Below are 57,671 nucleotides of genomic sequence, written 5' to 3'. Positions count from 1 at the left end.
TCCGTATAAAAGAAGGCTTGATCCATCACTTCGACGGATTCTTTCTTGTTTCGATTCGCATGTGCTTTAATATGCGTCCCATCAATAAAAATTTCAGAGGTATCAACGATTCCTTCCGTCATACATTGTGCTAAAATCTCATAAAAGATTTGTTCAAACGTAGTGGTTCCTTTGAACCGTCTCGTATAGTTTTTACCAAATGTAGAAAAATGAGGAACTGCATCTTCTAACCCTAACCCCAAAAACCATCGATACGCGTTGTTCACTTCAATTTCTTTGATGGTTTGTCTCATGCTTTTAATACCAAAAAAGTATTGAATCATCGGTAACTTAATCAGAAGAACGGGATCTAAGCTTGGCCGTCCTTGGGTTTCATCATATTTATCTTTTACCAAATCGTAAATAAAAGAAAAATCAATAAACTGATCCATTTGTCGTAATAAATGGTCTTGGGGAACTAAGTCCTCAAGAGCAAAAAAGCCCATCTGTGCACGCTTACTCATATCTTGTTTTGAGAGCATCGGGTTACACCTCCAATTCATAGTTTTATTTTAACGTATAAAAAAAGACAAAGCACTATAAATAAGTACTTTGTCTACAATCTGAGAGTTGGACATTGTCCAGCTCTTTTTTTGTGTGGGTTTTTGTTGGAGTACGTACGTTATAGGTCATTCCTTTTTCCCACATTCTCTAAAATCGTATAAATAGTGTTCCAGAAATAGCTTCTTCGTAAATAAGAGCGAAGTCGAGCAACGTTCGTTCAAATAGCTGATTATCTCATGTCGTGCTGCCTTGGATCAATTTTACTGGTAGTACATAATTGGATTCAAGTGCTTTTTCCGGATCTTGGATACGTTGGAGCAATAAATCGACTAAAATATCAGCAATATCTGTAATTGGTTGTGCGATCGTTGAGAGTTGGGGAAAATAATTTTGGATCATTTTTGTTCCATCGTACCCGATGATTTTTATTTCTTCAGGAATTTTGATGTGTAACTCTTGGCAGAGATTGTAGGCTAAAATAGCGGTTAAATCATCTGTACAAAACAGAGCATCAATTGTTTCCATTTCTAAAACGCGTTTGATTTCTAAATTTTTTAAAGCAGTTGATCGGGCAGTGGAATGAAAATGAAAAACGTGCGGTTCTAATTGAAATTCTTCCATAAATGCCAAATATCCGTTCAGTCGTTGATTGGTAGGCGAATTTGATTCTTGTGAGCCAGTTAGGATGGCAATGTTTCTAGCGCCTTTTAAATAAAGGTTTTCAGTAGCTAAGTACCCACCACGTAAATTGTCACTACTGATAATTGGAATTCCTTCTGCCAAATAGCGGTCGAAGGAGACGATGGGCAGTTCGATATTTTCGTATTCTTGGATCCCCAGATTATGTGCTCCAGCAAGGATACCATCGACTTTATTTGCAGCTAACATATTGAGGTAGTTCCGTTCTTTTTCTTTATTGTTTGCACTATCACATAGTATTGAACGATATCCTAGGTCAAATAGCTTACTTTCTAATTGTTCGACTAATTCACCAAAGAAAGGGTTAGCGACTGTAGGAAAAATCAAGCCAATCAATTGGGTGTTTTTTCCTTGAAGAGAGCGAGCCAACGAATTGGGTTGATAATTCAATTCTTTCATTGCTTGATTCACTTTATCGATTGTTTTTTGGCTCAATGAGCCGTAGTTATTGATGACACGTGATACAGTGGTCGGCGAGACTCCAGCCTTTTTGGCTACATCGGTTAATTTAACAACCATTTAACTTATCCTCTATTCATTCATTTTACGTAACTTCCAAAGCGACCCTGAGAAGGCTTCATCACATTCAATCCAGAGTGTGGTTTGTTCACTTGAAGGGAAAATGCGGGCACTAGCCGTTTGTTTACCGTCATTGACAAAGATTTCGACTACGGAAGTATCGACAAAGATTTGTAAAGACAAAGGTTCTTGCGTAATTGTAAATTCCCTTGTCACACCAAAGTCTTCTGCAAATACTTCTCCTGATAAGCTACGATCTATTTTCATTTTACCATGACTGCGATCGAAAGAGAGGATAAAACCGTTATTTTGCGTAGAATCACTGCACAAATAAATCTCTCCAGTTTGGTTCTCTTTAAAATCTAAATTGAGTTCGTAGCGATTCTGTCCAGCGTCAATCTTTGAGGTTGATTGGTTTAAGAAAACCGGCGAATCAATGCGTAATTGCTTCATTTCTTTGACGGGTCTTTGATGAAGAATCCCATGTTCAATTGTCAACTCTTTAACGATGCTAAGACAATGGGCCCAACCGAATGAGTCAGTCGGATAATTGATTTCAGGTAACCCAATCCAACTAATAGCCAAGGCACGACCATCAGGAGCGTTGAATGCTTGAGTAGCATAAAGATCAAAGCCTTCGTCAAGATTTTTAAGGTCTGAAGGTCGCGTTAGCTGATTCGTTTCAATGTCATAGGCTTCTCCAATGACGTAAGTATTCGGATAAATATTTTGATAGTCCAAACTAGAATGTACTAAGCCTTGTGGGCAAAAGAGTAATAGTGGTTTTCCGGCAATGAATACTAAATTCGGGCACTCAATCATAAATCCCATTGATTGTTGAGTAAACTGTAAAGGACCTGCGTAAGACCAAGTGTCTAAATCAGGACTACGATAAACTAAAATTTCTCCTTGTTCGTTTTGATTTTGTGCACCTATCAATAACAAATATTCATTTTTAAAAAAAATCACTTGAGGATCTCGAAATTCTTGTGTATAGCCGAAAGGTGGCTCAGAAATCAGCGGGTTGGTTAATTTTACGATTTCTCCATCAGGTTGCATCCATGCCCCTAACTGATACGAAGTGCGTGTCCAATTTTCATCACGGACATTTCCTGTATAGGCCAAAAATAATTTGTCGTTAACCGGAAGTGCTGAACCGGAATAGACGCCATGACTATCAAATGGAGTACTTGGCAGAAGCTTCAATCCTTCTTCATGCCAGTCTACTAAATTTTCAGAAGTCAAGTGATACCAAGACTTTAAGCCATGAACTGCTCCCATCGGGTAAGTTTGGTAAAATAAGTGCCATTTGCCATTAAAGAAAGAAAAGCCATTTGGATCATTCAATAGACCAGTAGGTGGTTGAATGTGGTAATCCAAACGCCAAGGAGAACGAGCTGTTTGTTCCTTTAATATTGTTTGATAATCTTGAGGCCATGCTTCATAAGCTTGATAACGTAGTTGACGTGTCCAATTAAAATTGTTATTCATAAGTACAACTCCTTGTAAACGTATTCTTTCATAGGATAGCCCCAAATGCCTGAAATGTCAAACGTATATCATTTTTGATTATTTATATTCCAATTTATTATTTATATTAAAGCAAAAAAGAAAAATAAAATTGATAAACGTTTGACATTTTTCGTAAGTCGTGACATACTCTTCCTATAAAAAGCGGTTACAAAAAAGATTTTATTTTTAGATCATACAAGGGAGGATAAAAATGGATTATAAAAAAGTAGCAAAAGAAATTGTTGATGCACTCGGAGAAAACAATATTCAAGCAGCAGCACATTGTGCAACACGTTTGCGTTTAGTATTAAAAGATCAAACAAAAGTAAATCAAAAGGCATTGGATGCTATTGATGAAGTAAAGGGAACCTTTGAAGCGAATCATCAATTTCAAATTATTATAGGTGCAGGTGATGTGAACAATGTTTATGATGAGCTGATACAGCTGACAGGTACAAAAGAGGCTTCGACTGCTGATTTGAAAGCGGTAGCACAATCAGGACAGAAAACAAATCCTTTCATGGCTTTGATCAAAGTATTATCGGATATTTTCGTCCCAATTGTTCCTGCTTTAGTTGCTGGCGGGTTACTAATGGCAATCAATAATGTTTTGACTGCACAAGATTTATTTGGTCCTCAATCAGTCATTGAGCTTTATCCCGGATTGAAAGATGTGACTGGTATTATTAATTTATTAGCTTCTGCACCATTCGCATTTCTCCCAATCTTAGTGGGTTTTTCAGCGACCCGAAGATTTGGCGGTAATCCTTATTTAGGGGCAGCGATGGCAATGGCAATGGTCATGCCAGAACTAGTTAACGGATACAGTGTAGCAAATGCTGTGGCAGAAGGAACAATGCCGTATTGGAATATTTTTGGATTAAACATTGCTCAAGCAGGGTATCAAGGATCAGTTTTACCGGTTTTAGCAGTTTCGTGGATTTTAGCAACTTTAGAAAAATTTTTCCATAAACGGTTACTTAACGCATTTGATTATACATTTACACCGATGCTAGCCATTATTATTACCGGTTTTTTGACATTTGTTGTGGTTGGTCCAGTGATGCAAACAGTTGGAGATAGCTTAACAGCAGGATTGAGTTGGTTGTACCAAACAACTGGGGCAGTTGGCTTAGGCATTTTTGGTTTATTCTATTCACCAATAGTGATCACTGGTCTTCATCAAAGTTTTCCAGCGATTGAAACATCTTTATTGGCTGATGTGGCTCGCACGGGGGGAACGTTTATTTTCCCAGTTGCTTCAATGGCGAATGTGGGGCAAGGTGCAGCAACGCTTGCAATCATGTTATTGACTAAAAATGCAAAGCAAAAAAGTTTAGCTACTTCAGCTAGTATCTCAGCTTTATTAGGAATTACAGAACCAGCAATTTTTGGTGTCAATCTTAAATTAAAGTTTCCTTTTATTTGTGGAATGATTGCAGCAGGTGTTTCTTCCATGTTCATCGGGTTTTTCCATGTACTGGCTATTGCATTAGGTCCTGCCAGTGTCATCGGATTTATTTCAATTACACCTAATCAAATTCCTTTTTTTATGGTGGGAATCCTAATTAGTTTACTTGTTGGTTTTACTACGACGTATTTTTATGGAAAAAAACACACATATCTGTTTGCTGATGAAGAACAGGAAACAGCAACTGATAAACCGACTGTTACCAAAGAAAATGAACAAGTAGTCGAAGAGGTCATCGTAGCTCCTGTTTCTGGTGAGATTGTACCTCTGCAAGCAGTAAATGACCCTGTGTTTTCTCAAGAAATGATGGGAAAAGGAGTAGCAATCAAACCGTCGGAGGGGGTTATATATGCACCGGCTGATGGTGAATTGACAGTTGTTTATGAATCGCAACATGCTTATGGTTTGACAACAGATACTGGCGGAGAAATTTTGATCCATGTCGGTATTGATACAGTTGAATTAAATGGTCAAGGATTTTCGACAGAATTTCAGGTAGGGGACAAGGTGAAGAAAGGCCAGGTGTTAGGACGTTTTGATCGGCAAAAGATCAAGCAAGCCGGCTATGATGATACGGTAATGGTGATTATTACCAATTCGTTATCGTATGAATCAATTACTCCTATTGCAGAAGGCACAGTAGATAGCAAAGAAAGATTGCTCATGCTGAGTCCCAAGGTAGTAGTTGACTAATAAAAAAGCATTGAGAAATCTTTATTTCTCAATGCTTTTTGCTTAACAATCACTTATCTTCTTTTTTCGGTAATTGGTTTTCTAAGTTCGTGCGTACGACTAGGACATCACATGTTGCGTTACGGATGACATATTCTGAAACAGAACCGATAAACAGACGTTCTACGGCATTAAGTCCAGTTGCACCTAAAAGAATCAAATCTACTTCTTTTTCTTCAGGGATTTCTTTAGCGATGATATGTTTCGGCGATCCGTATTCAATCACAGTTGTTACTTGAGGTAAGCCAGCTTTTTTTGCTTTCATTTCATAATCGGCTAGTGTTTGCTTTGCCATTTCAGTTGCTTGTTCCGCTAACATGCCATCAAAGGATGAAACGGTTTGAAAAGATCGTGTGTCAATGACATGAGCTAATAAAAGCTCACTGTTATTTCTTAAAGCAACGTTTACTGCTTTTTTAAACGCTAATTCGGCTTCGGCAGAGCCGTCGACCGCTACCATGATTTTTCTATACTGTTGTAACATCGGCATTCACTCCTTTATAAAAGATACGTGGGTTACAATTCTATTGTAAAGCAATTTAAAAAAAATGAGAATTATTTACTGTCAGGTTTCGTCATTTTTTTGGCAAATCCTATACTGAAGACAGAGGCGACAACGATCACGATAACTAAGTAAAGCAATGCAAAAAAACGGTGGTTGATGCCCACGACAACGAGTCCTAATAGTCCTAAAAATGCATAGATCGATCCGAAAATCCGAAGAAAATCTTGATTCTTTTTATTCTGCTCGATAAGAACGAAAAAGATTGGTTGTTTTTTGAATAAATAATAACTGACAAATAATAGCAATAAGGCGGCAATCGCCATCAATAAACGAATCATCGTATTCACTCCTATTTTTTTCTAAAGCTAATCATACCATAAAAGAGGCAGTACCGACGAATCGGTACTGCCTCTTAAAAGTTAAAAAAATGGTAATCTCCGTTAATGCCGTTGTTTGTCCTGTAGTATTGATCCCGCGAATTCAAGCAGGTGGGTCCCATGGTCGTCGCATTGAACTACCAAATGATAAGGCATGTTACCAGCTGTGACACAAGACAGGTCCCAAGATATCAATAAAAATGTTCGGTCAACACACAAAGAGGACAATTCGAACATCACAGATTTCCCACTTCTATAGTAGCACATGGTTTCAAAAAGAGCAATGCGAGCGCTCATTAATTTTGAGCGCTTTCAGTGACAGTAGTTATTTAGACTTTTTCTGCCATTCTTTGATTCGCTGATATTGTTGACCTAATGCTTGTTCATATTTTCCTGTATTTTTTGGTTGATAATACTGTGTATGTTTCAATTTGTCAGGTAAATACTGTTGATCGACCCAAGCATTTTCGTAGTTATGCGGGTATTGATAGCCGACGCCTCGATTCAATGACTTAGCACCTTGATAATGACTGTCTTTCAAATGATCAGGTACTTCGCCTGCTTTCCCTGCTCGGATGTCTGCGATTGCTGTATCCAATGCAATGTAAGCAGAATTGGATTTTGGCGAAAGACATAAATCGACGACGGCATCTGCTAAAGGAATGCGTCCTTCTGGCAAACCTAAACGTTCGGCAGCTAGAACAGCGTTAACCGTTCGAGCCGCAGCAGCAGGGTTGCCTAAACCAATATCTTCATACCCAATCACCATCAAACGTCGAAAAATACTTGCTAAATCGCCAGCTTCGACTAATCGTGCCAAGTAGTGTAGTGCCGCATCGACATCACTCCCACGAATGGATTTTTGAAATGCGGAAATGACATCGTAATGGGCATCACCATTTTTATCATGGGTCAAGGCTTTTCGCTGGATGCATTCTTCAATAATGGAGAGTGTCAGATGGATCGTGCCGTCTTCTTGCTTTTTAGTGGAACGGACAGCGAGCTCTAACCCATTGAGTGCGCTTCTTAAATCACCGTTAGTTGCACGAGATAAATGGAGCATGGCATTATCGTCTAATTCGATCGGCGTTTCACCTAAGCCATTTTCTTTGTCGGACAAGGCGCGATGAATCGCTGATTGGATATCTTCTTCGTCTAAGGGTTTTACTTCAAAAATCTGTGTTCGACTGCGAATCGCAGGGTTGATTGTGATATACGGATTTTCAGTTGTTGCACCGATCAAGATGATTCGGCCATTTTCCAAATGTGGCAGCAAGAAATCTTGTTTTGTTTTATCTAGGCGATGAACTTCATCAAGTAAAAGAATGACCGTACCGCTCATTCTAGCTTCTTCAGCGACGACTTGCAGATCTTTTTTTGAGTCAGTCGCTGCATTCAACATCCGAAAAGCAAAATTAGTTGAGCCAGCAATCGCACTAGCGATACTTGTTTTCCCTGTGCCGGGGGGACCATATAAAATCATGGAAGATAACATTTCTGCATCAACCATGCGGCGAATGATCTTACCTTCACCAACTAAATGGCGTTGGCCAACGACTTCATCGATATTTTTCGGACGCATCCGATAGGCTAATGGTTGTTGCATCAGTTTGCCTCCTTTGGATTTTTCGTTCGTTTATTATAACATATTTCGTAGGATAAAGGGTCGATGAAGGCGGGAGATTAGTCAGAATATGGAAAGAAACTAGAAATAGTTTTCGCTAGTTTAGCAAGGGAAATCGTCAACTTGTTGACCCGCTTTTTTCATAGCTTCTTTGACTAATATTGTGTATGATAAAGGTGGTGAAGCAAATGACAAATCAAAAACAATTAGATGAACTTTTATTAAATAAAACAACGGCTGAAGTTGCGAAAGATCTACTAGGAATGTATTTGGAATATGACACGCCAAATGGACACTTAGGTGGATATATCGTAGATGCAGAAGCTTATTTAGGACCGGAAGATTTGGCCGCTCATAGTTATGGAATGCGGCGTACGCCTCGAGTGCGTGCCATGTATGAAGAACCAGGAACGATTTATCTGTACACGATGCACACCCACTTGATCTTAAATATCATCACACAACCTGAAGGAGTACCACAAGGAGTGATGATCCGAGCGATCGAGCCGGTGGAAGGGATCGAGCAAATGAGTCTGAATCGCAAAGGGAAGGCAGGTCCTGAGATTAGTAATGGACCGGGGAAGCTAGTAGCGGCTTTAGGTCTATCACCAGAGTTATATGGACAGTCGATTCGTGATAGCTCGTTGCGGTTCATTTTTGAGAAAAAACGGACACCAAAAAAAATCTTAGCGTTACCAAGGATCGGTATACCGAATAAAGGAGAATGGACGGAAATGCCTCTGCGGTTTGTAGTTGCTGGAAATCCATATCTTTCGTTACAAAAAAAGAACCAAGTCGATGAAGACTGGGGTTGGAGGAAACAAAATGAAGAAAACAACCATATTGGACTATCTTGATGCAGCAATCGAAAAGAAAATCACAGACTATGATGTGGCGTTAGATTGGGATACAAAAAACCATACGATCGAAGTCGTTGTCCGTTTATTTGCGGAAAATCAAGCGCACTTTGAACTAGATGATGCCGAAGGTGTGGTCTCAGAGGAAGATATTATTGAATTTGAAGATGGTGTCTTGTTATTCAACCCTGATAAATCAACATTTGATGAGCAAGATTATCTGGCGGCGATTCCTTATGAAGGTAAGAAAGGGTTAACAACTTCCGTAGCCGATGCATTGATCGACTACCTGAATGATGTTTTAGCACAAGGTCAAAGTGATCTGTTAGATTTTTTAGATGCAGAAGACGATTCAGCTGTCTTTGAATTGAAATGGGACAACCATGTATTCGCACGTTTAGTCGAAGAAAAACAACAAAATGGTAAAGAGGTATATTTGCCTTATCCTAGCTATTAAGGAGCAACGTATATGAAATGGAATGAAGTCAAAATCGAGACGGCAAGTGAAGCAGTCGAAGCAGTCGCAAACATTTTAATGGAAGCAGGTGCGAGTGGTGTCGCAATCGAAGATTCATTAGATGTCGAAAACTTTAAATCTGATCCTTACGGGGAAATCTTAACAAAAGAAGATTTTACAACGATCGAAGAAGGGGCCATTGTCATGGCTTATTTTCCAGAAACGATCTTTTTACCAGAAATATTGCCTTTTATCAAAGAGCGTGTTACAAAATTGCCAGAGTTTGGTTTAGCGATCGGCAAGAACATCGTCACAGTAAGCGAAGTGGAAGAAAGCAATTGGGCAACTGCTTGGAAAAAATATTATCATCCGGTACGGATCACACGTCTACTAACTGTCGTACCAAGTTGGGAAAGTTATCAAACAAATGATCCATTAGAAAAAATCATCACATTAGATCCAGGGATGGCATTTGGTACGGGTACACACCCAACAACTTCTTTAACACTACAAGCCTTGGAGTCGACTTTACGCGGCGGAGAAACGCTTTTAGATGTTGGGACAGGTTCAGGGGTGTTGAGTATTGCAGCGAAACATCTTGGGGCAAAAGAGGTCTACGCCTATGATCTGGATGAAGTGGCGGTTCGTTCAGCGAAAGAAAATATGGATCTAAATGAAGTAGCAAAAGATGTCCATGTGGCAGCAAATGATCTATTGAAAGGAATCGAGATCGAAAGTGATGTGATCGTGGCCAATATTCTGGCAGATATCATTTTATTGATGATCCCTGATGCGTGGCGTTTACTCAAACAAACCGGCACATTGATCGTTTCTGGAATCATTGAAGAGAAAAAAGAGATGGTTCTTGCGGCGATGGAAGAACAAGGGTTTGTCGTTGATCAAGTGTTCCAACAAAAAGATTGGTATGCTATTATGCTAAAAAAACCTGAGGTGGATTAAATGCAACGATATTTTCTAGATGAACCTTATCGCCCACAAGAACGTTATGTATTAGAAGGCGAAGCCTATCATCATATGGCAAGAGTCATGCGAATGGCAGCGAAAGATCACGTCTATTTAGCATTTAACGACCAAATCGCGATCGTTGCGGAAATCACTGAAATGACCGAAAAAGAAGTCTTCTTAATCGAAGTGGCAAAAGAGAGTGTTCAAAAAGAATTGCCATGTAACATCACGATTGCTAGCGGTTATCCTAAAGGGGACAAGTTAGATTGGATCGTACAAAAAGGGACTGAATTAGGCGCTCATGCGTTTGTAGGATTCCCTGCTGCTGCTTCTGTCGTGAAATGGGATGCAAAAAAACGGAAGAAGCGCCAAGAACGGTTAGCTAAGATTGCGCAAGAAGCGGCGGAACAGTCGCATCGGCAAGTGGTACCGCAAGTGACATTGATGGAAACAGAGAAAGAATTTTATGCTAGTCTTACTTCTTATGATGTCCTTTTGATTGCGTATGAAGAATCAGCAAAACAAGGAGAAGCTGCTAATTTAGTGAAGATACTCCAATCTGTTATGCCAGGTACTCGAATCCTCGCAGTGTTTGGACCAGAAGGCGGACTTTCCGCAAAAGAAGTTGCCTATTTCGAAGAACAAGGTGGTATTCTTTGTGGTCTAGGTCCAAGAATCCTACGAACGGAAACTGCGCCATTGTATTTGTTAAGTGCGGCGAGTTTTCAATTAGAACTACAAGCCTCACAAGAAAAATAAGTGCGCGACAATCAAAAAAGATTTTACGCATAAATGAACGAAGAACTATTTTCAATTTTTTGACCGATTACAAAAGAGTGAGCGGCTCATTCCTAGTTGAGAAGGAATTGAAAAACACTAAGACAATCGGTATAATAAGAACAATTATTTAATCCTGATCCGTAAAGGAAAAAGAGGATTTTCACGATAAAGATCGTTTCATGATTTGAACAATTAGTAGAAAGGGGGATGTTTCCCATGCCAAAAGAAGAAATATTGACGGGACCTGCTGTCATTAAGATGGTTAGCCAATACATGGGCCCTGAGCATGTTGCTTTCGTGCAAAAAGCGTGTGACTATGCGACGGCTGCACATGAAGGACAGTTTCGCAAATCAGGGGAACCTTATATCATCCATCCAATCCAAGTTGCAGGCATTCTTGCAGACTTACGGATGGACCCCCATACAGTGGCAACAGGTTTTTTACATGATGTAGTAGAAGATACAGAAGTGACCTTAGACGACTTAAAAGAAGCCTTTGGAAATGATGTCGCAATGTTAGTTGATGGTGTGACGAAGTTAGGTAAAATCAAATACAAATCCCACGAAGAACAATTAGCAGAAAATCATCGTAAAATGTTACTAGCTATGGCTCAAGATTTACGTGTAATCATGGTGAAATTAGCCGATCGTTTACATAACATGCGTACGTTGAAACATTTGCGAGAAGACAAACAGCGACGCATTGCACAAGAAACCTTAGAGATCTATGCACCGCTTGCGCATCGTTTAGGGATCAGTCGAATCAAATGGGAGTTAGAAGATACGGCATTGCGTTATCTTAATCCAAAGCAATACTACCGAATCGTTCACTTGATGCAGACAAAACGAGAAGAACGTGAAAACTATGTCAGCGGAGCAGTAGAAGATATTCGTCTAGCCACAGAAGAATTAGGGATTTTTGCGGAAATCTACGGCCGTCCAAAGCACATTTATTCCATTTACCGGAAGATGAAAGACCAAAAAAAGCAGTTCAATGAAATTTACGATCTACTTGCAATTCGGGTCATTGTTGATTCGATCAAAGACTGTTATGCGGTGCTAGGGGCGATCCATACGAAATGGAAACCAATGCCAGGTAGGTTCAAAGATTATATTGCCATGCCTAAAGCGAATATGTACCAATCTTTGCATACGACTGTCATCGGACCTGCAGGCAATCCTGTCGAAATCCAGATTCGTACACAGGAAATGCATGAAATCGCCGAGTTCGGGGTTGCTGCTCACTGGGCGTATAAAGAAGGTAAAGGCGATAAAGTTGAACCAGATGGGATGACGAAGCAGTTAAGTTGGTTCCATGAAATTATCGAATTGCAAGATGAAAGTTACGATGCTTCAGAATTCATGGAAGGTGTGAAAGGCGATATCTTTAGCGATAAAGTCTATGTATTCACTCCAAAAGGCGATGTCACTGAGCTTCCAAAAGGTTCAGGACCGCTAGACTTTGCTTATAGCATCCATACAGATATTGGAAACAAGACGACTGGTGCTAAAATCAACGGGAAAATGGTCCAATTAGATTACAAATTGAAAAATGGCGATATTATCGAAATCTTGACATCTCCAAATTCATTTGGGCCAAGTCGTGATTGGTTGAAGTTAGTCGCTACAAGTAAAGCTAGAAATAAAATCAAGCGTTTCTTCAAAGGACAAGATCGAGACGAGAATGTGACAAAAGGTCATGAAGCTTTAGTGAAGTGTATTACAGATCTTGGCTTTGTACCGAAGGAGATCCTTTCGAAAAGCAAATTACATGACGCGTTAGAACGTTTGAATTTCCAAACAGAAGAAGATATGTATGCTGCGATCGGTTATGGCGAAGTGAGTCCATTGACGATGGCCAATCGCTTGACTGAAAAAGAGCGAAAAGAACAAAAAATCGAACAACAAAAACAAGAAGCAGAAGAGCTGATGAACCAACCTAAAAAAGAGCCTGAAAAAATGAAGGTTCGTCATGAAGGTGGCGTGGTCATCCAAGGCGTTGAGAACTTGTTGATCCGAATCAGCCGTTGTTGTAATCCTGTTCCAGGTGATGATATTGTGGGCTACATTACAAAAGGACGTGGGATTTCGATCCACCGTAAAGACTGTCCAAATGTCCAACCAGATAAGCCAAATGTGGAAGAACGTTTGATTGACGTGGAATGGGAAGACACTTCAAATACGAACAAAGAGTATGATGCTGATTTGGAAATCTATGGCTACAATCGTTCAGGCATGTTAAATGACGTCTTGCAGACGGTGAATGCCATGACTAAAAATCTGAACAGTGTTGAGGCACGAACGAATAAAGACAAAATGGCAACGATCCATTTAACAGTAGGGATACGGAACTTGTCTCACCTAAAAAGTATTGTCGATAAAATCAAGACCGTACCGGATGTATACAGTGTACGCCGGATGAATGGCTAGGAGGTAGAATTTTGCGCGCAGTGATCCAACGAGTAAGTCAAGCGGCTGTATCGATCGATGAGCAGGAAGTTGGTCGTATCAATCATGGTTTGTTGATTTTACTAGGTGTTCATGAAACAGATACGCAAACAGATGTGGATTATCTGATCAAAAAAATCGCCCAGATGCGTATTTTTGAAGATGAACAAGGGAAAATGAATCTAAGTATTGAAGATGTCAAAGGTGCGCTGTTGAGTATTTCTCAATTCACGCTTTTTGCAGATACAAAAAAGGGCAATCGCCCAAGTTTTATCGCAGCGGCTCGCCCGGAAACAGCGATTCCTTTATACGAAGCCTTTAATGATGGGCTAAGACAACGAGGAATCACAGTGGAAACAGGCGAATTTGGTGCAGATATGGCTGTGTCTCTGGTCAATGATGGGCCAGTGACGATCATCATCGATTCTCAAAACAAATGATTTTTATAAAAAGCATAAGCCTGATTTTGATGGAATATTTCAAAATCAGGCTTATTTTTGTTTGCTATGTTCTCAATTTAAGAATGCGCTTTCTGTTTTTGTTCGTCAGGAGTACGTAGATAAGTTAAAATAGAGGCTAGGAGGTGCTTGCCAATGGCTAATAAGAATCAAGCAACGATAGACGAAATCCTTTCTCATCGCTACGATAATGGCTTTGATTACTGGGCAACACCAGATAAAAAGTTGATCAAAGGCGCTCCTTTTACTACGTTAGAATGCCCGTTGTATCTTTTAGATGCCGGTGTTTTACCTGGAGAAAAGGTCATGCAAGAAACGGCGAATTTGATCTTTGAAACATGGCGGGAAGATGGACGGTTCAAAGTTTCGCCAAAGGGTGCGATCTACCCCTGCCATACAGCCGCTGCACTTCGAACATTGTGTTATTTGGATCATGCAACAGACAAGAGACTCAAAAAGACATTTGATTATTTTCTAGCGACTCAAGAAGATGATGGCGGATGGAAGTGCAATAAGTATAGTTATGGCAAAGGTCCTGAAACTGAATTTTCTACACCGATGACGACCTTAACAGTTTTAGATGCTTTTCGTTTCTCCGAATGGATCAACATTGATGAGCGGTTGGACCAAGCAGTGGAATTTTTATTGACGCATTGGACGATCAAACAACCGATCGGACCTTGCCATCATGGGATCGGGACACTATTCATGCAAGTAGAATACCCTTTTAGAAGCTACAATTTATTTTATTATGTCTATGTTCTATCTTTTTACGAAAACGCTAGAAAAGACGAACGATTTAAAGAAGCGCTTCATGCGTTGGCTTCCCAATTAGATGAGGGAATGATTCGAGTGGAAAGAGTGGTACCTAAGTTAAGAAAATTATCTTTTTGTGAAAAAGGACAAGTGAGTGACAGAGCGACGGAACGTTATAATGAAATTTTATTTAACATGAATGGGTCGTGAGGAAATCATTTATTCGAGGATAGGCGGCACAAGAGGAAAAATGATCGAGTTTTGACTCAAACACTTCTTTTGTCAGTTTTATCTGACAAGGAGTATCCTAATAATATCTAAAGTTATTTATTAGGAGGAGTAAAAAGATGCAAGAAATTCCAGTGGTCGATATCAAAATGACCGAAATCAAAAAATACTATAACGAAGGCTACAAAATGCTAGGAACATTAAGAGAAGAAGCCCAATCACCTGTTGTGAAAGCAAAGATATTCAATAAGGAAGCTGTGATCATCTACGGAGAAGAGGCAGCAAGACGTTTTTATGATCCAAGAAATTTCAAAAGAGAAGGCGCAATGCCTAAAATGGTGCAAAAAACATTGTTCGGTAAAGATGGGGTGCAGTCTTTAGATGGTGCGGAGCATCATCATCGTAAAGCAATTTTCATGGATTTGATGACGCCAGAGCGAATGGAAGATTATCATCAAATATTGGATCGAGTGTTGGCACATGAGTTGGAACAACAGCATGGTACCTTTGAGTTATTTGACCTGAGTAAAAAAGTACTTTTTACCGCTATTTGTGAATGGTCTGGAATCAACTTAGCGGATTATTCAGAAGAAGAGATCAACCAATTGGCAGATTATCAAATCGCCATGATCAGTGGAACAGTGACTTCGCCGATCGATCATTTTAAAGGGGTAGAAAATCGAAAAAAATCAGAAAAATGGGCGCAAGAGTTGTTAGAAGAAGCACGAGAAAATCCAGTAGCCGGAAAAGAAAATATAGCGCTCTATGCTTTTGCGAATGCGACTGACCTTAAAGGAGATCTTTTGCCTTTGGATATTGCGGCGGTGGAATTGTTGAATATTATTCGGCCGACTGTGGCATTGACAGTATGGGTAGTATTGATGGGACATGCGCTATTCAGTCGTCCAGATATCTATCAACAACTAAAAAATGATTTTACTCAGTTACAAGATCCTTTTATCCAAGAAATGCGTCGATACTATCCATTTTTCCCCATGTTACCGGCATTTGATTTACAAGATGTTGAAGTAGATGGTTATCGCATCCCTAAAGATAGCTGGGTGATCTTAGATTTGTATGGAACGAATCATGACGAACGAACGATTGAATCACCCGAGGCGTTTTTGATCAAACGATATATCGACAAAGCGAAAAAAATTTCCTATGAAGAAGAGTATGAGATGATTGCGCAAGGTGGCGGTGACTTCCGAAAAATGCACCGATGCGCAGGTGAATGGATCACTTTGCATAGTTTACGCGTTTTTTCCGATCAATTAGTGAATCGTTTTGCCTTTTCTGTGCCAGAACAAGACTGGACGATTCCATTCAATCAATTTCCGACTTATCCGAATAGCCGAGGATTATTGTATAAAGAGTAACGTGGACTTTCAGCATGGGGTACGTATTTGAATCGATTAGGTAGAGGGAAGAGAAGTAGCCTCTTAGGTAGTGGACTCCTTCTCTCCCGACCTCGTTCTATAAAAATATACAGGAGGTATAAAAGAATGAGCGAAGTTACAATTCATGTATCAGAGAAAGAAAAAGCATTGATGTTGGCAATGGCTGATTTGAACGGACTGACAATATCGGAATTAGCCAGAACGATGATATTAGGTACGCTAGAAAAACAAATGGACTTGGCGACCTATAATGAAGCGATGAAGGAGCATCAGAAATTTGATGAAAGTGTCTCACATGACGAAATGAAAAAAGAGCTAGGATTATGCTGAAACATCTTGTACATAATAAAAAAACAACCACCGCATTTTCTCGCGATGGTTGTTTTTGAGTATTATTTAAACTCTCGGAATAGCTGATCGATTGTTTGAGCATCTTCTAAAGATAAGTGAATATCCAAAGCTTTGGCATTATCTGCGACTTGTTCTGGTTTCTTGGCACCAGGAATGACAAATGAGATACGTGGGTGCGCGATGTACCATGCTAAGACTAATTGAGCAGTGGTTGCTTGATACTTTTCAGCAATTGGCTTTAATTGGTCGACTGCTGTAATGATGCGTTCATATCGCTCGCCTTGGAAGTTTGGTTTGTTTTTTCTAGGATCATCATCAGAAAAATGTTTCGGACTTTCTAAATCATACTTACCAGTCAATAAACCTGAAGCAAGTGGAAAATAAGGTACGAAACCAATCGCATTGGCTTCAAGATAGGGGAATAATTCTTTTTCTGCTGCGCGATGGATCAAACTGAATTGATCCTGTACGATATCGATATAGCCGTCTTGATTGGCTTCTTTCAATTGTTTTAAAGTGAAATTCGATACACCGATGGCACGGATTTTCCCCGCTTCTTTCAGTTCGTGTAAAGCGGCAACTGCCTCGTTTTTAGGTGTCTCTTCGTCTGGAAAATGGATATAAAAAATATCGATGTAATCTGTCTGCAAACGTTCTAAAGCTTCATCAACTGATTTTTTCAAAAATTCAGGAGAATTATCAAATTTTTTCGGTTGATCTGGCAGATGTGCCGCTTTGGTGGCAATGATGATGCGGGAACGATCATAAGCCGGTTCTTGCAAGACTTCTCCGATCAATTGTTCTGAACGACCTTCACCATAAATATAAGCAGTATCGATGAGGTTCAAGCCATTATCTAAGGCGGCTCTGACAACTTCTTTTCCGGTTTCATCCGCTAACCCAGAAAAAAGATTATGCCCTCCAACTGCATTTGCACCTAAGCCGATTGCTTCGGCATATACTTGAGAATGACCAATTTTTACTTCTGACATTTTTCTACCTCCTTTTTTATTTAGTCTAAATCAAAAAGAACAAAAGCTGAATCAAAAAGACTTTGAAAAAGAAATCAGCAAGAATATACTTGACTTTAAGCTGTGTTTTTAGTAGGTTATAATTAATATTTAAATATCGATGAAAGAGCGAGTAAGTAACTAAAGGCTTTATAAGAGAGGATCGTCGTGGCTGAGAGCGATCTAAAACAAGTAGTTTCTGAAAGACACTCTGGAGATGGACGCGTGCAAAGCCGTCCCGTAGACGAGCGTTAATCGTGAGAGGAAAGAGCAATCTTTCAAATATAGGTGGTACCGTGTATGAAATAATCATTCACCCTTGTTCATGGCGAACAAGGGTGTTTTTTGTTTGCATTGACTACATAGTGTGAAGAAAAGGAGAGAAAAAGATGAACTTCCAAAGACCAAAAGGAACAAATGATATTTTACCTGGAGAATCCGAAAAATGGCAATTTGTTGAAGAAACTGCCCGTTTATTATTCAAAGATTATCAATATAATGAGATCCGCACGCCGATTTTTGAACATTACGAAGTGATCGCTCGCAGTGTAGGCGATACGACGGACATCGTTTCAAAAGAAATGTATGATTTTTACGATAAGGGCGAGCGTCATGTGACGTTACGACCAGAAGGAACTGCGCCAATCGTTCGTTCGTTTGTTGAAAACAAATTATTTGGGCCAGAATATACTAAACCTTACAAAACATTTTATATGGGACCAATGTTTCGTTATGAGCGTCCCCAAAAAGGCCGCTTACGTCAATTCCACCAAATCGGTGTAGAAGCATTTGGCTCTGAAAATCCTGCGACGGATGTTGAAAGCATGGTGATGGCGTTAGACTTCTTCAAACAACTTGGGATCAGTCAAATTCGTTTAGTGATCAACTCTTTAGGGGATCAAGAAACACGTCAAGCCTATCGCCAAGCGTTGATCGATTATCTTGTCCCATTCGAAGCTGAATTAAGTGAAGATTCACAACGCCGCTTACACGAAAATCCTTTGCGTGTATTAGACAGTAAAGATAAACGTGATCAAAAATTTGTCGCAGAAGCGCCATCGATCTTAGATTATTTAAGTGAAAAAGCCAAAGCGCATTTTGAAACAGTGATTGCTATGTTGGATGCGTTAGATGTGCCTTACGAAATCGACAGCAACATGGTTCGTGGATTGGATTATTATACGCATACGATTTTTGAAGTAATGAGTGACGCACCTAAAATGGGCGCACAAGCAACGATCTGTGCGGGAGGACGTTACGATAACTTAGTTGAAGAACTAGGCGGACCAGCGACACCTGGATTTGGTTTTGCGATGGGGATCGAACGTATTCTATTAACGATGGAAGCAGAGGAAGTCGCTGTCCCTGTACTGAATTCATTAGATGCTTATGTTGTCGCACTAGGTGAAGAAACAAATATCGAAGCATTGAAAATCGTTCAAGCAATCCGTGATTTTGGTTTTTCTGCCGATCGTGATTTCATGGGACGTAAAGCGAAAGCCCAATTTAAGACAGCAGATAAAGCCGATGCGAAGTTGGTCTTAGTGATCGGCGCCGACGAATTAGCAAATCAAACAATCAACGTCAAATCAATGGCAAATCGTACAGAGAAAAGTTATGCATTAGAAGAAATCTATAACCACTTTGACAAAGTGTATGATGAAATGACGTTAGCGACTGAACAGGAGGAAAAATGATGGCACAACGAACAGTATACTGTGGACTTGTTTCAGAAAAGCAGTTAGGACAAACAGTCACATTAAAAGGATGGGTACAAAAAAGACGTGACTTAGGTGGCGTGATCTTTATCGATCTACGTGACCGTGAAGGAATCGTTCAAATCGTCTTTAATCCAGAAATCAATAAAGAAGCATGGAAAATCGCCGATAAATGCCGTAGTGAATACGTCATTGAAGTAACTGGAACAGTCAAAAATCGTGATGAACTAGCAATCAATCCTAAAATGGCAACTGGTGAGTTTGAGATCATTGCGGATGAGATCATTATCTTGAACCAAGCTAAAACACCGCCTTTCTTGATTGAAGATGAACAAACGATCAACGATGAGATTCGCTTGAAATATCGCTATCTTGACTTACGTCGTCCAAAAATGACGAAAAACATCAAATTGCGTAACGATACAACAAAAGCGATCCGTCACTATTTGGATGACCATGATTTCTTGGATATTGAAACACCATATCTGGGTAAATCAACACCTGAAGGAGCAAGAGATTACTTAGTTCCTTCACGTATCCATGCAGGGCATTTCTACGCATTGCCACAATCACCACAACTATTTAAACAATTATTGATGAACGCTGGATTTGATCGTTACTATCAAATCGTTCGTTGCTTCCGCGATGAAGATTTACGTGGCGATCGTCAACCAGAATTTACGCAAGTCGATATCGAAACAACGTTCTTGACCGCTGAAGAAATCCAAACGTATACAGAAGGTTTGATTGCTAAAGTGATGAAAGACGTACGTGGTATCGAAGTCACTTTGCCATTCCCACGCATGACGTATGATGAAGCAATGAGTCGCTATGGAAGTGACAAACCTGATACACGTTTTGACATGGAATTGATCGACTTGAGTACTGTTGTGAAAGACGTTGAGTTTAAAGTCTTCCAAATGGCACTTGAAAATGGCGGAGTGGTCAAAGCATTGAATGCGAAAAATGCAGCAAGCAAGTATTCTCGTAAAGACCTAGACAATCTTGGTCAATATGCCACTCAGTTCGGAGCAAAAGGCTTAGCATGGTTAAAAGTGGAAGAAGATGGCTTGAAAGGTCCAATCGCGAAATTCATGGGCGAAGCATCTGAAGCACTGATTGAAGCAACCAACGCTGAAGTTGGCGATATTTTATTATTTGGTGCGGATAAAGAAGAAGTCGTTGCCGCAACGCTTGGCGCAATCCGTTCCCGCTTAGGAAAAGAATTAGGCTTGATCGACGAGTCAAAATTCAATTTCTTATGGGTGACAGAATGGCCACAATTTGAATATTCAGCTGAAGAAGGCCGCTATGTTTCCGCTCATCATCCATTTACGATGCCAAAAGCATCAGATGTTGAACTATTGGCGACTGATCCAGCAAAAGTCTATGCAGAGGCATATGACATCGTCTTGAATGGCTATGAGTTAGGCGGAGGATCATTACGTATCCATACGAGAGAATTACAAGAAAAAGTATTGAAAACACTAGGATTCTCTGAAGCAGAAATGGAAGAGCAATTCGGGTTCTTGTTAAGTGCGTTAGACTATGGCTTCCCACCACACGGAGGAATTGCTTTAGGACTTGATCGCTTTGTGATGTTACTTGCAGGTGAAGATAATATTCGTGAAGTGATTGCCTTCCCTAAAAATGGTAAAGCAGCCGATGTGATGAGTGATGCACCAAGCACTGTTTCTGATCTTCAATTATTTGAATTGAATATCGATGTTACAGAAGTTGAGTAACAAGCAGTAAAGTTAAATTCCTTTTTTAGAAATTTAGAGGTTGTGAAAGTGTCACAGGTAAGTCGCGATTTATTCGTGCGTGTGGCGCTGACACAACCTTTTTTCTATTATTTTGGAAATTACAATCTTTTTTTCAAAGATGTCTCTTGATTAAATCTTAAAAGATCTTATAATAAGGGCATACCAGATAAAGCGAGGCTTTTCTCATGAAAAAAACTTTCGAAAATTGGGCGTATCATGACTATACGACCAAACTTTCGGTGTCGATCGTCTATGCGCTGATTGCTTCAGTCGCATTGAATTTTTTTTATCAACCAGGAAATATCTATTCAAGTGGAATAACAGGTCTTGCGCAAATCTTAACGACGCTGTCAAAATCAGTGATTGGTTTTGAGATCCCTGTTTCAACTACACTGTATTTGTTAAACATTCCATTGTTTTTTTTAGCTTGGTTCAAACTTGGAAAAAAATTCACGATTTTTACATTTATAACTGTGACCTTAACATCGCTTAGTATTCATATCATGCCGCAAACGATTCTTTCGACCGATCCAATCATTTGTGCAATATTCGGTGGTGCAGTCACGGGCGTTGGGATTGGCTTAGCATTGAAAAACGGCTTGTCTTCTGGCGGATTAGATATTGTGAGTATTACGATCCGCAAAAAAACCGGTCGATCAGTCGGTTCGATTTCCATTTATTTCAATGCGTTGATTGTTTTCGTTGCGGGCTTGCTCTTCGGTTGGCAGTATATGTTTTATAGTGCATTGTCGATTTTTGTAAGCGGCAAGGTAACCGATGTCGTCTATACGAAACAAAAAAAGATGCAAGTCATGATCGTGACAAAACATCCCGAAGCAGTGATCGAAGCAATCCAAAAATGTATGCGTCGTGGCATCACGATTATCAATGAAGCAGAAGGCGCATATAAACACGATAAACAAACAGTCCTAATGACGATCGTTACTCGCTATGAGCTTCCTTTATTACGTGAAGCAATGAAATCATCCGATCCACAAGCATTTGTCAGCATTGCGGAGAATGTCCAAATCCTCGGACGTTTTTATGAAGAGGGAATTTAGAATTTAGTAAAATAGTTAGATAAAACACAGTGGATAACTGAATGGTTATCGCTGTGTTTTTTTGTTGTTTTGTTAAATACAAAGCACTTAAAAGTTATTGGTTTATATAGTTTTTATATAATCCTATCGTCCAGATTCTAAAATTTTTAGCGGTTTTTAGTCTAAAACGACACTTTATTAGAGAGTTGTGATTATTTAAAAATAACGTGATATATTTAAGTGGAAAGTAGGAAAGACAAATTTATGGATCTTGTATAAAAGAAAGGGGACAGTATCTTGAAATTAAAAACGATTCGTTCTATCAGAATAGTCAAAGTAATACAGTTCTTCCTTAGTTGCTCAGCTGTCTACTTACTGATAAGAGGACCTAAGTATACAGTTTTGATACCATTATTATTTGGGTTTCTCTTTGAACTAACCCTTCCAAAAGAATATGGTGGAGGACTAGTTAAAAATAAAAAGAATGTATTTATTAATTCAGAAAAAATTTGGATTGAACCACTTGTTGGAATTTTACTTTTGTTTTTATTTATTATTTTTTCAACTATTATTTAATTGCCCTGGGAAGAATAAGGTGAAAAAAGGGATGTAGGAAATTTGTGTTTATTTTTTTCAACATTTAAAGAATTTCAAGCATGGCAGAGTATTTGTATATCAAAATTTCGTTATCAACATAGCTATATAAACAACATTGTTGAGCCAACAGGGTATACCCTGTTGGGCTTTTTGCATATTCGTTATATACTTGGATTTGTAAGAGGTCAACTAAGTTGGGCAACAGGATTTTAAAAAAGTTGAAATTTTTCGTGGGGGAGAATTTTTTATGGCAAAAATTGGTTATGCAAGAGTAAGTAGTATGGATCAGAATTTAGATCGATAATTAGAGCTTTTATCTGACTGTGAAAAAATTTTTACTGACAAGCTAAGTGGAAAAGATACAAATCGAGAAGCATTCCAAGAAATGATGGAATTTATTCGCGAGGATGATATTGTTGTAGTAACTGAATTAAAACGGCTTGGACGTAATAATAAAGAATTAACGGAAACAATGAACTTGATCCAGATGAAAAAGGCAACACTTGAAGTCTTAAATCTACCAGCTTTAACTGGAATCACTGATGATAACCTACGTCGCTTACTAAACAACTTGATCATTGAGTTATATAAGTATCAGGCAGAGGACGAACGTAAGTATATACTTGAAACTCAGAGACAAGGAATTGCACTTGCTAAAGCTAAAGGAAAATATAAAGGAGGGAAGCCTAAATATAGAGAAAATGATCCACGTCTTCAGTTAGCCTTTAAATTATTTCTAGAAGGATCTACAGATAAAGAAGTAGAACAAAAAATAGGTATCAATCGGAGAACTTTTAGAAGATATAGAATGAAGTATGGAATTACCAAAAATTCGAGAAAGACAAATAATTAGTACAGTATTATATTAATTTTTAAAATTTTAAATTAACAAGATTTGGAGAATAATAGTGTGAAAAAATTAATAGTTTTAGGAAACGGTTTTGATTTATCTTGTAACTTACCTTCGACATACAAATAATTTTTTTGATATAGATCAGTCATATTTAAAAAAGGTTCTAATTTTCTAGAATATAAATATTAAATTACAAACCAATACACTTTTAAGGAGATTTAGTATCATGGTTGAACAACAAATCAAAGATATATCCTACTATTATCATAATCCTTTGGAATTTGAAGAACTTTTAAAAAACATTGAGTTAATGGAAAGAACAGATAACCTAAAAGACATTATAGGTTTGAATACACTAGAAACATGGATAGAAGACAGAATAGCCCATATTAAAAATCTACAAGAATTGTTAGATAATTATCCTGACACTCAAAAAAAAAATAAAGAGTATTATTGGGAGATCACTGGGAGGAAAAAATGCTGATACTTGGATTAATGAATTCTTTAGCGATCCAGAAACCTATCGAGGTTTTCCAAAATTATTTTCACAATATAACTATTGGTTAAGGTTATCAAATCAAGAAATGTGTAAATACTTACATTCTGAATTTGCAGAATACCATCATATTTTAGGAGATAAAAAAATAGTAAATAAGTATTCTGTAGAAATACTGAATGGTTTAAGATATAACAAGGATAAATTATTTGAAAATATTCGATTAATTACGGAGAGATCTCAACGTAAAGAGAAAATATTCTTTCCAGAAGGCTTTGAACAATCAAACCTATTTCAAGAAATGGTGAATTCATTAATTGATTTCTTAGAAGAAAAAAATTTGAGAGATATTATGTTTATAGATATGCTGTTAAATTTTAAGGATGCAAAATTCCCTTTAGACGAGTTAACCAGATATCGAATAGAGCAATTTGAAAAGGATTTCTGGGAAGATGACACTATGAAAAAGTCAATTTCTACTTTTAGTTCAAAAGTTTCTATTCAAGATCAAATAGAACCTATAACATTTTATTCCGAGGAGGATCATATTACAGTCTCTATTAATAGAAAAACTTTGGAGTCTTTAGAAAAAGATGAAATTTTGTGTTTCATCAATAAAAAAGTTCTTATTGATGAGTATGGAAGACTAGCTTCTCTTCATAGGATATTAGCAAATGAAAGTGCTCTTATTGAAATAGTAAAGCCAAAGAGGAAAAATGAGTACGATATTGCACTTTCGCAGAATATTCTAAACATGGTTGAGATGTCTATCATAGATTGCTTGATAGACTATTTTCAAGGTAAACAAATTTCATTTGAGAATCTTTTAGCCTGCTTTTTCAATGAGCAAATTCTTTTGAAATACGGCATAGAAGGTTTCTCTATGGAAGAAATTGGTAGCAACATGCCTTACTACTTTCGTAATATACATCTTGTAGTTGAGCTAGAATCTATCCTAAAACAGTATAAATTATTATCAAAATATGGAAAAATCGATTTAGGTTTACTTAATTCAATGCCTCCACTTGACATTGGAGCAATAGAATCAATATTGGAAAATAAATATATCGAAGTTTCAAATGAAGATATTCCAGAGGATAATCGTTTTTTAACAATAAAATCAATGTTTGATAAGTGTGATTATGTTTGCACAAAATATTTATCAGAGGAAGATATTAAAGAGTTAAAAAATTTACCTTCATTTAAACAGTATTCTACTTTTTTTTCAAATGATGAAACAAATTACTTGAATTTCACTTTGAATAATAAAGAGTATGCTGATTCTTTAGGAATTAGAAACGCTTATCTACACGGAGCAGGGAAGAGTTTTTCTGAGGAAGAACATAAAAACAACTATTTAATGCTAGTAAAAATATTTTTAATTGTGATTTCAAAAATAGATGAAGAGCTTTATTTGAATAAAATATCAAAGCAACCTGAATCCTAGTAGTACTTTTCATGTACCTATTTAAGTTGTATGTTATAACCAATAACGATATAACTTAGGTACGAAATGAAAGCACCAAGGCCAATCTTATGCGACTAGGATTGGCTTCTTTTCGTTTGTTGCAACTCTAAGTGTGTGAGTTACGGTTTATTTAGGGTACACTTTAAACGTACATTATAACCAGTAACATACTTCCATCATAAAAACATGAATACACCTCTTTCAGCACTAGAACTCAATTCTAAGTGCTGTCCCTTATTTTCAGTAGAAATATTTAGATTATAAGAGACGAAAAAGTAAAAAAATAAAAAAGTTTACATAATAAGGTTTGCCTAAAATTAATCAATTATAACTAAGTGGGTTATTTTTTTAAAAGAAGTAAATACAAATTAAAATTAAGTTGTTGTCGCTAATTTTTTTCACTTGTTTAAATTTTTTCGTTATTTAAATATTTTTAAATTTTTTTAAGTGCTTATGTACCTAAGAAGATGGTTTGTGAAATATAATTTGATCACTTCCTACGTGTGATTTTTATATAAATGTTACACTAATTAATAACGTATGTTAAAAGGAGTGTTCATGAAGTGTTAAAAGATCAGCTACTTGATAGTTATGAACTTAGGGAATTACGTTTGTTGGATGAGCTATATATAAATGCGGGGAAAGTAGATAAAGAAACTTTGAAAATTAAGTTATCTGTATCTCAAAATGTATTATTTAACATTGTAGAATCTATAAATTTTCGTTTATCCAATCATTTTGGAACTAAGTGGATACAATATAAAAAAGATTTGAATACGTTTGTATTGTCTGACCAAGGTCATTCAAAATTAGGAGAGATTATTGGTATCTATGCAGCAACATCGATTAATTATTTGCTCATACGAGAGTATTTGGAACAGCGCTCAGTTAGTGCAGAATATCTGACTAGGACTCTACAGATTAGTAGAGCTGATCTGTATCGAAGAATGAAAAGAATTAATCTAGTACTGAAGCAATTTGATATAGAGATCAAAGATAACCAATTAAAAGGGAATGAATTACAATTACGATATTTTGAACATATTTTTTATCAAAATATTTTTCCAGAGGAATATCTATTTTACAATCCTCAAGATTATATTCAATTTGAACATTTATTTAAGCATTTAGAATCCTATTATGGTGCAGATTTCAAACCAATGCAAAAAGCAAAACTTTCTTTATGATTTTCTAATTTGTTGAAGAATAGGCAAAAAAATCGTGAGGCTGGGGCAATCAGTGCTTGTTTACGACAGTACTTAAAAAACAATATTTTTTATAATGAATTTACAGAAATTCTCGTTAATTTTTTTAAGTTATTTCATATTAAACTAACCGAAATTGACAAAGTTAGCAGTTACTTATTCAATCTTTTTTTTACCGTGCCTTCTTCTTCGGATAAAATAAAGGATATGATTGATTACTCAATAGACCGCAAAGATATAGTTGGTCAATCGATCGCAGAATTAAATTCCTGTTCTACTAAGCGCTTGTTCCCGGATGAATCTGAGTGTGATTTTAGCCCTTGTAACCGCATGTTCTACTTATATTATGTCTTTAATTGCCATCATTGTATTTTATTTTTTAAAGGGTATATTTTTCATATAGATTCTACGTTACTTCATTTTTATCAAGAATATAATTATAAAGATATTGTGGTGCGTAACTGGATTGATTCGTGGTGCATGAAAGAAGCATATAAACACACTTTTTTGAGAGAAAATAAAGACTTTATCCTTCATAAATATCTATTATATATTTACCACGAACAATCACTAATTGAATTGCCTCTACGCGTTGGTGTAATGCTTTTCATAGATCCATTGATGGAAGTGATGGTAATAGATTGGCTAAAACTAGAACTTTCAAAAGAGCATGATGTTCAAGTTGAAAGCTATCAAGAAACGAAAAAGTATGACTTGGTTGTCGTAAATGTACCCAATCGATTAAAGAAAAATAATCATAAAGAAGTGTTTGTGATTACTGGAAGGGGTACTCCTTGTGATGGTAAAAAAATTTGCGAGAGAGTATTTGAACTCCAAGCTAATCGATTTAAGCAAAGCTGATTTATTCTAAACAAAGTCATTCATTTGAAGATCCTATGAACAAAATAAATAAGCAAAGTCTCGTTTTTATGAACTTTCTTATTTATTTTTTTTTATATAAAACATGAGATAGCCAGTTTCAGAGGTCCGACGCATCATTAATAAATTCTCAGTGGTATCAGAAATTCATCGATTTAATAGGAATTTGAGACTTGCGCTTTTAGAATAATGGTTATAATTTACCTGTTCATGTGAGAATGAAACAGATTAACTAGATTCAACTGTTTATCAAGATATTAGGCTTCAACTGGAATAAAGAAAGTGATAGATAATGGGGAAATTAAAAATAGGAATCTCTGTCGTAATCATTAGTTTACTATGTGGTGGGATATGGTATATGATCCATCCACAATATTATTACGTAAAAGTTACAACTGACGGAGAGATACGAGCTGAAATAACAGATGAGAAAGTCTATTATTATGATTTAAAAGGATATGATGAAGACGGAAATGGAAAAAAATTACACTTCTCTACACATCCAGATTTAGGTCGACCTTTTATTAAAGACTCGTATTTGAAAATCACCTATACCAACTTAAAGAAAGAGCAAGGGTATATGGAGCTAAAAAGAACAGAGATTCCACAGAAAGCATTGATTCAGTTAGAAAATAAAGAGTGAAATTTAACATAGAGTTAAAAGGATAAAAAATATTGAAGAAAAGGAAGGGAAAATATTGCAAAAAAAGTTTACGCATTGCTTTGTTTCAGGGGTTCTTCTGTCACAACTGTTGTTTATTACACCTTTACAAATAGTAGCAGATGAAAAAGTTTTATCGACAGAACAGACTACAATAGATACGATATCAGGCACAGCAACAACTTCAGAGGAACAAACTGAAACAACGAATGAAACGAGTACAGCAGACACCACCAGCGACACATACGATACAACGGATGAAACAAGCACAGCAGACACCACCAGTGATACAAACGAAACGACAGATGAAACGGCCACAACAGGAAGCACGAGTGACACAAACGAAACCACGGGAGAAACGACTACAACAAATACAACAACGGATAATTCAGAAGAAACAGATACATCAACTGAACCATCCATAACAAAGCCGACTAAACCAAGTCAACCACAAGAACCTGATACAACAGGCGCAGATGATTCGAATAATCAAAAGGAGAAGACAGATCAAGGGGATACGGAACAAAAAGCACCACCACAATCAGTTACTCCGGCTACACCAATGACTCCTGAAGAAGAGGTGAACCAACCAAGTCCAACTATGCCCATTCAAGACTTAGTACCAGGGAGTGAAGAAATCGATAAGGACTCGATTCATTTTGAAAAAGATGAATCTGTCGAAAGTTTTATTCGTAAAATAGGGGAATCCTCAAGAAAAATCGGTCAAGAAAATGGCTTATATGCGTCTGTGATGATTGCGCAAGCGATTTTAGAATCAGCGAGTGGACAAAGTCAGTTAGCACAAGCGCCAAACTACAATCTTTTTGGAATTAAGGGAGCATATAAAGGAGATAGTGTTTCCCTTACTACGCAAGAAGATACAGGTGAAGGGACACTTTATAGCGTGCAATCAGCGTTTAGAAAATACAAAAATTATGAAGAAAGTTTACAAGACTACGCGAAGTTAATGACAAGTGGCTTAATTGACAATCGTGAGTTTTATGCGGGCATGTGGAAGTCTCATGCTAAAACGTATCAAGAAGCGACTAAATTTTTAACAGGACGTTATGCGTCTGATACGAGGTACAATCAAAAACTGAATGGTTTGATTGAAACATATGACTTACAACAATATGATAAAGAAACTACTGGACCGGAAGTAAACCAGAAAGGATATATTACACCACTTAAAAACTATACGATTTCTAGCCCTTTTGGTTTTCGAGATGGTGAGTTTCACCGTGGTTTAGATCTAGCTGCGTCACAAGGAGAACCAATCTATGCAAGTAAAGCTGGTACAGTGAGAAAAGCAGAATTCCATTCTTCTTGGGGAAACTATGTAGCCATAGAACATGAAGACGGTACGACTGCATTGTATGCGCACCAACAAGCATATACCGTAAAAGTTGGTGATCATGTCGCACAAGGACAAATAATTGGTTATGTAGGTTCTACTGGTAATAGTACTGGGAGTCATCTGCACTTCGAGGTTAGTCGAGACAGCAGTTTAAACCAATCCCAATTGATTGATCCATTTGCGTTGCTATTTTTAAAGTAAATAGCTGCTTAAAGTTCTCTGATGATTATGACCTTACATCTTTTAAAAATTTTAGCTTGCAAGCTATCATGCTTTGGTTAATCAGAAGAGAACTTTGTTTCAAAATGAAAAGATACTATATCATAGTAGAAATGATGTTGTTGTAAAAATATAAGATACGGCACGTATGATTAATAAGGAGGTGCAGGAAAATGTCAGAGAAGGAGTTATTATCCTTTATTTCACAAACAAAACAAAGAACATTCACTTTTATTGATTTGGATAGTTGGCGAAGGAAGAAAGGACTTCCAGAATTAACGAGTACTGAAAAACTAATTTTTATTTCTCAAGTAAAATATTTACATTATCTTGATACTGCTTATATCAAAGGAAAAAATAAATATTACTATCTTTTTAAATACAAAAACTATAAAGAATTGAAAGATGAAAAAGTGATACCTTTCTATCTTAAAAAACATGAAAATAATTTTTATTATCAGACTAGTAGTTAGAGGAAGAATAATATCAATAATGCGTAAATAACTCTAAAATATGAGACCATTCGATTTCCACTCCTAACTATAATTTAATCGTATGGATTTTCCATATAATCAATTAAGAAAGGAGGGAAAATATGAAACATTCTAAATGGTTGAGTATGCTGAGTTTGGTTGCACTAGCCATTCCAACAGTAGTTGCAAATCAGGTGACATTTGCGACAGAAGCAGAAAAAGCGATAGAGGGTGCCCCTGTAATGAAACCATTAGAGCAAACTGGACAGGCTCCGGTAATTTTTGCGAATGATCGGACCCTTTACGTCGGAGATTTTTTTAATCCATTGGAAGGCGTATATTTTTATGATCACGAAGATGGAAGTAGCCAACCTGCACTAGAGAATGTCATCTATGATAATGTGGATATGAACCAACCAGGAAAATATAAAGTAACGTATGCAATAGAAGATTCTGATCATAAGCGAACGGAGAAAAGCATTGCTGTCACTGTTCTAGACCACATTGCAGATATTGTATTTCCACAAAACCCTATTGTTGTCTCGCAATATAGCACGTTTAATCCGCTTCCAAAATAATTAGGGATCACTTCACATGATAGTCAAGGTGTGGAGACAACAGATTATCTTTATTCTGGAAAACAATGTAGACACTAGAAAAGCGGGCACATATAGTATCATCTATTGTGTACCTTCTATCCATGGCGATCCCGTTGTTATAAAAAAACTAAATGTGTCAGTTATACGAACAAAATAGCTAAGCGATTATGTTCGTAGTTCAGTAAATAACTGTCACGTCAAGAAAACAAGTAATTGTCATTTAATCGAGTAAATTAGACTGTTCTAACCTGTTCTAGTAAATAAACAAGAGAGCCGAAGCGGCTCTTTTGTTTTATACGTCTATAGAAAAAATTTGCATACTACCGATTTTAATAATAAAGGATAGTTTAAAAGATGAACATAGAAGAATGAGAAGGAGATAGAAATATGCAGAAAATAATTAAATTAGGTATTTTATCATTAGCATTAGGAGTGACAGGCGGAACAATGAAGGTGCACACAGACACTCTGAATTTAGAAACTCAAACCAGTTTATCGGAACCACAAAGAAGTCCTCTTACAACATCTCCATTAGCTGAAACTCAAGTTGATATTCCGGTAATCAATACAAGTAATGGAAATTCAAAGATTCAAATGAGCTTAGTGAATGGTCAGGCTCATTTGTCCATGAAGATTGAGCTAAAAAATCCGAAACCTTATTTATTCGTTCGTTTCTTTACACAAGAAGATGGGATTTACCAATCAATTCCTTATTCTGAGTCTGGAAAATATGAATTAACACTTAATGATGAAGATATAGCTATTCTACGCCAGCAAGTAAGTGTAAGTAACTATGCAGCAGTAGGTATTGATGTCTTAAACGCTGACGAACAATTGCCGATCTCTATGTTATATGCACGTGATTTATTATCTGCGTACGATGAATTAACTGGAAATAATACAATGATCAAAAGTTTAAGCGTTCAGCCATTTGTTATAGGTAAAGATTCATCGATCGTTGGAACATTTGATAATCGAGGAACAACGGATAAAGATACATTGATGTTGATTGTCAATGGACTTGGTAGACGAATCATGCAGTTTGATTCTGTTCCTGAATCAGAGCAAGTTGAAAATCAACCCTTTCAACTATACGCTGAAGATTTCGTAGACTCAATCGATAAAAAGGTGAGTATTTTACATTTGAAAGATGGAAAAGTGTTTGCACAAGTGGATGTTCCCTTGAAGAGTAGCAGCAACTAATCAATCATTCCTATCAAATTTCAAGCCAAGTGCGCTTCCTATCAAAGGGAGCGTATTTAAAAGACAATTTGAAGGAATATAATGGTTAATCCAAATCATTATCTGAAATGCCCAAATTTATTTTAACTCAAAGGATATAACGGTTGAAATAAAGTTCGATGCTTTATGAATAGAATATTTAGGGTGAATAAATTTAGTGAGTCTCAAAATTTGATGAAAAATAGCTGAAAATGGAATTTTGAACGACTCACATTTACTTATTCTTAACAAAGAAGAGTTGTTAATCGTTAAAACTCTTTTGCAATAGCAAATAGGATACTATGGCTGTTCTCCCACTTATGATTGTTCTATTTGTTATTGCATATCTTATGAATAGAAAGGTGTGGAAAAAATGTGGAAGAAATATGGCTCCCCCACTGTTTGTTTACTCATTTCTTTGTTAATCCCTTTTTTTGGTACGTCATTCGTTTATGTAGATAAACATGGAATTGTTCACGAGCCAGGATTTTACAGTGTCATTATAGGAGAAATTGGATTTCTCGTTTCAAGTATTTGGTTCATAGCTAGATACTGGCGTAATAAGAAAATTTCAAGTTAATAGTGAAAGGCTTTCGTAGAAAGACAGACAATGCGAGATATTTTTATAAAAAGGTATCTACTATTTTTAGGATGTGTTTCTCAGAAGGGGGACGAAATGAAAAGATTCTTATTTCTTACCATTGGAATGCTTGTTCTTCTAACAATAAGTATTTTTATGGAATACAACAATTTAATGATTCCCCATGTTCACTTGCATACAAAAAATCCGAAAGCTTTGGAACCGAGTTTTTTACCCTCAAAAGAAGAACTATTAAGATATGAAGGAAACAAGTTACAATTTTTAGGATGCTATCAAGCGATAATTGTAAACTTCAGAAATAAGTATACGATATTAACGAATCATCATGGAACAGAAATCCAGTTGCCGATTAAGGTTACGGATAAACAAAAGCAATACTTTTCTATTCCATCTGTGACATATATTCCTACTTATTTAAAATGTTCGGCTACTTTTGGATTGGCAGAAAGAAATGGTCACTATTTCGCTTATCAAGTAAAATAATAATATTCAAAGATAAGTGTATGAATGAATTTAAGCGGAAGGCCTATACTGATTCTTTTTTTGTTTTTTAGTAGTCATTGATTTCTTTTCATAAATTTGTGAAAATTGGCTTTCTAGAAATAGATTATTTTAAGATGGTAGATATCTATTTGGTTGAAACGAATCCTTTGTGTGCCATCTATTACAAAGAAATGATTCAACAAATCTTAGATAGTAAAAGACCGCATATTCTATCCAACTAATTAGTGAACCGCAACGATTCTTTCAGTAGCTTGGTAGAGTAAGGTATGATGAGGACGCAGGTTTAGAGTTTGGAGAGAAGATTAGGCATGTATCTACCGGGTTCATTGTCTTTAGTAGTTATACTGAACACACGATTCTACAAAGTTTGTATCGAAATATTCAACTCTATGATTTTGTGCTTAAAAGAGATTCATTGGAATATGGAAAAATCTTATCGGCAGTCATTTCTACTATCTTTCATCGTTAGGATCGCAAGGTGCGCCAATTACACATTGACGAAAAACTTGGGGGTCAAACTAGTTAATCATTTCAACAAAAGATATTCTTTACCCTGAGACAAGTATAGTCAAAAACAAAACAAGAGTACTTACATCATCTGAAGAACATGTAGCCAATCATTCGCTTAGTGTACTGAAGCAGAAATTGATGTTTACTTCTTTTTGCCTCAAGTTAAAATCATATATTCTTAACTTAGAATATGTCATTTATATTGTCCGGAAATAGTTATGTATTCGGTTCGTAAATGAGGAAGGATTGGGATCATCAAACAGGTGAATATTAATTAGAACAGTATATGTATTGGGAAGTACGATAAAGAAATATATATTCTAAAAAGAAAGAAATGAGGAGAAATAACCTCAGAGATGATAGCATTTAAATTCGCTAAATAAAATCAAAAGTGTATGAAACAAAATAGTCATCAAAAACTGAGCTCAACATTAATGATCTGAATTTTCAGATTATTCAGATCATTAATGTTGGTTCTGTAAAAATTTGTATCGTCTCTTTTTATGAGAGCGTGTATAAGAAGGGGAATGACAAATTCTCAAATTTTTTAGAAAAGGAGGAGTAGTATGACCAAAAAAGAATTAGCCATTGCTTCTTATTGTAATACTGCCTGGGCGCCTCACTTAGCTGCATTAATACTTTTAATCATAGACAATTGCCAAAAGAAAGATATTTTATTTCATTTTTTTGTTCTAGATATCCAATTAACAGATACTGATCGTCAGATGTTAAAAACCATCGTCTCAATAAAACGAGAAAAAGCAAGTATTGAATTTTTAACCATTGACAACCATCTAGTAAGGAGGACTGATCAAGAACTTTCAAAGGTGGCCAATGCTCGAATTTTGTTGCCCGCGCTTTTAAAAAATCAATCGACGGAAAAAATCCTATATTTAGATTGTGACATGATTGCCCTTGAAGATATTTCCGAATTATGGGCCGTCGATTTTTCAGGACATGTCATCTCAGCAGTGGAAGATGCTAGTTTCCACCATCCCTCAATAGAAGTGGATCTGCCAATTAAAACCTTACTATGTTTCGATTCTGGCGCGATCGTCGTCGATGTCTTGAAGTGGAATCAGTTAGGTATTACAAAGAAGGTGCTAGAAAATATCAAACGTTATCCAAACAAATTGGAGTGTCACGACCAGGAGGCGTTAAACGTAGTGCTGTATAATCAATGGTATCGGCTACATTCTAAATGGAACGTCCAGACCTATATTCTAAATAAGACGAAAAGACATCCAACATTTATAGGAGAGAAAGAATACCGTGAAGCGAGGAAGAGGCCTTATATCATCCATTACAGTGGACAGCCAAAACCTTGGCAACCAGCATTCCAACATCCAAGCAAAAATTATTACGAACTATATACGACTCAAGTAAAAAGTTTGTTGAGATTGCTGGAGAATCTTGTTGGATGATTACTAGACAGACAACTAAAAATATGACTTGATTAGTGGGATTGGCACAAGGGCGATTTCGATCAATCAAGCGGTAACTACGAAATTGGTTCTTTTTCTTTTCGTAGTTATCGCCTGATTTGTGAAGAAATTATATAGTGTTGTTGAATGAAGTGATGAAAAAAGTCTAAGTTCTTTTTTTGATAGTTAATTATTTTTCGTGTACATATAAAGAGAAACACTGGGTAGCATCCATTTCAGATAATTAGTAGTCGCAAAAACCAAGTCGAATCCCATTCGAATTGAGACTGTTAGAAAGAAAAATTTATGTAATATTGGGATATGGGTAGGAAGATGTTTATTTTCTACACTATGAATGTTTGGATAATGAAGCGTGACACTGAGGGTATCGAAAATGTGTTGGCTAAAAAAGAAGAAGTCACGAGCAATGTTTTTGTTACATGAATGAACAACGATTTTCAAAGACCAACAATATAATGAATGCTTCGATTATTATCTTGAACATATATGTTAGCAGTGAAGTTTTTTTCGATGGGAATGACGCAAACAACAATCTGTTACAGAAAAGATCAAACGAATCACTGCAAAAGTTTTATGGAAAATGTACAATGAAGGAGGAGTCAATGAATGAAAAAAAAGTGGGTTTCGAGTTTATTGCTTGGTAGTTTATTCTTGCAAGTAATGACTCCAATGTTAAGTTTTGCTCAAGAGACAACAGAATTGACCACGACTACTAACGCTGCAATAAAAAAAGAAGACAAGCCGGCACAAAATCCAACCAATACTAGCGCTTCAAAAGACAATAAAGAATCATCATCTAAACCTGAAGCTAGTAGTCCTATTGACACGAGTAATCCATTAAATATATCACCCGTATCACCTGGAAAACCTAGTGAGTTGGAGAAACAAAATTCAAAGAACCAAGTGTCCACTGCCCAAAACCTACCGTCTTCAGCTCCTATAGCTGATGAGAATTTGGGTCCAGAATTGTTTGAAAATCCAAAGTTTTTTGACTGGGGCGGTACTACCATCCCTAATACTATACCAGGGTGGACTCCTCTAGCAGGTGGGTATCACATGAATAGCACGGCCGTGCAATGGCCACCAGGAAATGACACTAAAGAAAGTATGAGGTTAATGATCTTCTCTACAACAACAAACACCATGATATATCAAGATGTATCGGTTACGCCAGGTAGCACCCTGTCTTTTGGTAACTTCTATACTACTGGGATTAGAGTCTCAAAGGACTTCATTGTATATGCAGGACCTGTAAGTGATAACTTAGAGGATTTTTCGGTAGTGGACGCATTTACACCGCCTTTGGGAAACAATGTGTGGAAGAGAGTTGAATTTGTCGTTCCCCAAGGTATGACTAAAATGAGAATTATAATTAGAGGGAAAAAAGGAGACCGCTGGAACCCTCCTGAGTTTACTGGTTTCAGTTTAAAACAAGACTTAAATCCACCAGTAAATACAGCCGCACCGGTGATTAATGCCTCAGACCGACGTCTGGCATTAAATGCTACCTTTGATCCGTTGGAGGGAGTAACCGCAACGGATGCAGATGACGGGCCAATTACTTTAACGGAGGCAAACGTTGTTCATAATGACGTGGACACTAGTAAAGAGGGAAGCTATTCTGTTACTTATTCTGTGACAGACAGTGGGGGATGGACAACAAGAAAAACAATTGCTGTCACAGTGGGTAACCCAAATACCCCCCCTGTCATTCATTTGCCAAGCCCCTCCCCTTCTGTAGCACAAGGAAGTACTTTTGATCCAGCACCAAGCAAATGGAACGTTACTGCAACAGACACTGAAGATGGGGATTTAACAAACAAGATTGTGGTTGAATCCAATAATGTAGATACAAGTAAACCTGGGCAGTATAAAGTCTCCTATTCTGTTAAAGATAGTGGAAATTTACAAACGAAAATAGATATGCCGGTGACGGTAACCCCTAAACCAGCAGGGACTATTGATTTGTCGGTGGATAATAACGGTGCTATCTACCAAGTTCCTCAAGGAGAGGACCTGCAGATTAAAGGGCAAGTATCGGATACAGGGTTGCAGAATTTTATGGTTTCGGTTAGGTTAAAAGGAGATCCAGTGGGAAACAACATTGATTATAATTTGTTTTCTAATGTTCCGTTAGGTGAGAAGCGAGATTATAGCTTATCGGTACCTACAGAGAAGTTAAGTGTAGGAAAAACCTATCAGTACACGGTTAGGGCAGAAGATAGTGTAAACCCCACAAAAGAGGAAAATATATTTATGGTTGTAATGCCTCCCAAACCAGCACATACTTTAGATTTAACTGTAGACAAAGACACGTTTGATATTGAAAAAGGCGAAAGTGTGCAAACTACAGGGGAAATTTGGTCCAATACAGCTACAGCTATGCAATCAGTAAGTATTAAGAAAAAAGGCGAGGCAACGTCGATTGATAGCACAAATTTTACGTCTACTCCGGCCAATCAACACAATAAATATTCGTTAACGATACCAGCCGATAAATTGTCTGTTGGAGCGAATACGTTTGAAGTAATAGGGGAAGATGATCAGTCTACAGTTTCGACAAAAGAAATCACAGTAAATGTCTCCCAACCCTCTGATCTTATTGAATTGAAAAATGGTAGTTTTGAAAAACCTCTAATTAGTGGCGCAAACCGCGGACAGACATTTGCTGAAGGAACGCCTGACTTAGAGTGGCAAACGACCGCTGCAGATCACACGATAGAGTTACAAAATATTACGCGTTATGGTCCAGCACCTGATGGGCAACAATGGGCTGAGTTAAATGCTAGCGACGTCGGCGCGTTATACCAAGATGTTCAAACAAAGCCAGGATCGATTGTTCGTTGGAGCGTTTATCATCGTGGACGCGATGGGGAAGATGTAGCTAAAGTAAAATTTGGCGTACCAAATGGCAAAATGGAAGATATCCAGACAATGAAAACGGGCACAACTTGGACAGAATATTCAGGCGTGTATAAAATCCCTGATGGACAGACTGTTACTCGATTCCAGTTTGAAGCTGTAAGCACTAGTTCTGGAAATAATTCCGTGGGAAATTTAATTGATAAAGTAGTATTTACGAATGAACAAATTGGTGAGAAGCCTGTCATTCAAGCAGTTGATAAAACGATTGCGCAAAACTCAACTTTCGACCCATTAGATGGGGTTTCGGCTACTGATAAAGAAGATGGAACAGTTCCAGTGACAGTCCACGAAAATACAGTGGATACTTCAAAACCAGGAACATATAAAGTTGTCTATTGGGCAACCGACAGTGATAAGAATACAACAGAAAAAACAATTACGGTGACAGTTGAACCAAGTGAATTGAGTTTCAACGTACCAGATATTTTAACCTATGATAAGCAAGCTTTATCAGACGATAAGGAATATGCGAAACGAACAGATAAAAATTGGCAGATAACAATCGATAATTCGAAAAAAGTAAAATGGCAAGTAAAAGCAAAAGCTGAAGAAATGGTTGGAGAGACGAGTCATGCCAAATACAAAGATGCTACAGTTTATGTGGACGATTTAGGGAATGAGTCATCTTTAGCAGCAACAGTATTGATTGCTCAAGGGGATGAACAAAAAGTAGATCCAATTATTAATTGGCAAGAAGATAAAGGGATATTATTTGCTGTTGATCCAACAAGTATGAAAGCTGAAAATTACCAAGGGACCATCAATTGGACTTTGGAACAAGCTCCTTAAAAAGCTCTTCGACAAGTAGTGTTGTTGAGTGCAAATTAGAGCTTCATCTAAAATCAATCGAAGCAGAAATAAGATAGGAAGGGCTCAGGATTATTTATCCTGAGCCCTTTTTGATTGGAATTACTTGAAAGCTTTCAATGCAAGCGGCAAATTGTGAAAATTAACATTTCATGAATAAATGGTATCAAAAAAAACAAAAAGACAGCGGCTATTGAGACCTTTTTGATGCGAATCACATCTACTATAAAAGATAGGAAGGCGCTTTCCTAAAAAAATAGTACAAAGGAGAAAAAAGTTGAATACAAAAAAAATGATAACACTCGCATGTAGTACATTGATGTTAGGGGGTCTTGGCTTAGGTATAGCAACAACCAGTTTGGCTGACACTATGCCAGTAAGTGAAACCCAATCCCAGGTGAAAGGTTGGGAATCAGCTTTAGTCGATCCAACGTTCAATGATTTATCGAACTGGAATGGCGCACAAGCTTTAGGTCAAAAAATCGAAAAACAAGAGAATGCCATCCGAGTGACTGCAATCAATAACCAAATTTCATTGGGACAAAAAGGCTCGATGATTGCTAATCATGACTATAAATATTCGGTTATTTATCAATTAAATCCTTCGAATGAACCAGTCGCTATTCATTTGGGTCAATATATGTTAGCTGGTGATATTTACGGCTTGGATGGTATTCCAGGTGCGAATGTTGAATTGATTGCTGATGGCAACTGGCATGAATTGTCAGGAGAATTTAATTTTGACGAACCAGATGAATTAGGGATTTATAAGAATAAAGGAATTGTAGTCAGGGGTACAAATGAAATCAAGTTGGCGCAAGTAAGTATGTCAGTGAAATTACCATAGTATATAACTATAAAAAAAGAAAATTTTCTTTAGTTTACTTTATGAAGATGTCAGATAAAAATAAGAATTTGTTATAAAGAGGGTGTTCTAGAAGTAATTCACTTCTAGGACGCTTTTTTTAACTTGAGTTTTTTGATGGATGGAATGCTAACATTAAACATTCTTACATAAATAGTCACTAAAAATAAAAGCAAATAACTTTTTAGGGTATCAAAACATGTACTATAACAGGTGATTTTTGATATTAAGTCGCGTGCAAACAATAATGGCAAGGCGGCGGCTGTCTTGTATCAATTTAATAAATAATGCCAGCTATTTTTGAGACTTTAACATAGAGGAAACACTGTAATATCAAGTTGTAACAAAAAGTTGCTTGTGATAACTGATAGATTTAACGAATTATTTTACCCGTTGAATCATCAAGTAAATATAGGAGGAAGGGAGAAGATGAAAAAGAAAAAAAAGTTCTTACTCACTTTATTCTTCGTATGTAGCTTGTTTATGGTAGGAGGCACTGTGGAAGCAGCGTCAAGTGCGCATACTTCCCATGCGGGGATTTACTTTAACGGCTACGATGGAAGTTGGAGTTCGGGGGATATCAACCAATCACAGCCTAACATTGAAATACCAGGTGACGACGGTTCTGTTTCTGGAGGAAAAATGTCTCAAGGAACATTACCTAAAACAAATACAATCAGTCATGTTTCAATGTTTTGGTTAGGAGTACTGCTAGTAAGCGGTGCGCTATATACTTTTATGAAAAGAATTCAAATTATCGGAGGAAAACTACATGAAAAATAAAATCGCTCTATATTCAGCTTTACTTTTATCATTAGGAGGAATTGCAACTACAGGAGTGAGTGCATTTGCAGATGCCACAGACTCAAATGCTACTTCTAATGCAACAATTAAATTCTTGCCAGGAGACGGTGTTACTCCGCCAGTAGATCCAGATAATCCAGATAATCCAGATCCAGGTACCGATCCTGAAGATCCAGGAAATGGTGGTACTGGAGAAGTAGGGCCATTATCAATTGACTACGTTTCAAATCTTTCATTTGGTGAGCAAAAAATCTCAGGTGCTAATGCAGTTTATGAAGCAAAAAATACAACACCACGTATCCAAGTAACAGATACTCGTGGAGATAAAAAAGCTGGATGGAGATTGTCAGCGACAGCTTCACCATTTACAGGACAAGACGCAGATGCACAAAACGTTGTGTTACGTGGTACAGAGTTGTCATTAAACAACGGTACTACTGTAACAACTACTGGAAATAACTCTGCTGCACCAACAGTTAGCGATGTAGTATTAGATGGAAGTAGTACAGCCGTTGACGTGATGACAGCAGCACCTGATTCAGGACAAGGTACATGGGTAGATAAATATGCAGCATCAGACGTAACATTGAAAGTCCCAGCAGGTTCTGCTGAAAATGGTGTGGACTATACGAGTACCATTGAATGGAACTTAGTCAGTGCACCATAATTCGTGCTGACGTAAAATAAAAATAAAGGAATGATAGGAATACATGAGAAAATACCTTTTACTTTTAGCAACTGTAGGCTTGACTTTATTGGGTGGACAAAACGCTTTAGCAGATGATATGAATTACTCTGTCAAAGCAGATATTCCTGAGAATCAAATTGGTGAAAATCTAAGTTATTTTGATTTGAAAATGGCACCTGGTGCGGAGCAAGACATCACAGTGACCGTATCTAATCGTTCGGACAAAAAAGAAACGATTCATTTAGAGGTCAATAATGCCATGACGAACCAAAATGGTGTGATCGATTATTCGCAACATGGCAAAAAGACGGATGAGAGTTTAAAGTATCCAGTGGAGAAACTAATAACAAATAATCAACAAAAAGTGGATTTCTCTCCAGGGGAAACGAAGAAAGTCTCCTTTCATCTAAAAATGCCAAAAGAAAAAATTGCTGGGACTATTTTAGGTGGAATCCATATTTCTAAAGAGAGTGAAGCGAAAAAAAGCAAAAAGCAAAGTGTAACGATTGAAAATCTGTATTCCTACGTTCTTGGACTTCAAATTCGGGAAGACATGGAAATAGTCAAACCGGTGATGAATTTAAAAGATGTAAAGCCGACTCTTGTCAATTATCGTACAGCTGTTGCGGCTAATCTCCAAAATAGTACGTCAACTATTTTGCGTAAAGTTTCTGTGGATGCAAAAGTTTATAAGAAAAATAGTAAAGACGTGTTGCATACAACTAAAAAAGAAAACATGAATGTTGCACCGAATACGAATTTTGATTTTCCAATCAACTGGGACAACGAACAGCTACAACCTGGAACTTACACCTTGAAAATGCACGTAGGCTCTGATTCAGGTGAATGGGACTTCACGAAAGATTTTACTATCAAAAGTAAAGAAGTGAAAAAATTAAACGACGAAGCGGTAGAATTGAAGAAAACAGATAATACATTGCTCTATATTTTATCTGGAGTGATCATCGCATTGATTCTCGCGTTTATCTTATTCTTTTTATACATGCGTAGGAAAAGTAAAAGCAATGAAGAGAAGGATAAATAAGAAAAATCAAAACCTAATATGAAATGAGTAAAGATAAGAAAGAGGATACTATAATGAAAAAATTAATGGGTACAAGTTTAGTTGTTGCAACTTTAGCATCTACTTTAGCAACAGGCGGATTGAACGTTTTTGCCGCACAAGCAGATAATCATGATACAGCTGTTACAGCAGAAATTATTGAAGGAGGAGGCGTGGATCCTAATGATCCTGATACTCAACCACCTATTTTGATTGATCCAGTTGATCCTGGTGATGTACTTCAGCCAGCTGGTTCATTAGGATTGGCCTATGCTTCTCATTTTGATTTCGGCACGATCAAATTGAATGGCTCTGCCATTGACGTAAATCCAACAAATCAAGTAGCAGATCCTAACAATCCATCAGCAACGATTGATGCTGGATATGGTGTTGAAATCCGTGATGTACGTGGGAAAGGTGATGGCTGGAAAGTAAACGTATCATTATCAGAATTTAAAGACTCAGGTAGTTCAAATACGTTGAATGGCGCTGAATTAGTATTACCTGCTGGGGATGTAAAAACGACTGATGCAAACGTTCCAACACAAAATCAGCCAACTGCTAATGCTGTAACATTAACTGCTGATAATAATGTAAATGAATTGTTTACTGCACAAAAAGACCAAGGTATGGGTGTTTGGGCGGATACTTGGACAAAAGATGATATTCATCTAAAAGCTCCTGCAAACCAGTACACTGGGGAGTTTGAGGCAACCGTTACTTGGGATTTATTAGATACACCTGCTTAACCTATATCGAACAAGATATAATAACAGTATTGTGTTAATATTACGTAACATATAAAGCCAAAGAATCTGAAAATTAGTTCTCCTTTTTCAGATTCTTTGGCTTTATTTCTACCAATAAATGTAATCATGACAATCACAAACAGATTATTCGAGTCAGTTTTGTAGGAGTGTTACTATTTACTTAATAGAGAATTGTTAAAAGGAGTGTAGCTGAAGTGATAAAAGATCAATTGTTGGATAATTATGAGCTGCGAGAAATTCGTTTCTTAGATGAGTTGTATATTCATGACGGTCAAGTAGATAGAGAAACTTTACTGGATATTTTAGCGGTATCTAACAATGTATTAACTAAAATTGTCGATTCGATTAATTTTCGCTTACGCAACCATTTTCATAATGACTTAGTACAGTACAAAAAGAAAACTAGTATGTATACCCTGACGGAAAAGGGATATTTAAGTCTAGGGCAAATTGTTAGTATCTATGCGGCAACATCAATAAACTTTTTGATTGTCCGAGAGTACTTAGAAAAAACGGTTGTACAGGCTGAATACCTTATTAGCGAATTATTGATTAGTAGAGCCGATTTATATCGCAGGATCAAGCGAATCAATGAAGTGTTACAACAATTTGATATCCAGGTCAAAGATAATCAGTTGAAAGGGAAAGAATTGCAATTACGTTATTTTGAACAGATTTTTTATCAAAATATTTTTCCTGAACAATTTTTAATTTATCGCTCACAAGAGCATAATCAATTTGAGCGCTTATTTAAGCGCTTAGAAACTTATTATCGTGCTGATTTAGATTCGATGCAAAAAGCCAGGCTAACTTTGTGGTTCACGAATTTGTTAAAAAATAGGAAAAAGGATCGAGAACTAGGAGAAATTCCCCCTTTTATTATTACCTATTTAAATAATAATTATTATTATAAAGAATTTACAGAAATCATCGTTAAATTTTTTAAGCTGTTTAATATTGAATTAAAGGAAATTGATAAAATAAGCACTTATTTATTCAATTTAACCTTTTTTACAATGCCTTTTTCTTCCGAAAAGACCAAAGAAATTGTTCGTTACGCTATGGAACGTGACGATATCGTTGGTCAATCAATCAAAAAAATGGATAGCGTTTCCGGCAATCGCTTAATCCAATGTGAACAGGAAACAACACCTACAAATATCATTTTTTACTTGTACTATGTTTTTAATTGTCATCATCGCGCATTATTTTTTAAAGGTTATCTCTTTCATGTAGATTCTACTTTACTTGACTATTATCAACACTACAATTACAAGGAAGTGGTGATTCGTCAATGGGTGGCTTCATTATGTATGAGTGAAGATTTTGAAAAAACCTATCTGAAAGACAATGAAGAGTTTGTATTCCACAAATACATGCTCTATATCTACCATGAACATTCATTGATAGACTCTCCGATGCGCATCGGTGTATTACTGTTTACAGACCCATTAATGGAGTTGATGGTGATTGAACGGATGCAACTGGATCTTTCAAGAGAGCATGATGTGCGCGTGGAACGTTACCAAGAAAATCATGTGTACGATTTAGTGGTAGTCAACGTACCTGGGTTGCTAGAGAGTGACAATTATGAAGAAGAATTTGTCATTTCAAGCATGGGAACACCTTTTGATCGGCAAAAAATCAGCAAAAAGCTTTTCAAGCTACAAGCCGAACGTTTGAAAAGAGATATTAGTGAGGATAAGACCATCTAGTGAAAACTAGGTGGTTTTTACCTGTCAGTCTCAAAATAGAAGAGAAATGATCTTTTTGTTGATTCTTCGACTTAGAAAGCTTTATTTATAATAAAAATATAATGCAATAAAGTTATGCGAAGTCGAGGAGGAAATAAGATGTTTTTGTGGGAACTAAATGTTGAAGATCTAGTAGAAGATTTGCAGGATAACGATTTATCAACCGTCCATTTGATGAAAATCCAGAAAAATTATTATATCAGGAAATCTCTCTATATTGTCTATCATTTTTATGCGAAGGAAGCAAAAGAGATCGTATCCAATTTAAAAGCTGAAAATTACATTCGTTACAAAAAAGAGTTGCTGTCAATCGATAGCAAATTAAGTACGATACTCTTCTATTTGCTTTATAAAGGGGAAGAGAGAGATTTTAATCAAATTTATGAAGAGATTCAATTCAGTTCCGAAGCCTATTATCAAGCGATCTGTCAAAGAAAATCAGATGAAGATCTATTATTTACAAATTGGTTGTTGACACAACCGGAACAAAGCCAGTTATTGTATCATTTAGTAGGTAAGTAAAATAGGAAAAAGCTAAAAAATCGACTAGGATGTGTGAGACCTTTTCGTTAGTTCATCTAACTTTAGGTCTGATAATCACATGTTCTAGTCGATTTTATATTGTTCGATTGGTTATTCACTGATTGGCAAGGTAAGCGTAAATGTCATTTGATTGTTGCTACTTTGAGCATGAATACTTCCACCAGAAGCCTCCACAATATCTTTTACAATCGATAAGCCAAGCCCTGTACCGCCAGTACTACTGTTTCTTGAAGTATCAACACGATAAAAAGGTTCGAAAATTTGTGTAAGCTTTTCTTCTGGCAAAGTATGCGTTTCATTTGTGATTTGAAATTCTAAGTTTTGTCCATTTTTTGCTAGACTCAATTGGATGGTTGAGTTTGAGAAACTGTAATTGATCGCATTACGTATCAAATTATCAAAAACTCGTCCCATTTTGTTTGGATCAACTTCTGCTTTGATCCCTTTATCAATCGCTAATTGCCATTTAAGTTCTTTTTCATTTAAGATTGGTAAAAATTCATAGCTGATTTGCTCCAACATAATACTCAAATCCACAATTTCTTTATTTATAGTAAGCTTTGTCAAGTTGAATTGGGTGACTTCAAAAAACTCACCAATCAATTCTTCCAAACGTAACGCTTTGTCTAAGGCGATATCCGTATATTTTGCTCGTAATTCTGTAGAGATCTGCGGTTCTTCTTTTAACAACGTCAAATAACCGATCACACTAGTTAATGGTGTACGTAAATCATGTGCTAAGTAAACAATGAGATCATTTTTTCGTTGTTCCGCTACTTTTGCTGCTCGGTTTGCTTGATTATTATTTTCTCGAATTTGATTCATTTCTTCTTGTACTGTGAACAACTCGTTCGATAGTTGGATACGTTGTTCAGGCGCTTCCAATAATTGCTTAGTGGCTGTGATGGTCTCATTCAAATAGCCAATGAGTTTAAAAATATAAACGAGAGTAATAATCAGCAAAAGAAGAAAAGCGCCGCTTGAGACAAGGCCAATCAAATTGAAACGGATATATAGAGTCCGTAAAAAAAGATAAAATGGCTCATCCCCATACCAGGTTCGCAAACGGAATAAGAACAAAAGTAACAATAAGAACCCACCGTAAATGAGAATTGCTAGAATCACGGTTGATATATATCTTAGTAAGATTCTTTTGATCAAAGGATCGTTCAACTTATTTTTCAATGATATAGCCCACTCCCCAAACTGTTTTAATGTATTTAGGTTTTCTTGGCTTTTCGCCTAATTTTTCTCTTAGACGTGCAATATGTGCCATTACTGTATTATTATTGTCTAAATATTTTTCTTGCCAAACTTCTTCAAATAATGTTTCAGAGGAGACTACCGTTCCTTGATGCTCAAATAGGTAGAGCAGGATCTTAAACTCCAGTGGTGTAATCAACACTTCTTGATCAAATAAGAAAACTTGGTGACTGTTTTTTTTCAGTACCAAACCTTCCTTTGAAAATTCTTCATCAGATTTACTATTGGAAGGTTGATCGTAACGTTGAGTACGCCGCAACTGTGTTTTTACTCGCGCCACGACTTCCAGCGGGTTGAAAGGTTTCGTAATGTAGTCATCTGCACCTAGAGTCAGTCCTGTGATTTTATCTAAGTTTTCTCCTTTTGCGGTCAACATCAATACGGGGAAAAAGAATGTTTGACGGATGTGTTGTAATATTTGGAAGCCGTCTACATCAGGTAACATCACATCCAAAATGGCCAAGGAAGCACCGTTTTGATCAATATAATCCAGTGCTTCCTTTCCGCTATAAAAGGTCATGACCTTGAATCCTTCATTTTCTAGAAAGGTCGTCATTAAATTGGCAATTTCTTTCTCATCATCAACGATTACAATTGTATCCATTATCCCTACCACTCCAAAATTTTATTCTCACTTGTGTGTAGCTCTATTTTATCATCTTTTAGAGAAAAAGGGGTTAGGACCATTCGGTGTAGAAACGATTACCTAAGCGACTGATGATTTCGTTAGTCAATGTATTCGTTTGATTAGCAGTTTGTTCTAGTTCTGGGAAAACACTAATTTGTGACTCTACTTTGATTTCTGGAGAATCAGTCAAATCAACTAATAGCATGTCCATACAAATTCGTCCGATTTGTGGTAGATTTTGTCCCTGATAAGCAAGGCAAAACTCAGTGTGAGATAGTTCTCTAGGAACACCGTCTGCATAGCCGATGCTGATGATACCAATCAGCTTTGGAGAAACTAATTTAGTATCCAGACCGTAGCCAAGATATTCACCAGCAGCAACCCATTTTTTTGATACGAGCAGTGCTTGGACATCTAAAATAGGTTGCAAATTTAAGTTGATTTTTGAATCTCCATTTTGTTCACTTAAATAACCGTATAAAAGAATGCCAGGACGAACATAATCATAGACCAGTTCAGGATAATTCAAAATCCCGTAGCTACTTTGCAGATGAGTAAGACCGACATCGATTTTTTGGTTTTCTAGTTCATGTAGTAAATAATCAAAAATCGAAATTTGTTTTCTCGTGCGTTTGATTCCTTTGTCACTTCGATCATCAGCTGAACCTAGATGAGAATAAATTCCTTGAATATCTAAGTAGGGTAATTGATACAAGGATGCGACCTCCTGCATCACTGGTTCAACGCCTAAACGATGCATGCCAGTATCAATTTTTAGATGGCAAGAAATAGGAATCTTTTGTTGATTTAATGCATAAGCATGTTCTTTGCTAACGATTGTTTGTATCAATGTGTAGTGAGCTAATTCTTTTATTCGTATCGATGGGGTATAGCCTAGAATTAAGATTTTGCTTTTAATTCCATTTTCTCGCAAACGAATGCCTTCATCAATGGTAGCGACAGCAAAAAAATCAACTCCTTGTTGTTCTAAGATTCGAGCAAATTCTGTATCATCAGTTCCATAAGCGTTGGCTTTTATGACAGCCATTATTTTCGTTGTTTTCGGAATCACTTGATTGATTTGTGCCAAATTATGGATAACTGCTTGCTTAGAGAGTACTTTTCTTGTTCTAGGGACAAACGTAGCATGATTTTTTGTCGTTTTCTTTTTCTTAGAGTGTACATAAAGAATAATCAAACTAGTTAAAAGAGAAACGCAGATATAATAAATCAAACTATTGTTTAGTATCGTTATTTTTTTGGCTAAAGTATGGACAACAGCAATGACATAAGGATGGAGGATATAAATGCCTAAACTGATTGTCGAAGCATCGACTATGACACGAGTAGGCTGCCAGTTCAAAATAAACGGAAAAAGAAAAAACATCACTACAGGCAAGAATAGATATGCACTATCATGTTTCGGTGAACTAAAGGAGTGTAGCAAATAGCTTTCCGCCAGCATGCCTAAACTAGCAATCAACAAAAAATACTTGGCTTTAGATGTACGCATGTTCCACTCTAATTGATGGAACGAAGCACCGAGTGTTAAAAAGAAAGGGGCAAAAAATAGTCCGTTTCGAGTATGAATCATGAGCGTAAATATCCCTTGATAGCTTTTTTCTAACACGGGAATTTGTCTAGCTAAACCCCACCAACTATCTCCACCCAAACATAGTAAATAGAATAGAAAAGTCACTAATAAAACTTTTCTAAGTGTGAATCGCTGTAATAAACAATAGACGATGAGGACACCTAAAATCAATGCTGGAAAGTACCACAAGTGGTAAAGAACTCCTTCAAAAAAAATGAGTTGAAAAAATTGAATGACACTTGTTTTGAAAGTGATCGCACCACTATAAAAAGCTAGTGGAAGATAAATGAGCGTAACAAGCACATATAGCTTCACCTGCTTTTTTAAAAATTTTTTTATCTTTAAATATGCTGGATAGTCTCTCTTAGTGGCAATTGGTCCAATTAAATAAAAACCAGTGACCATTAAGAAAAAAGGTACGGCGATTCGAAAAAGTGTCAAAGTAATCAATATATCAAGAGTTTTACTAAACGCTTGAAAAGGAAAACAATGAATCGCAACAACCATGAAAGCAGCAATCAATCGAAATTGATTGATTCCGGTATTTACGTTTTTCATGAGACCGCCTCAATTTGATGTTTTAAAAATTCAATGTATTCTTCTAAGGTCCATCCGTGATCCATGATGATTTGACTATGAGGGGTACCTACATAGCGAAAATGCCAAGGCTCATAAGCAATTCCTGTAATTTTTTGCTTATTTTTAGGATAGCGTAAAATAAATCCATAATCTTTCATATGTTGTAAAAACAGTTCGGCTTCTGTTCCCTCGAAGCGTGGCGCAATGAGATCATGTTCTGTCTTTCGTAGACCGAGATCAATTGCTAGTCCCGTATGATGTTCACTACAGCCAGGAGATGCTACATAACTTTTTGTATAGTTCACCCCATGCACGTTTAAAGAATAGTTCCACAAATGTTTCTGCTCAGCAACTGTTCGATGCCCATCAACGATCATGATACGATCAGTTAATTGCAGTGCTTCCAGTAACTGATTAAATTGATGGTTAACCTTAGAATCTATAAAAATCTTTTCTTCCGCATAGGTCGCTTGAACAAGCTGTGGCGAATGATTAAATGATTTCCAAGGATGTTGTTGGTTTACAAGCTGTAAATAAAAATTATGCATGCTATTTTTCCTCCGCTAAAGTAATTAATGTTGAAATAAGCTCCTGATAAGTGATGCCCACAGCTGCCATCATGGCTGGAAATCTAGAATGATTGGTAAAACCAGGCATTGTATTGATCTCATTTAAGAGGATTTCACCAGTGTCTGTTAGGAAAAAATCAATACGAGCTAAGCCTTGACATCCTAGTAATTGATAAAGTAATTGTGCTTGATGCTTGATTTCTCTACTAGTTGCCACTGGAATTTTTGCTGGAACGGTCAACTTTGCTGTAGTCATTTGATATTTTTCCGTATAATCAAAGAAGTCGGTTGCTAAAGATACTTCATCACATTCACCAATAAGCAATTGATCATTTCCTAGGATGGCGCAACCAATCTCTATTCCCGAGACTGCTTTTTGTAAAATGACTGTCTGACTGAATTGGAACGCTTCGGTCAGCGCTTGAGCTAACTCTGCTTCGGTATGAACTTTGCTGATTCCCTTTGAAGAACCAGCTTCATTTGGTTTGATAAATATAGGGAAACCGTATAACTCGGTAAAATTTTTGATTACTTGTTGTTCGTCCGTCGATGAGATCAGCTGTGTAGGCGTACTCATCACTCCGACACTTTTGGCAAACTGATGTAATAGATATTTATTCATACAAATGGCAGAGGAGGCAACGCCGCAACCAACATAAGGAATTTGCATACATTCAAAAACTCCTTGTAATGTACCATTTTCCCCAGTGCCACCGTGTAGCATCGGAAATAAGACATCTGGTTTAAAATATGCTTTTTCTGTTTGGTCATAAAATCCTTGCCCATCGAAGGAAGGAGTAATCTCATTTATTTTTTTTTCTTGTAACCATAAGTCATTTGAAATAGTCTCATTATCACTAAAGGTTAAATACCATTTTCCGTTCAAGGCTATGCCAATTTTGTAAATTTCAACATTCAGATTTTCTAATACAGATAAGACGCTAGCTGCTGATTTGAGGGATACTTCATATTCTGTTGAAGTGCCACCAAAAATTAAGGCGATTTTTTTCATTCATTTCAACCCTTTCTTATTTTTGTTCAGTTTACGTTAAATCAACTTGTCATGTATGCGAAAGTTCTATCTCAAACCTTTGGATATTCTAAGGAAATTCTGACGATTTTATGACATAAGAACAGAAATAAAATATTCTCAATTATTGCTCATTTTCTTCTTGGTTTTGATACCATCCGAGTGTGATTTTTCCTTATGATACAAGAGTAAAGAACTTGTATCATAAGGAAAAATCACTTAAATGTTTCTCCACTCATCAAGTACATAGTCATAAGTTCTTTCATTGTTTGTTAAAAGAAGTTGATAGAGTATACAAGTAAGTATTTGATTCCTTTTCTAAAGAATAATAGTTAACACGTGAAAAAGACTTTCCATTAAGTTGTTTTAACTCCAACCAATCACTATAAAATAAAGGGTTATTTCATATTGTTTTTGATTGACAAATGAAGTTGTCAGGTGAAAGGTAACTTATGACTATTTATCGGAAATGAGATCAGAAGGCAACAGCTGGTCTCATTTTCTCTAATTTTAATTTTAGGGGTTCATTACTTATTTTATTGGTATAAATGAAATAGGCTTTTCGTCAAGTAGTGATAAGAGACTAAATTGAAAGAATTTCATCCAGAATCAATCTAAGTGAAAATAGACTTGGATTGATTCTTTTCGTTTTAGGTTTTGAAAATAAATCTTAAGATCTGAAGAGTAGGAGTATATAAATGGAGAGGAAAAATTTAATTTTTTAATTTGTGATAAAAGTATCAAATTATAATGGTTATCGATTGTTTATGAGACTTAAACGTTATTTATATAAAGTATGATTAAAGTGAAATTTATTTCAAAGGAGGGGATTATGAAGGAGTTAAATAGAACCATCAAGAACAATCAATAAAAAAATGGAGGAAAAGTAAATGAAAAAATTAGTAATTACAACAATGGCATTTTTATCTTTAGGAGTAGCTAGCTTAGGAACAAAGGCACATGCGGATGAGATGAATCAAGTAAACACGATTCCAACAAGTAGTTTAATGGAGCAAACGCAAGCAACAACAAGCACAAGAATAGACGATGGTGTGTATCATCCATATTGGCAATCATTCGATAATAAATTTAATGTTGGATTTGATATTGTCGTTGCAAACAATGAGATTATTGATGCCTATAATCCTTGGCATGATCTTACTGGCATGACAGTCCTCTTCGAAGATTTGGAAATTGTCTCTCCAAAAGAAGCTGTCTATTATTTACAAGTTAAAGAAGGTTTCCAAGTCGTTCATCAGTATCTACATGCTAAAATCAATCCAGCTGGTGTATTAGAAGTGTTTCTAACACATAGTTGAGGTTAAAGATGAAGAAGACGGCAATTTTAGCTACTATAACGTCATTATTTTTACTAGCAATGATTACTAGTCAAGAGACGAAAGCAGCAACTGATCCTGTATCTGAGACAGCCATTGAGTACTTATTGTCAAAACTCAATGATCCTCAACTAGTTTTAAATACAAAAGCAGATGATGAATTTGATGTATCGACAGGGTGGTCTACCCCAGATTATGAAAGTGATTTAAACATTCCAGTAGATAAAATATTTCTTACAGGAGCTACGCGTCCAGGAACCAATATCCATTTTGCAAGTGTCAATTTTGCCAACATTGGGAACGCCCACTTTAGCTCTTCACGTACATTTCATTTGAAAGGAAATAAAGTCTATCATTTGAAATTTATTTATGGAATAAAATTAGCACAAGGTGAGGCTAACGGAACGATTGATTTTAACGGAACGAAGAAAACACTTGAGGCAAGTGATGAGATTTACGAAGAAACAGTATCCTCACCGACTGATACAGCCTATGTGATCACCATGTCTTTTGAGGCGAAACCAAATTCTAGCCTATTCTTAATGGTTGGTTACGATGGTGATGACCCAGATGGAGGGATCCATGAATCGAAACCTGTCGAAGCGCCCACTGTCAAAGCGCCAGAAGCCCATTCTCAACTAGTAGAAGGAACCGGGGAACCTGGAAATACGATCAAAGTATCTGACTCCCAACAACAAGAGATAGGGGAAGATACTGTAGATAGCGCAGGAAATTTCACAGTCATGACAGATCGTGAATTAAGGTATAACGAGCATTTATCCGTGGTTCAACTAAAGGGAGAATATATCAGTGATCCTACAGAAGTGACCGTGGTGGATACGAAAAACCCTGAAGCACCAGTTCTTAATGATGTTGAATTGGAAGACAAACGTGTGACTGGTACCGCAGAACCGTTAAGTATGGTCAAAGTAACAGATGCGGGAACAGGAGAGGAAGTTGGCTCAGGAAAAGCAAACGAAGAGGGGATAGTAGATTTCGAATTGACCGCGGGTATTGAACTGTATCAACAGTTCCAAGCAATCGCTTTTGATGAAGCTAACAATCCGAGTGAGCCAATTACAATTAAAGTAGTCGATACGATCCCTCCAGCTGCTCCAACTGTAGATGATATCTATGATACAGACACACATTTGACAGGGAATACACACGAAGGACATTGCCATGTTACCGCTATGTTTGGTAATCAAAGCTTTGATATAGATTCCAATGATAAGGGAGAGTTTGATTTTGATTTGAAGGAAACTTTTGCGGCAGGTACAACGGTTAGTGTGACCGCTAAGGACCCAGCTGGAAATCCAAGTGAAGCTACGATAAAAACGGTAGGAACGAGAAAGCAAACGGAGCCGCCAAGTGTTGATAATATAGGTGATAAGGACACTAAACTATCTGGTACCGCAGAAAAAAATGCGCTCATTCATGTAACAATTAACAATGATAATTATGACTCACAGGCTGGAGAAGACGGTCATTTTTCAATCCCTTTAAATAGTAAGTATGCAGCAGGTACAACTGGTTCAGCTACTGCGACAGGAATTTCAGGAATTACAAGTAAAGAAACCAAGTTTACGGTTATCGATAATACACCACCGGAAAAACCAGTATTAGACAAAGTTATTGATACGGATAATGAAATAAAAGGAAAAAGTGAGGCAGGTAGTCATATCTATTTGTCAATTAAAGACAAAATCACAGGTTTTACTCGCAATTTTGAAAATGATGCTACTAGTGAAGGGGACGTTAAAATCTCTATAGAAGAACCTGCCTCAGCCGGATCGACTATAGAATGCTACGCAGAAGATGCGCAGGGAAATAGAAGTGACATTACCTATTCAAAAATATTGAGTAGTAAAGAATTAGACCTTACTTTACAAGATATCACAACCCAAGATTGTGTGGCACAAGGAGATACTTCTCGAGCTTTTGCTAATTATAAAGTACAAATATTCAATCGGGTGTATTCAGGTCAAGCAGATAGTAATGGTCATTTTGAATTTCTATTAGATCATCGATACGAAGCGGGTGCTTCCATCGAGTATTCTGCTTCAGACGAAGAAGATGAAACAGAAATCCATGAAGCCAAAGTATTACCAAGAACACCAACTGTCGATAATATTACTAGTGGCCAAAAGATTATTACAGGTCTAGTGGATCCAGATGCAGTTGTTGCTATACAGGTAAATAATGGTAATCAGGAAACCAGTCCTTCAAAACCAGATGGAAGCTTTGAGTGTACGTTGCCTGCACCAGTTAAATTTGGGGATACAATCAAAGTGACCCAAGAAAAAAATGGAGTGACTAGCCGAGAAGCTTTCATTTATATAGGAAGCCGTAAAAAATAAATCTATATAAATCAAGTGAACTTAGAAGAGTTGAGGAGTTTAATGATGAAAAAACGCTTTATGGTTATCTTTTTAGGATGGATGATTGTGACTTACGCAGTTTTATCACCAAGTATGACAGTTCGTTCGGAGACGTTTGGAACAACGGAACCACCAACCGTAAATAAGATAACCGATCAAGATCGTTATCTTATAGGACATGGTAGACCGTATGCTTTAGCTGTAGCTGTGATTGATACAGCTGTGTCATGGAATTATGCGGATCGTGAAGGTAATTTTCAGATTGATTTGAAAACCGTACATGAGGCAGGTACCAAAATCAAGGTTTATCAAAGTGATCATGGCAATACTAGTCCGCCAATTTATGTTTATGTAGAGAAGGGGCAATCCGAGCTGCCAGCACCTCCTAATGTGGATCCAATCCATGAACAAGATCAAGTAGTGACTGGAACAACTACGCCATTTGCTTTAGTCAAAGTAAATATTAATGGAACCTACTATCAAAAAAATGCAGACGGGTTAGGAATATTCAGTATACCGATTGCTCATTATCCGGTAGGTACATCTGTGACTATTGTAAGTGAAGTTGATGGACGTGAGAGTCAACCTGTGACAGTTTATATTTTGGCCAATGAACAAATGGAGTTAAGCATGCCAGAGATTGATCCAGTCACAGATAAAGATATAAAAATCACAGGAAAAGCAGATCCAGATGTAATTGTCCACCTAATGATCCGAGGTGACAATTACGAGAAAAGAACGGATAAATCTGGAGCATTCACCATTCAACTAGATCACACGTATCACGTAGGAAGCGAGATTGAAGTGCATACATCCGATGATCAAAATCGAAGAAGTCCAACACTCTATACAAACGTGATTCAAGGGGAATTGGAGTTAGGGGTCGATTATGTCACTAGTATGGACACCTCCGTCTCTGGCTGGGCCCCCATTGGCACATTGATCGATTTACAAATGGGCGATCGTGCGTATAGTGGTTCTACGGATCTACTAGGACATTATGGCATTCCACTAGCACAAAGCTATGAAGCCAATACAAAAGTACATGTCAAAGCAACGGATCCTTTAACTGGAAATACAGCTGAAGTGGACACACTCGTTTATCCGAGAGATCCCTCGATTTACAGTGTGCAATCAGGTGCAACTACTATTAGTGGTGTAGCTGATCCATACGGGTATATAACAGTTCACTTCTCAAATGGACAAGGTACTTTTACGAATGATGCAGATGCAGCTGGAAATTACCAAGTGATAGTGCCATCAGAGCTAGTAGTCAAAGGTGCGACAGTTTATGTTAGCCAAGTAAAGAATAGTTTAACTAGTCGTGAATCTTCCTTAGTAATCAACTAAATTCTTTATTGACTTAAAAAGAGAAAGCTGACTATCACCAATAGGGAGGCGAAAGATTAATGAAACAAGTGAAAAATTTTTTGTTTATGGTTGTCTTATTGATCGGCCCATTGATAAGGACAGAAAACATCCATGCAGCAGATCAACAATCTGCCCAAACGAATACGGAAGCGAATGTCAAAGCCGGCGATATCAATGCAATCAATGATTCTCCGATTGTCCGTCCTTTCGATCCAAACGATATTACCCATTATAAAGGACAGCTTGGGTTTATTTATGCCTCTCATTTTGATTTTGGCGAGATAAAATTGACGGGAAAAGATATTGATGTACGTCCGATTAACAGAGTTTCCGCGAATAACGGACAAACCGTTCCTGTAAACTATTCGATTGAAACGCTTGATACAAGAGGGACCGGGAGTGGTTGGGATTTGATGGTCGATTTGTCTGGTTTTCATTCGACAGATCCAGGTGACTCCAATAGATTAAAAGGAGCACGACTCACTTTGCCTGTGGGCCAAATAGCCACTACTGAAGGATTGAAACCTACTGGATCGGTTACCCCAATCCCTTTTTCATGTACTTTAGACGCAGAGGATCAAATAGATGGAAAAATTCTACTAATGGCAGCTGCCAACCAAGGAATGGGGCATTGGGCAGAGATTTGGCATCCTGAACAAATTCATTTGAAAGCTCCACTTTCACAGTATTTAGGTTCTTATAAAGCGAAGTTGACATGGACATTGATAGATAGTATTTAGAAGCTTTGCTGGACTTCCGGACTCGTGTGTGAAGCTGCATCGTTATAACTACCTGGGACAATAGCCTATGATATAGATGATTAGAAAGTGAATATACGATGGGCTTTTATAGATAGTGATTTAACAGATTTATTCTAAGCACTCCCTGATAAGTTAACCGAAGATTAATTTGTCAGGGAGTTTTATATTAAGTGAATATACTCAATACTATATTATTGGCTTCTCAATTCATTCTCTAAAAAGAGATGACTAACATTATTAATGCTTATAGGGGTACATGGAACATAGAAACGAAATAGTGCGGTAGTGTACAAAAGACGAACATTACTAGAAATCCTCTATATTTAATGGGCGTAATTCCCCATTGGATAGCCCATCTTCATATCGGAACGTATACTTGTCGACAAAATTAATTTGATCACTTATTAATAGATGAAAAAATTTTGGAGGTAATCACTCTGAATGAAAAATAAGAGCAACTATTATAGAATTTTACATTTAACTGCTGAAACGGGGTGGTTAGATTCTCCAGAAATTGTCAAAGAGGTTCAAGCGATAGGCGTAACTATTTTAGATGGACGTGCTTCGCCCATGAACCTATCAATATGCAAATGGAATAAGAGTCACTGATCAAAATAACGATGTCAGAAACTAC

51 protein-coding genes, 1 other RNA gene, 1 pseudogene and 1 other annotated feature (1 of these 54 only partly in view) are annotated in these 57,671 nt (G+C 36.9%); of the genes and pseudogenes, 40 read left to right on the top strand and 13 right to left on the bottom strand.

What is annotated here, in order from left to right:
* The 3 genes from DOK79_RS03940 to DOK79_RS03930 all read right to left on the bottom strand — a co-directional run.
* Positions 1-521, bottom strand: the 5' portion of a protein-coding gene (locus tag DOK79_RS03940) for an IS1182 family transposase (RefSeq protein WP_206853763.1). 916 nt of this gene lie to the left of the window's left edge; the window shows 521 of its 1,437 coding nt (coding positions 1-521); its start codon is at positions 519-521; the stop codon falls past the left edge of the window.
* Between the two features lie 256 nt (positions 522-777).
* A complete protein-coding gene (locus DOK79_RS03935) occupies positions 778-1,761 on the bottom strand; it encodes a LacI family DNA-binding transcriptional regulator (RefSeq protein WP_206856305.1) in 984 nt (327 codons plus the stop codon).
* Between the two features lie 12 nt (positions 1,762-1,773).
* Positions 1,774-3,252, bottom strand: coding sequence for a sucrose-6-phosphate hydrolase (locus DOK79_RS03930; RefSeq protein ID WP_206856306.1), 1,479 nt, complete (start codon positions 3,250-3,252; stop codon positions 1,774-1,776).
* 232 nt (positions 3,253-3,484) lie between these two features.
* Between DOK79_RS03930 and DOK79_RS03925 the strand changes: the two genes are divergently transcribed.
* Complete coding sequence (locus DOK79_RS03925; RefSeq protein ID WP_206856308.1) at positions 3,485-5,437, top strand: sucrose-specific PTS transporter subunit IIBC; 1,953 nt, start codon at positions 3,485-3,487, stop codon at positions 5,435-5,437.
* Positions 5,438-5,486: 49 nt separating this feature from the next.
* Here DOK79_RS03925 and DOK79_RS03920 read toward each other — a convergent pair whose 3' ends face one another.
* From DOK79_RS03920 to DOK79_RS03905, 4 genes are all read right to left on the bottom strand, one after another.
* On the bottom strand, positions 5,487-5,960 hold the full coding sequence (locus DOK79_RS03920) for a universal stress protein (protein ID WP_206856310.1): 474 nt from the start codon (positions 5,958-5,960) through the stop codon (positions 5,487-5,489).
* 71 nt (positions 5,961-6,031) lie between these two features.
* Positions 6,032-6,319, bottom strand: coding sequence for a hypothetical protein (locus tag DOK79_RS03915; protein WP_206856312.1), 288 nt, complete (start codon positions 6,317-6,319; stop codon positions 6,032-6,034).
* 92 nt (positions 6,320-6,411) lie between these two features.
* Positions 6,412-6,606, bottom strand: a non-coding RNA gene (gene ssrS, locus DOK79_RS03910) — 6S RNA.
* Between the two features lie 77 nt (positions 6,607-6,683).
* Positions 6,684-7,964, bottom strand: coding sequence for a replication-associated recombination protein A (locus DOK79_RS03905; RefSeq protein ID WP_206856314.1), 1,281 nt, complete (start codon positions 7,962-7,964; stop codon positions 6,684-6,686).
* Positions 7,965-8,170: 206 nt separating this feature from the next.
* On the opposite strand from DOK79_RS03905, the gene DOK79_RS03900 reads away from it, so the two are divergent.
* From DOK79_RS03900 to relB, 9 genes are all read left to right on the top strand, one after another.
* Entirely contained in the window at positions 8,171-8,839 is a 669-nt protein-coding gene (locus tag DOK79_RS03900) for a DNA-3-methyladenine glycosylase (protein WP_206856316.1), read from the top strand.
* Positions 8,808-9,296, top strand: coding sequence for a DUF3013 family protein (locus DOK79_RS03895; protein WP_206856318.1), 489 nt, complete (start codon positions 8,808-8,810; stop codon positions 9,294-9,296). Before DOK79_RS03900 ends, DOK79_RS03895 begins: the two co-directional genes overlap by 32 nt.
* Positions 9,297-9,308: 12 nt before the next feature.
* On the top strand, positions 9,309-10,256 hold the full coding sequence (prmA, locus tag DOK79_RS03890) for a 50S ribosomal protein L11 methyltransferase (RefSeq protein ID WP_206856319.1): 948 nt from the start codon (positions 9,309-9,311) through the stop codon (positions 10,254-10,256).
* Positions 10,257-11,021 (top strand): 16S rRNA (uracil(1498)-N(3))-methyltransferase, encoded by a 765-nt coding sequence (locus tag DOK79_RS03885; protein ID WP_206856321.1) that lies wholly within the window; start codon positions 10,257-10,259, stop codon positions 11,019-11,021. It abuts the gene before it with no gap.
* A gap of 237 nt (positions 11,022-11,258) precedes the next feature.
* On the top strand, positions 11,259-13,472 hold the full coding sequence (locus tag DOK79_RS03880; RefSeq protein WP_206856322.1) for a RelA/SpoT family protein: 2,214 nt from the start codon (positions 11,259-11,261) through the stop codon (positions 13,470-13,472).
* An 11-nt stretch (positions 13,473-13,483) separates the two neighbouring features.
* Positions 13,484-13,930 carry a D-aminoacyl-tRNA deacylase gene (gene dtd / locus DOK79_RS03875; RefSeq protein WP_206856324.1) on the top strand — a complete coding sequence of 149 codons (447 nt, stop codon included), beginning with the start codon at positions 13,484-13,486 and terminating at the stop codon, positions 13,928-13,930.
* A gap of 153 nt (positions 13,931-14,083) precedes the next feature.
* Positions 14,084-14,914, top strand: coding sequence for a prenyltransferase (locus tag DOK79_RS03870; RefSeq protein WP_206856326.1), 831 nt, complete (start codon positions 14,084-14,086; stop codon positions 14,912-14,914).
* Between the two features lie 137 nt (positions 14,915-15,051).
* Positions 15,052-16,311 carry a cytochrome P450 gene (locus DOK79_RS03865; RefSeq protein WP_206856328.1) on the top strand — a complete coding sequence of 420 codons (1,260 nt, stop codon included), beginning with the start codon at positions 15,052-15,054 and terminating at the stop codon, positions 16,309-16,311.
* A 126-nt stretch (positions 16,312-16,437) separates the two neighbouring features.
* On the top strand, positions 16,438-16,662 hold the full coding sequence (gene relB, locus DOK79_RS03860; RefSeq protein WP_206856330.1) for a type II toxin-antitoxin system RelB family antitoxin: 225 nt from the start codon (positions 16,438-16,440) through the stop codon (positions 16,660-16,662).
* Between the two features lie 62 nt (positions 16,663-16,724).
* On the opposite strand, the gene DOK79_RS03855 is transcribed toward relB, so the two are convergent.
* Positions 16,725-17,675, bottom strand: a complete 951-nt coding sequence (locus DOK79_RS03855; RefSeq protein ID WP_206856333.1) for an aldo/keto reductase — start codon at positions 17,673-17,675, stop codon at positions 16,725-16,727.
* Between the two features lie 130 nt (positions 17,676-17,805).
* Positions 17,806-18,017, top strand: a binding site (T-box leader).
* A 65-nt stretch (positions 18,018-18,082) separates the two neighbouring features.
* Between DOK79_RS03855 and hisS the strand changes: the two genes are divergently transcribed.
* From hisS to DOK79_RS03730, 26 genes and pseudogenes are all read left to right on the top strand, one after another.
* Entirely contained in the window at positions 18,083-19,390 is a 1,308-nt protein-coding gene (gene hisS / locus DOK79_RS03850; protein ID WP_206856336.1) for a histidine--tRNA ligase, read from the top strand.
* Positions 19,390-21,156, top strand: a complete 1,767-nt coding sequence (aspS, locus tag DOK79_RS03845) for an aspartate--tRNA ligase (protein ID WP_206856339.1) — start codon at positions 19,390-19,392, stop codon at positions 21,154-21,156. Before hisS ends, aspS begins: the two co-directional genes overlap by 1 nt.
* 206 nt (positions 21,157-21,362) lie before the next feature.
* Positions 21,363-22,238, top strand: a complete 876-nt coding sequence (locus DOK79_RS03840; protein WP_206856343.1) for a YitT family protein — start codon at positions 21,363-21,365, stop codon at positions 22,236-22,238.
* A gap of 276 nt (positions 22,239-22,514) precedes the next feature.
* Positions 22,515-22,793, top strand: coding sequence for a hypothetical protein (locus DOK79_RS03835; RefSeq protein ID WP_206856346.1), 279 nt, complete (start codon positions 22,515-22,517; stop codon positions 22,791-22,793).
* A 268-nt stretch (positions 22,794-23,061) separates the two neighbouring features.
* Positions 23,062-23,667 (top strand): annotated as a pseudogene (locus DOK79_RS03830) (recombinase family protein).
* Positions 23,668-23,893: 226 nt separating this feature from the next.
* Positions 23,894-24,151: a hypothetical protein gene (locus DOK79_RS03825; RefSeq protein WP_206856347.1), complete on the top strand. Its 258-nt coding sequence runs from the start codon at positions 23,894-23,896 to the stop codon at positions 24,149-24,151.
* Positions 24,152-24,251: 100 nt separating this feature from the next.
* Entirely contained in the window at positions 24,252-25,610 is a 1,359-nt protein-coding gene (locus DOK79_RS03820; protein ID WP_206856349.1) for a hypothetical protein, read from the top strand.
* Between the two features lie 584 nt (positions 25,611-26,194).
* Positions 26,195-26,818, top strand: a complete 624-nt coding sequence (locus tag DOK79_RS03815) for a helix-turn-helix domain-containing protein (RefSeq protein WP_206856351.1) — start codon at positions 26,195-26,197, stop codon at positions 26,816-26,818.
* A gap of 12 nt (positions 26,819-26,830) precedes the next feature.
* A complete protein-coding gene (locus tag DOK79_RS03810) occupies positions 26,831-27,697 on the top strand; it encodes a hypothetical protein (protein ID WP_206856353.1) in 867 nt (288 codons plus the stop codon).
* Between the two features lie 310 nt (positions 27,698-28,007).
* Complete coding sequence (locus DOK79_RS03805) at positions 28,008-28,358, top strand: YxeA family protein (RefSeq protein WP_206856355.1); 351 nt, start codon at positions 28,008-28,010, stop codon at positions 28,356-28,358.
* 55 nt (positions 28,359-28,413) lie between these two features.
* Positions 28,414-29,934, top strand: coding sequence for a peptidoglycan DD-metalloendopeptidase family protein (locus DOK79_RS03800; protein ID WP_242543289.1), 1,521 nt, complete (start codon positions 28,414-28,416; stop codon positions 29,932-29,934).
* A gap of 191 nt (positions 29,935-30,125) precedes the next feature.
* Complete coding sequence (locus DOK79_RS03795; protein WP_206856357.1) at positions 30,126-30,425, top strand: hypothetical protein; 300 nt, start codon at positions 30,126-30,128, stop codon at positions 30,423-30,425.
* A gap of 122 nt (positions 30,426-30,547) precedes the next feature.
* Positions 30,548-31,003, top strand: coding sequence for an immunoglobulin-like domain-containing protein (locus tag DOK79_RS03790; protein WP_206856359.1), 456 nt, complete (start codon positions 30,548-30,550; stop codon positions 31,001-31,003).
* A 408-nt stretch (positions 31,004-31,411) separates the two neighbouring features.
* On the top strand, positions 31,412-32,227 hold the full coding sequence (locus tag DOK79_RS03785) for a hypothetical protein (RefSeq protein WP_206856361.1): 816 nt from the start codon (positions 31,412-31,414) through the stop codon (positions 32,225-32,227).
* 391 nt (positions 32,228-32,618) lie between these two features.
* Entirely contained in the window at positions 32,619-32,825 is a 207-nt protein-coding gene (locus tag DOK79_RS03780; RefSeq protein WP_206856363.1) for a DUF3955 domain-containing protein, read from the top strand.
* 96 nt (positions 32,826-32,921) lie between these two features.
* Entirely contained in the window at positions 32,922-33,329 is a 408-nt protein-coding gene (locus DOK79_RS03775) for a hypothetical protein (protein ID WP_206856365.1), read from the top strand.
* A 546-nt stretch (positions 33,330-33,875) separates the two neighbouring features.
* Positions 33,876-34,076 (top strand): LytTR family transcriptional regulator DNA-binding domain-containing protein, encoded by a 201-nt coding sequence (locus DOK79_RS15470; RefSeq protein WP_206856382.1) that lies wholly within the window; start codon positions 33,876-33,878, stop codon positions 34,074-34,076.
* Between the two features lie 350 nt (positions 34,077-34,426).
* Entirely contained in the window at positions 34,427-35,284 is an 858-nt protein-coding gene (locus DOK79_RS03770; RefSeq protein WP_206856366.1) for a glycosyltransferase family 8 protein, read from the top strand.
* A 627-nt stretch (positions 35,285-35,911) separates the two neighbouring features.
* Entirely contained in the window at positions 35,912-39,019 is a 3,108-nt protein-coding gene (locus DOK79_RS03765) for an immunoglobulin-like domain-containing protein (RefSeq protein ID WP_206856368.1), read from the top strand.
* A gap of 295 nt (positions 39,020-39,314) precedes the next feature.
* Complete coding sequence (locus DOK79_RS03760) at positions 39,315-39,884, top strand: hypothetical protein (protein ID WP_206856370.1); 570 nt, start codon at positions 39,315-39,317, stop codon at positions 39,882-39,884.
* 447 nt (positions 39,885-40,331) lie between these two features.
* On the top strand, positions 40,332-40,685 hold the full coding sequence (locus DOK79_RS03755) for an LPXTG cell wall anchor domain-containing protein (protein WP_206856371.1): 354 nt from the start codon (positions 40,332-40,334) through the stop codon (positions 40,683-40,685).
* Positions 40,675-41,373 carry a WxL domain-containing protein gene (locus DOK79_RS03750; protein WP_206856373.1) on the top strand — a complete coding sequence of 233 codons (699 nt, stop codon included), beginning with the start codon at positions 40,675-40,677 and terminating at the stop codon, positions 41,371-41,373. Before DOK79_RS03755 ends, DOK79_RS03750 begins: the two co-directional genes overlap by 11 nt.
* A 43-nt stretch (positions 41,374-41,416) precedes the next feature.
* Entirely contained in the window at positions 41,417-42,439 is a 1,023-nt protein-coding gene (locus DOK79_RS03745; protein WP_206856376.1) for a DUF916 and DUF3324 domain-containing protein, read from the top strand.
* A 53-nt stretch (positions 42,440-42,492) separates the two neighbouring features.
* On the top strand, positions 42,493-43,206 hold the full coding sequence (locus DOK79_RS03740; protein ID WP_206856378.1) for a WxL domain-containing protein: 714 nt from the start codon (positions 42,493-42,495) through the stop codon (positions 43,204-43,206).
* A gap of 215 nt (positions 43,207-43,421) precedes the next feature.
* Positions 43,422-44,942, top strand: a complete 1,521-nt coding sequence (locus tag DOK79_RS03735; RefSeq protein ID WP_206857289.1) for a helix-turn-helix domain-containing protein — start codon at positions 43,422-43,424, stop codon at positions 44,940-44,942.
* A 138-nt stretch (positions 44,943-45,080) separates the two neighbouring features.
* Positions 45,081-45,503, top strand: coding sequence for a hypothetical protein (locus DOK79_RS03730; RefSeq protein WP_206857285.1), 423 nt, complete (start codon positions 45,081-45,083; stop codon positions 45,501-45,503).
* A 111-nt stretch (positions 45,504-45,614) separates the two neighbouring features.
* Here the strand turns inward: DOK79_RS03730 and vanS are convergent, their stop codons facing one another.
* The 5 genes from vanS to vanN form a co-directional block, all read right to left on the bottom strand.
* Positions 45,615-46,709: a vancomycin resistance histidine kinase VanS gene (vanS, locus tag DOK79_RS03725; RefSeq protein WP_206857284.1), complete on the bottom strand. Its 1,095-nt coding sequence runs from the start codon at positions 46,707-46,709 to the stop codon at positions 45,615-45,617.
* Positions 46,699-47,391: a VanR-ABDEGLN family response regulator transcription factor gene (gene vanR, locus DOK79_RS03720; protein ID WP_242543312.1), complete on the bottom strand. Its 693-nt coding sequence runs from the start codon at positions 47,389-47,391 to the stop codon at positions 46,699-46,701. Before vanR ends, vanS begins: the two co-directional genes overlap by 11 nt.
* 73 nt (positions 47,392-47,464) lie before the next feature.
* Positions 47,465-49,567: a membrane-bound serine racemase VanT gene (gene vanT / locus DOK79_RS03715; RefSeq protein ID WP_206857282.1), complete on the bottom strand. Its 2,103-nt coding sequence runs from the start codon at positions 49,565-49,567 to the stop codon at positions 47,465-47,467.
* Positions 49,564-50,136, bottom strand: a complete 573-nt coding sequence (gene vanXY / locus DOK79_RS03710; RefSeq protein WP_206857280.1) for a D,D-carboxypeptidase/D,D-dipeptidase VanXY — start codon at positions 50,134-50,136, stop codon at positions 49,564-49,566. The genes vanT and vanXY overlap by 4 nt, the downstream gene beginning before the upstream one ends.
* Before the next feature lies 1 nt (position 50,137).
* A complete protein-coding gene (vanN, locus tag DOK79_RS03705) occupies positions 50,138-51,169 on the bottom strand; it encodes a D-alanine--D-serine ligase VanN (RefSeq protein WP_206857278.1) in 1,032 nt (343 codons plus the stop codon).
* Between the two features lie 908 nt (positions 51,170-52,077).
* On the opposite strand from vanN, the gene DOK79_RS03700 reads away from it, so the two are divergent.
* The 4 genes from DOK79_RS03700 to DOK79_RS03685 are packed head-to-tail and all read left to right on the top strand — an operon-like array spanning position 52,078 to position 57,016.
* A complete protein-coding gene (locus tag DOK79_RS03700; RefSeq protein WP_206854980.1) occupies positions 52,078-52,506 on the top strand; it encodes a hypothetical protein in 429 nt (142 codons plus the stop codon).
* Positions 52,507-52,514: 8 nt separating this feature from the next.
* Positions 52,515-54,884, top strand: a complete 2,370-nt coding sequence (locus tag DOK79_RS03695; protein ID WP_206854977.1) for an Ig-like domain-containing protein — start codon at positions 52,515-52,517, stop codon at positions 54,882-54,884.
* A gap of 45 nt (positions 54,885-54,929) precedes the next feature.
* On the top strand, positions 54,930-56,255 hold the full coding sequence (locus DOK79_RS03690) for an Ig-like domain-containing protein (RefSeq protein WP_206854974.1): 1,326 nt from the start codon (positions 54,930-54,932) through the stop codon (positions 56,253-56,255).
* A 59-nt stretch (positions 56,256-56,314) separates the two neighbouring features.
* The gene (locus DOK79_RS03685; RefSeq protein WP_206854971.1) at positions 56,315-57,016 is read left to right on the top strand and encodes a WxL domain-containing protein; all 702 of its coding nucleotides are present in this window, start codon (positions 56,315-56,317) and stop codon (positions 57,014-57,016) included.
* Positions 57,017-57,671: the final 655 nt, after the last annotated feature.

It is taken from the genome of Enterococcus sp. DIV1094, from assembly GCF_017316305.2.
Lineage (GTDB): Bacteria > Bacillota > Bacilli > Lactobacillales > Enterococcaceae > Enterococcus_B > Enterococcus_B mangumiae.
This window is presented reverse-complemented; position numbering and strand designations above follow the sequence as displayed.

Excerpts from the sequence above, each read along its gene's own strand:
- DOK79_RS03935 (WP_206856305.1), bottom strand. The coding sequence starts at position 1,761 with ATGGTTGTTAAATTAACCGATGTAGCCAAAAAGGCTGGAGTCTCGCCG.
- DOK79_RS03930 (WP_206856306.1), bottom strand. The coding sequence starts at position 3,252 with ATGAATAACAATTTTAATTGGACACGTCAACTACGTTATCAAGCTTAT.
- DOK79_RS03925 (WP_206856308.1), top strand. The coding sequence starts at position 3,485 with ATGGATTATAAAAAAGTAGCAAAAGAAATTGTTGATGCACTCGGAGAA.
- DOK79_RS03920 (WP_206856310.1), bottom strand. The coding sequence starts at position 5,960 with ATGTTACAACAGTATAGAAAAATCATGGTAGCGGTCGACGGCTCTGCC.
- DOK79_RS03915 (WP_206856312.1), bottom strand. The coding sequence starts at position 6,319 with ATGATTCGTTTATTGATGGCGATTGCCGCCTTATTGCTATTATTTGTC.
- DOK79_RS03905 (WP_206856314.1), bottom strand. The coding sequence starts at position 7,964 with ATGCAACAACCATTAGCCTATCGGATGCGTCCGAAAAATATCGATGAA.
- DOK79_RS03900 (WP_206856316.1), top strand. The coding sequence starts at position 8,171 with ATGACAAATCAAAAACAATTAGATGAACTTTTATTAAATAAAACAACG.
- DOK79_RS03895 (WP_206856318.1), top strand. The coding sequence starts at position 8,808 with ATGAAGAAAACAACCATATTGGACTATCTTGATGCAGCAATCGAAAAG.
- prmA (WP_206856319.1), top strand. The coding sequence starts at position 9,309 with ATGAAATGGAATGAAGTCAAAATCGAGACGGCAAGTGAAGCAGTCGAA.
- DOK79_RS03885 (WP_206856321.1), top strand. The coding sequence starts at position 10,257 with ATGCAACGATATTTTCTAGATGAACCTTATCGCCCACAAGAACGTTAT.
- DOK79_RS03880 (WP_206856322.1), top strand. The coding sequence starts at position 11,259 with ATGCCAAAAGAAGAAATATTGACGGGACCTGCTGTCATTAAGATGGTT.
- DOK79_RS03870 (WP_206856326.1), top strand. The coding sequence starts at position 14,084 with ATGGCTAATAAGAATCAAGCAACGATAGACGAAATCCTTTCTCATCGC.
- DOK79_RS03865 (WP_206856328.1), top strand. The coding sequence starts at position 15,052 with ATGCAAGAAATTCCAGTGGTCGATATCAAAATGACCGAAATCAAAAAA.
- relB (WP_206856330.1), top strand. The coding sequence starts at position 16,438 with ATGAGCGAAGTTACAATTCATGTATCAGAGAAAGAAAAAGCATTGATG.
- DOK79_RS03855 (WP_206856333.1), bottom strand. The coding sequence starts at position 17,675 with ATGTCAGAAGTAAAAATTGGTCATTCTCAAGTATATGCCGAAGCAATC.
- hisS (WP_206856336.1), top strand. The coding sequence starts at position 18,083 with ATGAACTTCCAAAGACCAAAAGGAACAAATGATATTTTACCTGGAGAA.
- aspS (WP_206856339.1), top strand. The coding sequence starts at position 19,390 with ATGGCACAACGAACAGTATACTGTGGACTTGTTTCAGAAAAGCAGTTA.
- DOK79_RS03840 (WP_206856343.1), top strand. The coding sequence starts at position 21,363 with ATGAAAAAAACTTTCGAAAATTGGGCGTATCATGACTATACGACCAAA.
- DOK79_RS03825 (WP_206856347.1), top strand. The coding sequence starts at position 23,894 with ATGGTTGAACAACAAATCAAAGATATATCCTACTATTATCATAATCCT.
- DOK79_RS03820 (WP_206856349.1), top strand. The coding sequence starts at position 24,252 with ATGTGTAAATACTTACATTCTGAATTTGCAGAATACCATCATATTTTA.
- DOK79_RS03805 (WP_206856355.1), top strand. The coding sequence starts at position 28,008 with ATGGGGAAATTAAAAATAGGAATCTCTGTCGTAATCATTAGTTTACTA.
- DOK79_RS03795 (WP_206856357.1), top strand. The coding sequence starts at position 30,126 with ATGTCAGAGAAGGAGTTATTATCCTTTATTTCACAAACAAAACAAAGA.
- DOK79_RS03790 (WP_206856359.1), top strand. The coding sequence starts at position 30,548 with ATGAAACATTCTAAATGGTTGAGTATGCTGAGTTTGGTTGCACTAGCC.
- DOK79_RS03785 (WP_206856361.1), top strand. The coding sequence starts at position 31,412 with ATGCAGAAAATAATTAAATTAGGTATTTTATCATTAGCATTAGGAGTG.
- DOK79_RS03780 (WP_206856363.1), top strand. The coding sequence starts at position 32,619 with ATGTGGAAGAAATATGGCTCCCCCACTGTTTGTTTACTCATTTCTTTG.
- DOK79_RS03775 (WP_206856365.1), top strand. The coding sequence starts at position 32,922 with ATGAAAAGATTCTTATTTCTTACCATTGGAATGCTTGTTCTTCTAACA.
- DOK79_RS03770 (WP_206856366.1), top strand. The coding sequence starts at position 34,427 with ATGACCAAAAAAGAATTAGCCATTGCTTCTTATTGTAATACTGCCTGG.
- DOK79_RS03765 (WP_206856368.1), top strand. The coding sequence starts at position 35,912 with ATGAAAAAAAAGTGGGTTTCGAGTTTATTGCTTGGTAGTTTATTCTTG.
- DOK79_RS03755 (WP_206856371.1), top strand. The coding sequence starts at position 40,332 with ATGAAAAAGAAAAAAAAGTTCTTACTCACTTTATTCTTCGTATGTAGC.
- DOK79_RS03750 (WP_206856373.1), top strand. The coding sequence starts at position 40,675 with ATGAAAAATAAAATCGCTCTATATTCAGCTTTACTTTTATCATTAGGA.
- DOK79_RS03745 (WP_206856376.1), top strand. The coding sequence starts at position 41,417 with ATGAGAAAATACCTTTTACTTTTAGCAACTGTAGGCTTGACTTTATTG.
- DOK79_RS03740 (WP_206856378.1), top strand. The coding sequence starts at position 42,493 with ATGAAAAAATTAATGGGTACAAGTTTAGTTGTTGCAACTTTAGCATCT.
- DOK79_RS03730 (WP_206857285.1), top strand. The coding sequence starts at position 45,081 with ATGTTTTTGTGGGAACTAAATGTTGAAGATCTAGTAGAAGATTTGCAG.
- vanR (WP_242543312.1), bottom strand. The coding sequence starts at position 47,391 with ATGGATACAATTGTAATCGTTGATGATGAGAAAGAAATTGCCAATTTA.
- vanT (WP_206857282.1), bottom strand. The coding sequence starts at position 49,567 with ATGAAAAACGTAAATACCGGAATCAATCAATTTCGATTGATTGCTGCT.
- vanXY (WP_206857280.1), bottom strand. The coding sequence starts at position 50,136 with ATGCATAATTTTTATTTACAGCTTGTAAACCAACAACATCCTTGGAAA.
- vanN (WP_206857278.1), bottom strand. The coding sequence starts at position 51,169 with ATGAAAAAAATCGCCTTAATTTTTGGTGGCACTTCAACAGAATATGAA.
- DOK79_RS03700 (WP_206854980.1), top strand. The coding sequence starts at position 52,078 with ATGAAAAAATTAGTAATTACAACAATGGCATTTTTATCTTTAGGAGTA.
- DOK79_RS03695 (WP_206854977.1), top strand. The coding sequence starts at position 52,515 with ATGAAGAAGACGGCAATTTTAGCTACTATAACGTCATTATTTTTACTA.
- DOK79_RS03690 (WP_206854974.1), top strand. The coding sequence starts at position 54,930 with ATGAAAAAACGCTTTATGGTTATCTTTTTAGGATGGATGATTGTGACT.
- DOK79_RS03685 (WP_206854971.1), top strand. The coding sequence starts at position 56,315 with ATGAAACAAGTGAAAAATTTTTTGTTTATGGTTGTCTTATTGATCGGC.